This window comes from Streptomyces sp. NPDC006544 (assembly GCF_040611715.1).
Taxonomy (GTDB): Bacteria; Actinomycetota; Actinomycetes; order Streptomycetales; family Streptomycetaceae; genus Streptomyces.
The window spans coordinates 1-55316 of sequence record NZ_JBEXOV010000039.1 but is presented as its reverse complement, the minus strand read 5'-3'; the positions used below and the strand labels follow the sequence as shown (position 1 = coordinate 55316).

General features: G+C 73.0%; 55 protein-coding genes, 6 tRNA genes and 3 pseudogenes (1 of these 64 running past the window's edge). 42 read left to right on the top strand and 22 right to left on the bottom strand.

Going from position 1 to position 55316, the window contains the following annotated elements:
• Both ABZY44_RS19650 and ABZY44_RS19645 read left to right on the top strand, forming a co-directional pair.
• On the top strand, positions 1-560 hold the 3' portion of the coding sequence (locus tag ABZY44_RS19650) for a transcriptional regulator (RefSeq protein ID WP_356655431.1). The gene continues 781 nt to the left of window position 1, outside the view; only the last 560 of its 1341 coding nucleotides appear in the window; the start codon falls outside the window, past its left edge; it ends in the stop codon at positions 558-560.
• Positions 561-613: 53 nt separating this feature from the next.
• The gene (locus tag ABZY44_RS19645) at positions 614-1144 is read left to right on the top strand and encodes an NUDIX domain-containing protein (protein ID WP_356655429.1); all 531 of its coding nucleotides are present in this window, start codon (positions 614-616) and stop codon (positions 1142-1144) included.
• Between the two features lie 31 nt (positions 1145-1175).
• On the opposite strand, the gene ABZY44_RS19640 is transcribed toward ABZY44_RS19645, so the two are convergent.
• Positions 1176-2072, bottom strand: a complete 897-nt coding sequence (locus ABZY44_RS19640) for a 3-hydroxybutyryl-CoA dehydrogenase (protein WP_356655427.1) — start codon at positions 2070-2072, stop codon at positions 1176-1178.
• A 151-nt stretch (positions 2073-2223) separates the two neighbouring features.
• Here ABZY44_RS19640 and ABZY44_RS19635 point away from each other — a divergent pair, with 151 nt between their 5' ends.
• Positions 2224-3465, top strand: a complete 1242-nt coding sequence (locus tag ABZY44_RS19635) for a family 10 glycosylhydrolase (protein ID WP_356655425.1) — start codon at positions 2224-2226, stop codon at positions 3463-3465.
• Between the two features lie 52 nt (positions 3466-3517).
• On the opposite strand, the gene ABZY44_RS19630 is transcribed toward ABZY44_RS19635, so the two are convergent.
• Both ABZY44_RS19630 and ABZY44_RS19625 read right to left on the bottom strand, forming a co-directional pair.
• Entirely contained in the window at positions 3518-3715 is a 198-nt protein-coding gene (locus ABZY44_RS19630; RefSeq protein ID WP_356655423.1) for a DUF1918 domain-containing protein, read from the bottom strand.
• Positions 3716-3771: 56 nt separating this feature from the next.
• Positions 3772-4731: a DMT family transporter gene (locus ABZY44_RS19625; RefSeq protein ID WP_356655421.1), complete on the bottom strand. Its 960-nt coding sequence runs from the start codon at positions 4729-4731 to the stop codon at positions 3772-3774.
• Between ABZY44_RS19625 and ABZY44_RS19620 the strand changes: the two genes are divergently transcribed.
• The 3 genes from ABZY44_RS19620 to ABZY44_RS19610 are packed head-to-tail and all read left to right on the top strand — an operon-like array spanning position 4730 to position 7594.
• Positions 4730-6178: a PLP-dependent aminotransferase family protein gene (locus ABZY44_RS19620; protein WP_356655419.1), complete on the top strand. Its 1449-nt coding sequence runs from the start codon at positions 4730-4732 to the stop codon at positions 6176-6178. The two genes, ABZY44_RS19625 and ABZY44_RS19620, sit on opposite strands and share 2 nt — an antisense overlap.
• Positions 6179-6209: 31 nt before the next feature.
• Entirely contained in the window at positions 6210-6785 is a 576-nt protein-coding gene (locus ABZY44_RS19615; protein WP_356655417.1) for a histidine phosphatase family protein, read from the top strand.
• A gap of 41 nt (positions 6786-6826) precedes the next feature.
• Positions 6827-7594: an N-acetyltransferase gene (locus ABZY44_RS19610; protein ID WP_356655415.1), complete on the top strand. Its 768-nt coding sequence runs from the start codon at positions 6827-6829 to the stop codon at positions 7592-7594.
• A gap of 205 nt (positions 7595-7799) precedes the next feature.
• Here ABZY44_RS19610 and ABZY44_RS19605 read toward each other — a convergent pair whose 3' ends face one another.
• Positions 7800-8519: a TetR/AcrR family transcriptional regulator gene (locus tag ABZY44_RS19605; RefSeq protein WP_356655413.1), complete on the bottom strand. Its 720-nt coding sequence runs from the start codon at positions 8517-8519 to the stop codon at positions 7800-7802.
• 69 nt (positions 8520-8588) lie between these two features.
• Between ABZY44_RS19605 and ABZY44_RS19600 the strand changes: the two genes are divergently transcribed.
• Positions 8589-10175: an FAD-dependent oxidoreductase gene (locus ABZY44_RS19600; RefSeq protein WP_356655454.1), complete on the top strand. Its 1587-nt coding sequence runs from the start codon at positions 8589-8591 to the stop codon at positions 10173-10175.
• Positions 10176-10181: 6 nt separating this feature from the next.
• Here the strand turns inward: ABZY44_RS19600 and ABZY44_RS19595 are convergent, their stop codons facing one another.
• Positions 10182-10961, bottom strand: a complete 780-nt coding sequence (locus tag ABZY44_RS19595; RefSeq protein WP_356655411.1) for a LysR family substrate-binding domain-containing protein — start codon at positions 10959-10961, stop codon at positions 10182-10184.
• A 57-nt stretch (positions 10962-11018) separates the two neighbouring features.
• On the opposite strand from ABZY44_RS19595, the gene ABZY44_RS19590 reads away from it, so the two are divergent.
• The 7 genes from ABZY44_RS19590 (at position 11019) to ABZY44_RS19560 (ending at position 17198) form a co-directional block, all read left to right on the top strand.
• Complete coding sequence (locus ABZY44_RS19590; RefSeq protein WP_356655409.1) at positions 11019-11423, top strand: DUF5997 family protein; 405 nt, start codon at positions 11019-11021, stop codon at positions 11421-11423.
• A gap of 195 nt (positions 11424-11618) precedes the next feature.
• Positions 11619-12125 (top strand): hypothetical protein, encoded by a 507-nt coding sequence (locus ABZY44_RS19585; RefSeq protein WP_356655407.1) that lies wholly within the window; start codon positions 11619-11621, stop codon positions 12123-12125.
• 182 nt (positions 12126-12307) lie between these two features.
• On the top strand, positions 12308-13336 hold the full coding sequence (gene argC, locus ABZY44_RS19580; RefSeq protein WP_356655405.1) for an N-acetyl-gamma-glutamyl-phosphate reductase: 1029 nt from the start codon (positions 12308-12310) through the stop codon (positions 13334-13336).
• Positions 13333-14490, top strand: a complete 1158-nt coding sequence (gene argJ / locus ABZY44_RS19575) for a bifunctional glutamate N-acetyltransferase/amino-acid acetyltransferase ArgJ (protein WP_356655403.1) — start codon at positions 13333-13335, stop codon at positions 14488-14490. Before argC ends, argJ begins: the two co-directional genes overlap by 4 nt.
• Entirely contained in the window at positions 14487-15404 is a 918-nt protein-coding gene (gene argB / locus ABZY44_RS19570) for an acetylglutamate kinase (protein WP_356655401.1), read from the top strand. Before argJ ends, argB begins: the two co-directional genes overlap by 4 nt.
• A complete protein-coding gene (locus tag ABZY44_RS19565; RefSeq protein ID WP_356655399.1) occupies positions 15404-16612 on the top strand; it encodes an acetylornithine transaminase in 1209 nt (402 codons plus the stop codon). The genes argB and ABZY44_RS19565 overlap by 1 nt, the downstream gene beginning before the upstream one ends.
• Positions 16613-16634: 22 nt before the next feature.
• Positions 16635-17198 carry an arginine repressor gene (locus ABZY44_RS19560; RefSeq protein WP_356655397.1) on the top strand — a complete coding sequence of 188 codons (564 nt, stop codon included), beginning with the start codon at positions 16635-16637 and terminating at the stop codon, positions 17196-17198.
• 34 nt (positions 17199-17232) lie between these two features.
• Here the strand turns inward: ABZY44_RS19560 and ABZY44_RS19555 are convergent, their stop codons facing one another.
• From ABZY44_RS19555 to ABZY44_RS19545, 3 genes are read right to left on the bottom strand one after another with little or no spacing between them, the layout of a single operon-like run.
• On the bottom strand, positions 17233-17931 hold the full coding sequence (locus ABZY44_RS19555) for a L,D-transpeptidase family protein (protein WP_356655395.1): 699 nt from the start codon (positions 17929-17931) through the stop codon (positions 17233-17235).
• A 3-nt stretch (positions 17932-17934) separates the two neighbouring features.
• Positions 17935-18516, bottom strand: coding sequence for a pyridoxamine 5'-phosphate oxidase family protein (locus tag ABZY44_RS19550; protein ID WP_356655393.1), 582 nt, complete (start codon positions 18514-18516; stop codon positions 17935-17937).
• Between the two features lie 43 nt (positions 18517-18559).
• The gene (locus tag ABZY44_RS19545; RefSeq protein WP_356655391.1) at positions 18560-19981 is read right to left on the bottom strand and encodes a hypothetical protein; all 1422 of its coding nucleotides are present in this window, start codon (positions 19979-19981) and stop codon (positions 18560-18562) included.
• A gap of 178 nt (positions 19982-20159) precedes the next feature.
• On the opposite strand from ABZY44_RS19545, the gene ABZY44_RS19540 reads away from it, so the two are divergent.
• Both ABZY44_RS19540 and argH read left to right on the top strand, forming a co-directional pair.
• Positions 20160-21353, top strand: a complete 1194-nt coding sequence (locus tag ABZY44_RS19540) for an argininosuccinate synthase (protein WP_356655389.1) — start codon at positions 20160-20162, stop codon at positions 21351-21353.
• A 97-nt stretch (positions 21354-21450) separates the two neighbouring features.
• Positions 21451-22881 carry an argininosuccinate lyase gene (gene argH, locus ABZY44_RS19535; RefSeq protein ID WP_356655387.1) on the top strand — a complete coding sequence of 477 codons (1431 nt, stop codon included), beginning with the start codon at positions 21451-21453 and terminating at the stop codon, positions 22879-22881.
• Between the two features lie 86 nt (positions 22882-22967).
• Here argH and ABZY44_RS19530 read toward each other — a convergent pair whose 3' ends face one another.
• Complete coding sequence (locus tag ABZY44_RS19530) at positions 22968-23507, bottom strand: HAD domain-containing protein (RefSeq protein WP_356655385.1); 540 nt, start codon at positions 23505-23507, stop codon at positions 22968-22970.
• A gap of 86 nt (positions 23508-23593) precedes the next feature.
• On the opposite strand from ABZY44_RS19530, the gene ABZY44_RS19525 reads away from it, so the two are divergent.
• The 3 genes from ABZY44_RS19525 to ABZY44_RS19515 all read left to right on the top strand — a co-directional run bounded on the left by ABZY44_RS19525 (position 23594) and on the right by ABZY44_RS19515 (position 27325).
• Entirely contained in the window at positions 23594-24145 is a 552-nt protein-coding gene (locus tag ABZY44_RS19525) for a helix-turn-helix domain-containing protein (protein WP_356655383.1), read from the top strand.
• Complete coding sequence (locus ABZY44_RS19520; RefSeq protein WP_356655381.1) at positions 24142-25695, top strand: MFS transporter; 1554 nt, start codon at positions 24142-24144, stop codon at positions 25693-25695. The genes ABZY44_RS19525 and ABZY44_RS19520 overlap by 4 nt, the downstream gene beginning before the upstream one ends.
• Positions 25696-25849: 154 nt before the next feature.
• Complete coding sequence (locus tag ABZY44_RS19515) at positions 25850-27325, top strand: membrane-associated oxidoreductase (RefSeq protein WP_356655379.1); 1476 nt, start codon at positions 25850-25852, stop codon at positions 27323-27325.
• A 3-nt stretch (positions 27326-27328) separates the two neighbouring features.
• On the opposite strand, the gene ABZY44_RS19510 is transcribed toward ABZY44_RS19515, so the two are convergent.
• A complete protein-coding gene (locus ABZY44_RS19510) occupies positions 27329-28021 on the bottom strand; it encodes a lysophospholipid acyltransferase family protein (RefSeq protein ID WP_356655377.1) in 693 nt (230 codons plus the stop codon).
• A gap of 245 nt (positions 28022-28266) precedes the next feature.
• On the opposite strand from ABZY44_RS19510, the gene ABZY44_RS19505 reads away from it, so the two are divergent.
• From ABZY44_RS19505 to ABZY44_RS19495, 3 genes are all read left to right on the top strand, one after another.
• Positions 28267-29430, top strand: coding sequence for a glycerophosphodiester phosphodiesterase (locus tag ABZY44_RS19505; protein ID WP_356655375.1), 1164 nt, complete (start codon positions 28267-28269; stop codon positions 29428-29430).
• A gap of 73 nt (positions 29431-29503) precedes the next feature.
• Positions 29504-30058 carry a sigma-70 family RNA polymerase sigma factor gene (locus ABZY44_RS19500; RefSeq protein WP_356655373.1) on the top strand — a complete coding sequence of 185 codons (555 nt, stop codon included), beginning with the start codon at positions 29504-29506 and terminating at the stop codon, positions 30056-30058.
• Positions 30059-30095: 37 nt separating this feature from the next.
• A complete protein-coding gene (locus ABZY44_RS19495; RefSeq protein ID WP_356655371.1) occupies positions 30096-30602 on the top strand; it encodes a GNAT family N-acetyltransferase in 507 nt (168 codons plus the stop codon).
• Between the two features lie 84 nt (positions 30603-30686).
• On the opposite strand, the gene ABZY44_RS19490 is transcribed toward ABZY44_RS19495, so the two are convergent.
• Together ABZY44_RS19490 and ABZY44_RS19485 are read right to left on the bottom strand one after the other, a co-directional pair.
• Positions 30687-31115, bottom strand: coding sequence for a hypothetical protein (locus ABZY44_RS19490; RefSeq protein WP_356655369.1), 429 nt, complete (start codon positions 31113-31115; stop codon positions 30687-30689).
• On the bottom strand, positions 31108-31476 hold the full coding sequence (locus ABZY44_RS19485; protein WP_356655367.1) for a hypothetical protein: 369 nt from the start codon (positions 31474-31476) through the stop codon (positions 31108-31110). Before ABZY44_RS19485 ends, ABZY44_RS19490 begins: the two co-directional genes overlap by 8 nt.
• Before the next feature lie 87 nt (positions 31477-31563).
• Here ABZY44_RS19485 and ABZY44_RS19480 point away from each other — a divergent pair.
• The 9 genes and pseudogenes from ABZY44_RS19480 to ABZY44_RS19440 form a co-directional block, all read left to right on the top strand.
• Positions 31564-31713 (top strand): annotated as a pseudogene (locus ABZY44_RS19480) (HAD family hydrolase); the annotation flags it as partial.
• Between the two features lie 380 nt (positions 31714-32093).
• Complete coding sequence (locus ABZY44_RS19475) at positions 32094-33164, top strand: ATP-binding cassette domain-containing protein (RefSeq protein ID WP_356655365.1); 1071 nt, start codon at positions 32094-32096, stop codon at positions 33162-33164.
• Entirely contained in the window at positions 33161-33829 is a 669-nt protein-coding gene (locus ABZY44_RS19470; RefSeq protein WP_356655363.1) for a methionine ABC transporter permease, read from the top strand. Before ABZY44_RS19475 ends, ABZY44_RS19470 begins: the two co-directional genes overlap by 4 nt.
• A 110-nt stretch (positions 33830-33939) precedes the next feature.
• Positions 33940-34800 carry a MetQ/NlpA family ABC transporter substrate-binding protein gene (locus tag ABZY44_RS19465; RefSeq protein WP_356655361.1) on the top strand — a complete coding sequence of 287 codons (861 nt, stop codon included), beginning with the start codon at positions 33940-33942 and terminating at the stop codon, positions 34798-34800.
• Between the two features lie 249 nt (positions 34801-35049).
• A complete protein-coding gene (locus ABZY44_RS19460; protein ID WP_356655359.1) occupies positions 35050-35745 on the top strand; it encodes a GNAT family N-acetyltransferase in 696 nt (231 codons plus the stop codon).
• Positions 35746-35849: 104 nt separating this feature from the next.
• Complete coding sequence (gene cbiE, locus ABZY44_RS19455; protein WP_356655452.1) at positions 35850-37058, top strand: precorrin-6y C5,15-methyltransferase (decarboxylating) subunit CbiE; 1209 nt, start codon at positions 35850-35852, stop codon at positions 37056-37058.
• A 271-nt stretch (positions 37059-37329) separates the two neighbouring features.
• Positions 37330-40470, top strand: coding sequence for a nicotinate-nucleotide--dimethylbenzimidazole phosphoribosyltransferase (cobT, locus tag ABZY44_RS19450; RefSeq protein WP_356655357.1), 3141 nt, complete (start codon positions 37330-37332; stop codon positions 40468-40470).
• Between the two features lie 409 nt (positions 40471-40879).
• Complete coding sequence (gene cobA / locus ABZY44_RS19445; protein ID WP_356655355.1) at positions 40880-42100, top strand: uroporphyrinogen-III C-methyltransferase; 1221 nt, start codon at positions 40880-40882, stop codon at positions 42098-42100.
• A 61-nt stretch (positions 42101-42161) separates the two neighbouring features.
• Positions 42162-42974, top strand: coding sequence for an RNA methyltransferase (locus tag ABZY44_RS19440; RefSeq protein WP_356655353.1), 813 nt, complete (start codon positions 42162-42164; stop codon positions 42972-42974).
• A gap of 142 nt (positions 42975-43116) precedes the next feature.
• Here the strand turns inward: ABZY44_RS19440 and ABZY44_RS19435 are convergent, their stop codons facing one another.
• Positions 43117-44358, bottom strand: a complete 1242-nt coding sequence (locus tag ABZY44_RS19435) for a serine/threonine-protein kinase (RefSeq protein WP_356655351.1) — start codon at positions 44356-44358, stop codon at positions 43117-43119.
• A gap of 546 nt (positions 44359-44904) precedes the next feature.
• Between ABZY44_RS19435 and ABZY44_RS19430 the strand changes: the two genes are divergently transcribed.
• The 4 genes and pseudogenes from ABZY44_RS19430 to ABZY44_RS19415 all read left to right on the top strand — a co-directional run bounded on the left by ABZY44_RS19430 (position 44905) and on the right by ABZY44_RS19415 (position 47484).
• Complete coding sequence (locus tag ABZY44_RS19430; protein ID WP_266876567.1) at positions 44905-45090, top strand: hypothetical protein; 186 nt, start codon at positions 44905-44907, stop codon at positions 45088-45090.
• Between the two features lie 242 nt (positions 45091-45332).
• On the top strand, positions 45333-45659 hold the full coding sequence (locus ABZY44_RS19425; RefSeq protein ID WP_356655349.1) for a hypothetical protein: 327 nt from the start codon (positions 45333-45335) through the stop codon (positions 45657-45659).
• Positions 45660-46657: 998 nt separating this feature from the next.
• Positions 46658-47104: pseudogene (locus ABZY44_RS19420) on the top strand (phosphotransferase); the annotation flags it as partial.
• A gap of 65 nt (positions 47105-47169) precedes the next feature.
• Complete coding sequence (locus ABZY44_RS19415) at positions 47170-47484, top strand: zf-TFIIB domain-containing protein (RefSeq protein WP_356655347.1); 315 nt, start codon at positions 47170-47172, stop codon at positions 47482-47484.
• Between the two features lie 164 nt (positions 47485-47648).
• Here ABZY44_RS19415 and ABZY44_RS19410 read toward each other — a convergent pair.
• The 5 genes from ABZY44_RS19410 to ABZY44_RS19390 form a co-directional block, all read right to left on the bottom strand.
• Positions 47649-47723, bottom strand: a tRNA-Val gene (locus tag ABZY44_RS19410).
• Between the two features lie 56 nt (positions 47724-47779).
• Positions 47780-47851: transfer RNA gene (locus ABZY44_RS19405), tRNA-Val, on the bottom strand.
• A gap of 19 nt (positions 47852-47870) precedes the next feature.
• A tRNA-Val gene (locus ABZY44_RS19400) sits at positions 47871-47942 on the bottom strand.
• Between the two features lies 1 nt (position 47943).
• A tRNA-Cys gene (locus ABZY44_RS19395) sits at positions 47944-48017 on the bottom strand.
• 44 nt (positions 48018-48061) lie between these two features.
• Positions 48062-48134: transfer RNA gene (locus ABZY44_RS19390), tRNA-Gly, on the bottom strand.
• 180 nt (positions 48135-48314) lie between these two features.
• Here ABZY44_RS19390 and ABZY44_RS19385 point away from each other — a divergent pair.
• The 3 genes from ABZY44_RS19385 to ABZY44_RS19375 all read left to right on the top strand — a co-directional run bounded on the left by ABZY44_RS19385 (position 48315) and on the right by ABZY44_RS19375 (position 51133).
• Complete coding sequence (locus ABZY44_RS19385) at positions 48315-49397, top strand: chorismate-binding protein (RefSeq protein WP_356655345.1); 1083 nt, start codon at positions 48315-48317, stop codon at positions 49395-49397.
• On the top strand, positions 49394-50221 hold the full coding sequence (locus ABZY44_RS19380; protein WP_356655343.1) for an aminodeoxychorismate lyase: 828 nt from the start codon (positions 49394-49396) through the stop codon (positions 50219-50221). The genes ABZY44_RS19385 and ABZY44_RS19380 overlap by 4 nt, the downstream gene beginning before the upstream one ends.
• 87 nt (positions 50222-50308) lie before the next feature.
• Positions 50309-51133: a GNAT family N-acetyltransferase gene (locus ABZY44_RS19375; RefSeq protein WP_356655341.1), complete on the top strand. Its 825-nt coding sequence runs from the start codon at positions 50309-50311 to the stop codon at positions 51131-51133.
• Here ABZY44_RS19375 and ABZY44_RS19370 read toward each other — a convergent pair.
• The gene (locus ABZY44_RS19370) at positions 51130-51627 is read right to left on the bottom strand and encodes a DsbA family protein (protein WP_356655339.1); all 498 of its coding nucleotides are present in this window, start codon (positions 51625-51627) and stop codon (positions 51130-51132) included. The two genes, ABZY44_RS19375 and ABZY44_RS19370, sit on opposite strands and share 4 nt — an antisense overlap.
• A gap of 200 nt (positions 51628-51827) precedes the next feature.
• On the opposite strand from ABZY44_RS19370, the gene ABZY44_RS19365 reads away from it, so the two are divergent.
• Both ABZY44_RS19365 and ABZY44_RS19360 read left to right on the top strand, forming a co-directional pair.
• The gene (locus ABZY44_RS19365) at positions 51828-52271 is read left to right on the top strand and encodes a hypothetical protein (protein ID WP_356655337.1); all 444 of its coding nucleotides are present in this window, start codon (positions 51828-51830) and stop codon (positions 52269-52271) included.
• A 100-nt stretch (positions 52272-52371) separates the two neighbouring features.
• Positions 52372-52545: a hypothetical protein gene (locus ABZY44_RS19360; RefSeq protein WP_356655335.1), complete on the top strand. Its 174-nt coding sequence runs from the start codon at positions 52372-52374 to the stop codon at positions 52543-52545.
• On the opposite strand, the gene ABZY44_RS19355 is transcribed toward ABZY44_RS19360, so the two are convergent.
• Together ABZY44_RS19355 and ABZY44_RS19350 are read right to left on the bottom strand one after the other, a co-directional pair.
• Entirely contained in the window at positions 52486-53124 is a 639-nt protein-coding gene (locus tag ABZY44_RS19355) for a CGNR zinc finger domain-containing protein (RefSeq protein ID WP_356655333.1), read from the bottom strand. The two genes, ABZY44_RS19360 and ABZY44_RS19355, sit on opposite strands and share 60 nt — an antisense overlap.
• Before the next feature lie 229 nt (positions 53125-53353).
• Entirely contained in the window at positions 53354-53767 is a 414-nt protein-coding gene (locus ABZY44_RS19350) for an SsgA family sporulation/cell division regulator (protein ID WP_030011909.1), read from the bottom strand.
• A 177-nt stretch (positions 53768-53944) separates the two neighbouring features.
• Between ABZY44_RS19350 and ABZY44_RS19345 the strand changes: the two genes are divergently transcribed.
• A complete protein-coding gene (locus ABZY44_RS19345; RefSeq protein ID WP_356655331.1) occupies positions 53945-54418 on the top strand; it encodes a TIGR02611 family protein in 474 nt (157 codons plus the stop codon).
• 58 nt (positions 54419-54476) lie between these two features.
• A tRNA-Val gene (locus ABZY44_RS19340) sits at positions 54477-54548 on the top strand.
• Between the two features lie 126 nt (positions 54549-54674).
• On the opposite strand, the pseudogene ABZY44_RS19335 reads toward ABZY44_RS19340, so the two are convergent.
• Positions 54675-55316, bottom strand: a pseudogene (locus ABZY44_RS19335) (hypothetical protein); the annotation flags it as partial.

Below are 55316 nucleotides of genomic sequence, written 5' to 3'. Positions count from 1 at the left end.
ACCTGCGGGAGTTCCGCCAGGCCGTGGCCTTCGCCGAGGCCGCACTGCGCTCGGCGGGCCGGTACACCACCCCGGCCCTGGCCGCCGACCTGTACGCCATGCAGGCCAAGGCGTACGCCCAACTCGGTGATACCGCAGCCGCGTTGGCCTGCATCCACAAGGCCGAGGCGGCCGCCGAACGGATCCGGCCCGGCACGGAGCCCGATGAGACGGGGTACGTCCAGCCCGGGCTGGTCAACGTACAGGTCGCCGAGGCACTGCTCGGTCTGGGCGATCTGGGGGCGGCCCACGAGCAGGCGGCGGCGGCCGTCGGCACCCCCGCGCACGACAGGGGCCGGGTGCACCGCCTCGCGATGCTCTGCGAGATCCAGCTGCGCCAGGGCGAGGCCGACCAGGCGGTGGCGGCGGCGGCCGAGATGGCCGAACGGGCCCGGGGAATGGAGTCGCTGCGCCTGCGCGACCGGCTGCGGGCGGTCCGCGAACAGTTGCTGACCAGCGGTTGTTCAGGGGCGGGGGAGACCGCGGAGCTCATCGACGGGGCACTGCGCGTTCCCCTGTGACCGGCTGAACTGCTGCCATGTTGCCACCTACTCGATCGGAAGGTGGCAGAACCGTGCAGTGGATGAACCTGAGTGAGCAGACTGTGTACACGAACCGCTGGTTCGACGTGAATCTCGCGGACGTGCAACTCCCCGACGGCCGGCACCTGGACCACTTCGTGATCCGGCTGCGCCCGGTGGCCGTCGCCACGGCCGTCAACGAGGCCAACGAGGTGCTGCTGCTGTGGCGCCACCGCTTCATCACCGACAGCTGGGGCTGGGAGCTGCCCGCCGGTGTCGTCGAGGACGGCGAGTCCGTGGAGAGCGCCGCCGCCCGGGAGATGGAGGAGGAGGCGGGCTGGCGGCCGGGCCCCTTGCGCCACCTGATGACCGTGGAACCGTCCAACGGGCTGACCGACGCCCGCCACCACCTCTACTGGTCGGACGGAGCCACGTACACCGGCCACCCGGAGGACGACTTCGAGTCCTCGCGCCGCGCATGGGTGCCGCTCAAACTGGTGCCGGACATGATCGCGCGCGGCGAGATCCCGGCCGCCAACATGGCGGCCGGGCTGCTGTTGCTGCATCACTTGCGGCTCGGGTAGCCGCGCCGGCCGTACGGATCAGCCGTACGGATCAGCCGTACGGGTAGAAGCCCGAGCCCGTCTTGCGGCCGAGGCGGCCGGCGTCGACCATCCGCTGGAGCAGCGGGGGAGCCGCGTACAGGGGCTCCTTGAACTCCGCGTACATCGAGTCGGCCACCGAGGACACCGTGTCCAGTCCGATGAGGTCCGCGAGCTTCAGCGGGCCCATCGGGTGGGCGCAGCCCAGTTCCATGCCGTTGTCGATGTCCTCGCGGCTCGCGATCCCGGACTCGAACATCCGGATCGCGGACAGCAGGTACGGGATCAGGAGCGCGTTGACGACGAAACCGGAACGGTCCTGGGCGCGGATGGCGTGCTTGCCCAGCGCGCCCCCGACCAGGGCCTCGGCGCGCTTGATCGTCTCGTCGCTCGTGGTCAGCGCCGGAATCAGCTCGACGAGCTGCTGCACCGGGGCCGGGTTGAAGAAGTGGATGCCGATGACCTGGTCCGGGCGCGAGGTCGCGACGGCCAGCTTGACCAGCGGGATCGAGGAGGTGTTGGAGGCGAGGATCGCGTCCGGGCGGGTGATCACCTGGTCGAGGACCTGGAAGATCTCCGTCTTGACCTGCTCGTTCTCGACGACCGCCTCGATGACGAGGTCGCGGTCGGCGAACTCGCCGAGGTCGGTGGTGAACGACAGGCGGGACAGGGTCGCGTCCCGCTCCTCCTCGCTGATCTTGCCGCGTTCGGCGGCCCGCGTCAGCGAGGTGTGCAGCCGGGTCCGTCCGAGCTCCAGGGCCTCGCCGGTGGTCTCGGCGACCATCACCTCGAGACCGCTGCGGGCGAACACCTCCGCGATGCCCGCGCCCATCTGCCCACAGCCCACTACGCCGACGCGTGCGATGTCGTCTGGGAGGTCCGTCACATCGTGCCTTTCGCTGCTCTCCATCGCGGGTCCCCCGTACTCGTGCAGTGGTAACTGCGTTCCGGCGCCCGCCACGCCCCCCGACGTTACCCCCGTGCTTGCCCGGCGTGTCGGGCCGGGGCGGGCATGCTGGGCGGACACGAGGCAATGTCACGGAACGGAACGGAGGCGTCACATGGCGTACATCAGGAGGCGGGAGGTGCTGACCGCCGCGGCGGGGGTGCTGGCCGCGGCGGCGACGGCCGCCCCCGCGAGAGCGGTCGGGGCGCGGGAGCGCGGGGCGGCCACGGCCGAGTTCCGGGGGATGTGGGTCGCCTCCGTGCAGAACGTGGACTGGCCCTCGAGGACCGGACTGTCCGCGGACGCGCAGCGCGAGGAGCTGCTCACCCTCCTCGACACCGCCGTCTCCCGCCGGCTCAACGCGGTGATCCTCCAGGTCCGGCCCACCGCCGACGCCCTGTGGCCCTCGGCGTACGAGCCGTGGTCCCAGTGGCTGACCGGCGAACAGGGCGTCGACCCCGGATGGGACCCCCTCGGCACCGCCGTGACCGAGGCGCACGCCCGGGGGCTGCAGCTGCACGCCTGGTTCAACCCGTACCGCGTGGCCAACCACACCGACCCGGGCCTGCTGGCCGCCGGGCACCCGGCCCGCTGCAACCCCGGCTGGACCGTGCCCTACGGAGGCAAGCTCTACTACAACCCCGGGCTGCCCGAGGTGCGCCGCTTCGTGCAGGACGCCATGCTCGACGCCGTCGCCCGCTACCCCGTCGACGGGGTCCACTGGGACGACTACTTCTACCCGTACCCCGTGGAGGGCCGCGACTTCGACGACGACGCGGCGTACGAGCGCTACGGCCGTTCCTTCGCCACCCGCGCCGACTGGCGCCGCCACAACACCGACACCCTGGTCCGTGAGATGTCCGAGCGGCTGCGCGCACTGCGTCCGGCGGTGCGCTTCGGCGTCAGTCCCTTCGCGATCTGGCGCAACTCCGACCGCGATCCGCTGGGTTCGCCGACGCGGGCCGGCGTCGCCACGTACGACGACCTGTACGCGGACACCCGCACGTGGGTGCGCGAGGGCTGGATCGACTACATCGTGCCGCAGGCGTACTGGCAGATCGGCCACCCGGCCGCCGACTACGCGGCCATCGTCCCCTGGTGGGCGGGCACCGTCGCCGGCACCCGCGTCCAGCTCTACGTGGGGGAGGCGCTGTACCGCTGCGATCCGCAGAGCTCCACAGCGGCCTGGCGCGATCCGCGGGAGCTGTCGCGGCACGTGCGCTTCGCCCGCGGGTACCCCGAGGTCCGCGGCCACGCCTACTTCTCGGCGAAGCAGGTGGCCGCGGACCCCAACGGGGCCATGGCCAGGGTGGTCGCCGACCACTACCTGAGCGCGGCGGCGGTGCCGCCGCGCTGACGGTCCTTCTCCGTGCTCGCCGCTCCGTGCCCGGTGTACCTCGGCGGTCGGCTCACTGCTCGTGATCGACCGGGTGCTTCACCACGCAGTCGGGACCGGGGGACATGACGGCCTCGTGTCCGTCCGTGAAGCGGACTCGGTAGGGAGGCGTGCCGTTGTCTCCCAGGACCTGTGTGATCTCTCCGACCTTGTCGTGCTGGCCCACGATCCGTCCGTGCTGAACCAGCTGGTCGCCCTCGGTCGCGCGCATGCTGACCTCCTCGGTGGCGGTCCGATCCGGTGCTAGCAGTTTAGGTCGTTCCCGCACTATTTGACCCGTTGGGTCACGGCGATGCAGACGAGCACCGCGCACGCGGCGACGGGTGCGGCGGGGGACATCCGCTCGCCGAGCAGGACCACCGCCCACCCCAGGGTCAGCAGCGGCTGCGCGAGCTGGAGCTGGCTCGCGCGGGCCGCGCCGATCTCGGCCATGCCCCGGTACCAGACGTAGAGGCCGAGGAACGAGGAGCCGACCGCTACCCAGACCAGCCCGGCCAGTCCGCGCGCGGTCACGTGGGCCGGCTCGTACGCGAGCCCGAGCAGGGAGCCGGCCGCGCCGACCGGCAGGCACAGGACCAGCGCCCAGCCGATCACCTGCCAGCCGGGCATCACCCGGGCCAGGCGGCCGCCCTCGGTGTACCCGGCCGCGCACACCAGGAGTGCGGCGAAGAGGAAGGCGTCGCCGGCCGAGAGGGAGCCGCCGCTCTGGGCGAGCGTGAAGCCGAGGACGACGACCGCGCCCGCCACGGCCGCGGCCCAGAACCGCCGGGACGGCCGGGCCCCGGTGCGCAGCGAGGACACGACCGCGGTCGTCAGCGGCAGCAGGCCGACCACGACGGCGGCGTGGGACGTCGTGGACGTCTGCAGCGCGAGGGTGGTCAGCAGCGGGAAGCCGACGACCACGCCGCCGGCGACGACCACGAGGCCGAACCGGTGGGCACGGTCGGGGAGCGGGACGCGCAGGGCCAGCAGGAAGCCGCCGGCGACCAGGCCCGCCAGCACGCAGCGCAGGCCGAACAGGGACCAGGGGCCGAAGCTCTCCAGGCCCCAGGACGTGCCGGGGAAGGTCAGCGAGAAGGCGACGACGCCGGCCGACGCGAGGACGGTTCCTCCGCCGAAGCGGCGGGTGCCGGCGCGGGCGCGGACCGCGGCCCGGCCCACCGGGCTCTGGGCCGAGGCTCGGACCGCTATCGCGGAGGGAGGAGTAGCGCTACTCTTTACTGTCATGTATGAGCGTAGCAGTGTGGCTGAACTGGCGGAATCCCTGCGACTCGAGCTGAACCGCTACCCGTTGGGTGGAAAGCTCCCGTCCAGCCGGGCCCTCGTCGAGCGTTTCCGCGTCAGTCCCGTCACCGTCTCCCGCGCCCTCGCGCAGCTCGCCGCCGAAGGGCTGGTGATCACCCGCCCGGGAGCCGGCGCCTTCCGCGCCCAGCCCCGTACCCCGGCGCCCGACCCCGGAGACACCTCGTGGCAGGCCGTCGCGCTGAGCGCGGAAGGCGCCGGCGAGGTGGTGCCGCGCTCGGTCGACGCATCAGGCGTGCTCGTCACCCTCACCCCGCCCCCGACCGGGGTCATCGAGCTCAACGGCGGTTACATGCACCCCACGCTCCAGCCCGAGCGGGCCATGGCCGCGGCCCTCGCCCGCGCCGGACGCCGGCCCGGCGCGTGGGGTCGGCCGCCCGTGGAGGGGCTGCCGGAGCTGCGGGACTGGTTCGCGCGGGAGATCGGCGGGCCGGGCGGGACCGTCGGCGCCGCTGACGTCCTGGTCACCGCCGGCGGACAGAGCGCCCTCACCACCGCACTGCGGGCCCTCGCACCGCCCGGCGCGCCGATCCTCGTCGAATCCCCGACCTATCCGGGGCTGCTGGCCATCGCCCGCGCCTCCGGCTGCCGTCCCGTGCCGGTCCCGGTGGACGCGGACGGGGTCCGGCCGGAGCTGCTGGCCGCCGCCTTCGAAGCGACCGGGGCACGGGTCTTCGTCTGCCAGCCGCTGTTCCAGAACCCGACCGGGGCCGTGCTGTCCGACGCGCGGCGCGGCGAGGTGCTGCGGATCGCGCGCGCCGCCGGGGCGTTCGTGGTGGAGGACGACTACGCGCGGGCCCTGGCCCACGAGGACGCCGGACCGCTGCCCGCGACCCTCGCCGCCGAGGACGCCGACGGGGTCGTCGTGCACGTGCGGTCGCTCACCAAGGTCACCTCGCCCAGCCTGCGGGTGGGCGCGCTGGCCGCCCGGGGGCCCGTACTGGACCGGCTGCGCGCCATCCAGGTCGTCGACAGCTTCTTCGTGCCCCGGCCGCTCCAGGAGACCGCCCTGGAACTGGTCGGAGCACCCTCCTGGCCCCGCCACCTCAAGGCCGTCGCCACCGAGCTGCGCCACCGGCGGGACGTCCTGGTGGGCGCGCTGCGGCGCGAGCTGCCCGAGCTGGAGCCGCCCCGCCCTCCCCGCGGCGGACACCTGGTGTGGGCCAGGACCGGTGGAGGCCTCGACGACATGGCCTTCGCGGCGGCCGCGCTGCGCGCCGGCGTACAGGTCGCGCCCGGCCGGCCCTTCTTCTGCGCGGAGCCGCCGGCCGCGTACGTCCGGCTGAGTTTCGCCGGGGTGGCCGGCGCGGGCGAGCTCACCGAGGCCGTGCGGCGGCTGCGGTCGGGCATCGGGGTTCGCCCGGACGCTTGACCCCGTGCGGCACGCGGCCCACCATCGCCGCATGCATGTTCGGGTTTCGCTAGTCGCAGCAGCCCGTAGTACCCCGCTGCTCGCCGAGCGCTTCGACGACGACCGCCCCATCGACGTGGACGGCTGGCGTGCGGTGGAGTCCGCCGCGCGCGGGCTCGTCCCGCTGGGCTCGGCCGACCTGCGCTACTGCTCGCCCACCGCCCGCAGCCGGGCCACCGGCGCGGCCCTCGGGTACGCGCCGCTCGCCCAGCCCGCGCTGCGCGAGTGCGACATGGGCCGCTGGCGCGGGCTGACCCTGGGGGAGGTGGCCGCCCGGGAGCCCGCTGCCCTGGACCTGTGGCTCGCCGATCCGCGCGCCGCGCCGCACGGAGGGGAGTCCCTGCTCGCCTTCATCGCCCGGATCGGCGGCTGGCTCGACACCCGGCCGGCGGACGACGGCGGGGCCATCGTGGCGGTGGCGGAGCCCTCGGTGGTCCGGGCGGCACTCGTGTACGCGCTGAACGCACCCCCGACGACCTACTGGAACGTGGACGTCCGTCCCCTGTCCACGGTCACGCTGGGGGGCTGGCCGAGGCACTGGCACCTCTCGCTCCAGGCCCCGCCGTAAACCCGGTTGAGGGGCGTCCGTACCGCACATAGCCTGCGCGTATGGACACCACGGACGCCGGCATACGGATCACCACGCTCGCGGAGCGGCCCGAACTCACCGACGCCCTCTGGGGCATGGCGGACTCGTGGCCCGAGTTCGCCTCGCAGGACGCGCTCGCCTGGCTGCTGTACCCGCGCATGGTGGCGGAGCTCCCGGAGTACGTCTTCGTCGCGACCGACGAGGCGACCGGCGAGGTCGTCGCCAAGGCCTTCAGCGTGCCGTTCGCCCTCCACGCGCCCGGCCGCGACGGGCAGTTGCCCCCGCAGGGCTGGGACCGGATCCTGATGTGGGCCTTCTCGGACCTGCGGCGCGGGGCCGCCCCCGACACGGTCAGCGCCATCGAGATCAGCATCCGGCCGGACCGGCAGGGCGAAGGCCTGTCGGGCCTGATGCTGGGCGCGCTGCGGGAGAACGCCCGCGCGCGCGGTTTCACCGAGGTCGTGGCCCCGGTCCGGCCCAACGGAAAGCCGGCCGAGCCGGACGCCTCGATCCACGAGTACGCGTACCGCACCCGTGAGGACGGTCTCCCGTACGACCCGTGGCTACGGGTCCACGTGCGGGCGGGCGCCACCATCGACTCGGTGGCCCCGCTGTCGATGACGATCACCGGTTCCCTGGCGCAGTGGCGCGAGTGGACCGGCCTCCCCTTCGACACCGCGGGCCCGGTCCACGTGCCGGGGGCCCTGTCCCCGGTCCGCTGCGAACCGGAGCAGGGCTACGCGGTCTACGTGGAGCCGAACGTCTGGGTCCGGCACCCCGTGGGGTAGCCGGCCTCCGGCCGGGGCCCCGTACGCGGCCCTCTCGGCCACGTGCTCCGTCACCCGGTGCGCGTACGCCGCCGTGAGGGCGGACGCGGCGCGCCGGCGCAGCCGCCCGTCGAGGCGGCCGGGCTGACCGCGGCGGCCCGGGTGACCGTCGACGCGACGGGAAGCCGACGGCCCTGCCGGCCGCCCGCGCCCGCGGGGCGATCCGTCAGCGCGCCGTGAGAAGCGCGCGCTCCAACGCGTCGAACGCGCCGTGCACGCGTGACCGGTGGTCGTCGGCCACATCGGCCGCGCGCTCGCCCGCGAGCAGCCGTCGGGCCGTGGTGACGTAGACGGACCGGTACGCGGCGACGGTCAGTGCCGCCGCGAGGCGCGGGTCGGGGCCGTCGCCCCCGGGGGCGGTCTCGGCCATCGCGTCCCCCAACGCCGTCTCCACCTCCTCGACGCCTTCGCGCGCCCGTGCCCGCAGGGCGGGCGAGTCCAGCACGATGCGCCAGAAGTGCGGAAAGTCGTCGCTCACCGCCGCCAGGGGGTGGCGCTGGTCGAGGAGCCGGAGCAGCAGGCCCCGCAGGGCGGCCAGTGGGGGCTCGCCGGCCGGGCGGTTCCGTACCGCGGCCGTGAAGAGCTCGACGGCTTCGGGGATCCGGTCCAGGAAGAGGTCTTCCTTGCGGGGGAAGTGGTTGAAGACCGTCATCGCCGAGACGTGAGCGGCCTTGGCGATCTCCGCCACGGTCACCTCGTCGAACCCGCGGGCCACGAACAGCATCGTCGCCTCGTCGGAGATCCGTTGCCGCGTCTCGCGCTTCTTGCGCTCGCGCAAGGTCAACGCCTCGTCGGGCACGCCCCCACCCACGCTCACGCCCCCACCCACGCTCACGCCCTCAGGTGCTTCCTCGCGGGCGTCGCGCTTCTCGGGATCCTTGGTCATGGACCACACTATAGCGACTCTAAAGTTTTAGTGACTATAGTGAAATCCATGAACTCGGACTTTGACGTAATGGTGTCCGGAGGCGGCCCGGTCGGACTGATGCTCGCCTGCGAGCTGCGGCTCGGCGGCGCGAGCGTGGTGGTCGTCGAGCGGCGCACCGAAGCGGATCGGACCATCAAGGCGGGGTCGATCAACACGCCGACCGCCGAGGCCTTCTACCGGCGCGGCATGCTGCCCGCGCTGGCCGAGGTGCAGCGGCGCTCCGCCGAGGGGTTCCAGGCGTTCGTACGCGAACAGCGGGGGAAGCGGGTGGACGGGCAGCCTCCGGGCGCACCTTCCCGGTTCGTCGGACACTTCGGCGGGATCATGCTGCGCGGGGAACTCCTGGACGCGACCGACCCCGACCTGCACGGCGCCGGCCCCGCCGGGGACGTCAGCCTCGTACCGCAGCAGGAGGTCGAGCGCGTGCTCGCCGAGCGGGCCCGGGAGCTCGGTGTCGAGGTGCGCGGCGGCACGGAGCTGACCGGGTTCGAGGCGGACGGAGACGGGATCGTGGTCCGTGTGGTCCGGGTGGCCGACGGGGCGGCCGAGGCCGTACGGGCGGCCTGGCTCGTGGGGTGCGACGGGGGCCGCAGTACGGTCCGCAAGCTCGCCGGGTTCGCCTTCCCCGGCACGGATCCGCAGATCACCGGTCACCAGGCGCTCGTCGAGATGACCGGGGCCGAGGCCCTCCGGCCCGGCTGGCACCACACGGACACCGGGACGTACGTGCACGGGCCGATGCCCGGTCGCATCCTCACGGTCGAGTTCGACGGACCGCCGGCCGACCGGGAAGCAGCCGTCACCGCCGAGGAGCTGCAGGCGAGCCTGCGGCGCGTTTCCGGGGCGGACGTCACGATCACCGGGGTGCACACCGCCACCCGCTTCACCGACAACGCGCGCCAGGCGGCCGACTACCGCGCGGGCCGCGTCCTCCTGGCGGGCGACGCCGCGCACGTCCACTCTCCGTTCGGCGGCCAGGGGCTGAACCTCGGCATCGGGGACGCGATGAACCTCGGCTGGAAACTCGCGGCGGTCGTACGCGGCCGGGCACCGGAAGGGCTCCTGGACACCTATACGGCCGAACGGCATCCGATCGGGGCCTGGGTGCTCGCCTGGACGCGGGCGCAGATCGCGCTGATGCGGCCGGAACCGCAAGCCCGCGCCCTGCGCGAGGTCGTCGCCGAGCTGACGGAGTCCGTCGCCGGAACCACCTTCCTCGCCAAGAAGATCTCCGGCGTCTGGCAGCGGTACGACCTCCCCGGCAGCCATCCGCTGGTCGGCCGCAGCGCCCCGGACCTGGAACTCGCCGACGGGACGCGCCTCGCGGACCTGCTCCACGAGGGGCGGGCCCTGCTGCTCGACCTCGCCGACGACGCGGGGCTCAGGGTGCGCGCCGAGGGATACGGGGAGCGGGTGCGCGTCGTCACCGCCGCCTGCCCCGGCAGGCCGGAACTGGCCGGCCTGCTCGTACGCCCGGACGGCGTCGTTGCCTGGGCGTCCGGCGCGGGGGACGCGTCGGAGCCGGACGCAGGGGGCGGGCTCGCCGACGTCCTGCCGCGGTGGTGCGGAGCGCCGGGTCGTGCGGGGCGGGCGGCCGAAGATCCGATGCCTTGAAACGGCCTAGCGGCCGCGGGGCTTCCCGCGCTTGCCCGTGGACTTGGCCGTGGCCTTGCCCCCCTTGGGGGCGCCGCCGCGCGGGTTCTTGGCCGCCGGCTTGCCGCCCGAGCGGGGGGCCGGCTTGCGCTGCGGCTTCGCCTTCTTGGGCTCGGGTTCGGGCTGCGTACGACCACGGCCGCGCGAGCTGTTGACGGTCCGCCCGCGCACGATCCCGATGAACTCCTCCACCAGGTCCGGGGTGGTCTCCGCCTCGGGCCACGACAGCGCGATGCGGGAGGCCGGGGCGTCCACGAGGGTCCGGTACGTGAGGTCCTTGCGGTGGTGCAGCCGTGCGAGGGACTGCGGCACGGCCAGGACGCCGATGCCCGCGGCCACCAGCTCGATCGCGTCGGCCGTGGTCTCGGGGCGCTGCAGCGCGGGCCTGCCCGGCAGCTGCTCCCAGTCGAGGGTGTCGTCGAGCGGGTGGAGCACGATCTCGTCGGCCAGATCCGCGACCGAGACCTCCTCGGCCGCCGCCACGAGGTGGTCCTTCGGGATCACGACGACCGTGGTCTCGGTGTAGAGCGGGATCGCGCTGAGGTCCGTACGGTCGATCGGGAGCCGGACGAATCCGGCATCCGCGCCCCCGCCGCGCAGCAGGGCGGGCGCCTCGCCGGGGGTGACCGGCACGAGCGTGAGCGGGACGTCGGGGAGCCGCTCCTTCCAGACCCGCACCCACTTGGTGGGCGTCACCCCGGGAACGTAAGCGAGCATGAACGACGGGGGGGTCCGGGAGTCTGTCACCCGGCCAGATTACCGGCCGTGGTCGGCGGGGGCGCACGCGCTCTATACCCTTGACACATGACGTCGCAGCAGAACGCCCAGACCATGAAGCCCGCGACCGCGGCGAAGAAGCTGGGTGTGTACCTAGAGGCCACCCCCGCAGAGTTCCAGGAGGGTGTCGTCTCGCGCACCGAGCTGACCGCACTCCAGGCCGAGCCGCCCCAGTGGCTGCAGGACCTCCGGAACAACGGCCCGCACCCCCGCCCGGTGGTGGCGGCGAAGCTCGGGATCTCCATCTCCGGCCTGGCGCGCGGCGGAATCACCGACGCGCTCACCACCGAGCAGATCGATGCCCTGAAGGCGGAGATGCCGGAGTGGCTCGAGAAGGAGCGCGCCACCCAGGCCGATGTCCGCAAGGAGACCGTCCGCATCAAGCAGATGCAGGCCGAGAAGGCGGAGAAGGCCGAGAAGGGCCAGAAGTAGGCCCCACCCTGATGCCGCACCGCCACCCGGAACCTGCCGGCGGCGGTGCCTGAGCCGGGCTCCCCGTAGGGGGGCCCGGCTTCGTGGCACCGGCGCCTTCCGCGCCGCCTTCGGCGGGACCCGTGCAGCTCTGTCCTGCGGGGACCGGCCCACCTCCCGATGAACCTCGGCACACCTCTCACGGGGCGGCAAGGAATGAGATCACTCGAACTGGTCCGGATCGAAGCCGGACTGCACGACTGGGCCGCCATGCGGTGCGGCTGCTCCTGGCCGGGGAAGCGCAACTCCGCCGAACACCTTCCGGCCGAATTCGTCGAGATGCTGGAGAGCGGCGCCCCCCTGGAGGTCGACGACTGGGCGGAGGGCCACGCCTACGTCCAGTCGAACTGGAGGGAGCCGGCCGTGGCGGTGACGTCCCTCGTCGTCGCCGCTCTGGCAGGACGACCGCCCGTCGAGTCCCGGCACGAGCTGCTGTGGGCCCTGAGCGTCCTGACGGGCGGGGAGCAGGCGGACAAGGGCGAGGAGTGTCTGGACGTTGTCCGCGGGGCCAGCTGGATCCTCTACGAGGAGCTGGCGGCGGGTGAGCAGGCGGGTACCTCCGGGCTGGCCTACGAGCTGCTCATGGGCATGGACGAGCAGGCCGACCGGCTGGCGGCCTACCACCGTCGGTACGGGGCCGCGCTGCCCCCGCACCTGAGGTAGCGCCGACTCTCGCCTCTCGCGGGGAGAGGTCGGTACGGCCGGGCGCGGCGGTACGGACGCCTGCGGAGCGCGGGACCGACGGACGGGGTCGCACCGTCGCACGCAGCCGGAGGGTCGACCGCGTGCGTCATTGCATAAAACTGCGTAGCTACGTATAGTCATGCCATCGAGGAGGAGGTTCCATGGTGGTACGTGTAGCGGTGGCCGGTGCGAGCGGATACGCGGGCGGGGAAGTGCTGCGCCTGCTGCTGGGCCACCCCGAGGTCGAGATCGGCGCGCTGACCGGGAACTCCAACGCGGGCCAGCTCCTCGGCTCCCTCCAGCCGCACCTCGTGCCCCTGGCCGGGCGCACCCTGGAGGCGACGACGCCCGAGGTGCTCGCCGGTCACGACGTCGTCTTCCTGGCCCTGCCCCACGGGCAGTCCGCCGCCGTCGCGGCCCAGCTCGGTGAGGACGTCCTCGTCGTCGACATGGGCGCCGACCACCGGCTCGAGGACTCCGCCGACTGGGACAAGTTCTACGGCGCCCCGCACGCCGGGACCTGGCCCTACGGTCTGCCCGAGCTGCCGGGAGCCCGTGTCGCGCTGGCGGGGTCCAAGCGCATCGCCGTGCCCGGCTGCTACCCGACCGCCGTCTCGCTCGCGCTCTACCCGGCCTACGCCGCGCAGCTCGCCGAGCCCGAGGCCGTGATCGTCGCCGCCACCGGCACCTCCGGAGCCGGCAAGGCGCTCAAGCCGCACCTGCTCGGCTCCGAGGTCATGGGCTCCATGAGCCCGTACGGGGTCGGCGGCGGCCACCGCCACACCCCCGAGATGGTGCAGAACCTCAGCCCCGTCGCCGGACAGCCGGTCTCCGTGTCGTTCACGCCGACGCTGGCCCCCATGGCCCGCGGCATCCTCGCCACCTGCTCCGCCAAGGCGCTGCCCGGCACCACGGCCGACGCGGTGCGCGCCGCCTACGAGAAGGCGTACGCGGACGAGCCGTTCGTCCACCTGCTGCCCGAGGGGCAGTGGCCGGCGACGGCGTCCGTCTACGGTTCCAACGCCGTTCAGATCCAGGTCGCGTACGACGAGGCAGCGCAGCGGATCATCGCGATCAGCGCCATCGACAACCTCACCAAGGGCACCGCCGGCGGCGCGGTCCAGAGCATGAACATCGCCCTCGGCCTCCACGAGGGCCTGGGTCTTTCCACGATCGGAGTCGCACCGTGACGGTCACGGCAGCACAGGGGTTCAGCGCGGCGGGCATCGCCGCCGGAATCAAGGCGAACGGCAACCCGGACCTCGCCCTCGTCGTCAACGACGGGCCGCGCCGGGCCGCCGCGGGGGTCTTCACCTCCAACCGTGTCAAGGCCGCGCCCGTCCACTGGTCCGAGCAGGTCCTGCGCGGCGCCGCCGTCAGCGCCGTGGTCCTGAACTCCGGCGGCGCCAACGCCTGTACCGGCCCCAAGGGCTTCCAGGACACCCACGCCACCGCCGAGAAGGTCGCGGAGGCCCTCGGCGCGGACGTGAACGCGGGCGAGGTCGCCGTCGCCTCCACCGGCCTGATCGGCGTCCCGCTCCCCATGGACAAGCTGCTCCCCGGCATCGACGCGGCGGTCGCCGCGCTCAGCGCCGACGGCGGCGAGGACGCCGCCATCGCCATCAAGACCACCGACACCGTGCACAAGACGGCCACCGTCAGTCAGGACGGCTGGACCGTCGGGGGCATGGCCAAGGGCGCGGGGATGCTCGCCCCGGGGCTGGCCACGATGCTCGTGGTCCTCACCACCGATGCCGACCTGGACAGCGCCACCCTCGACAAGGCACTGCGCTCCGCGACCCGCACCACCTTCGACCGGGTCGACTCCGACGGCTGCATGTCCACCAACGACACGGTGCTGCTGCTCGCCTCCGGCGCGTCCGGCCGGGTGCCCGCGTACGAGGCGTTCGCCGAAGCCGTGCGCACGGTCTGCGACGACCTGGCCCGCCAGCTGATCGGCGACGCCGAGGGCGCCAGCAAGGACATCCGCATCGAGGTCGTCGGCGCGGCCAGTGAGGACGACGCGGTCGAGGTCGGCCGGTCCATCGCCCGCAACAACCTGCTCAAGTGCGCCATCCACGGAGAGGACCCCAACTGGGGCCGGGTGCTCTCCGCGATCGGCACGACCAAGGCCGCCTTCGACCCCGACCGGCTGAACGTCGCCATCAACGGCGTCTGGGTCTGCAAGAACGGCTCCGTCGGCGAGGACCGCGACCTGGTGTCGATGAAGGACCGGGAGGTCCGCATCACCGCGGACCTGTCCACCGGCTCCGAGTCCGCGGTCATCTGGGCCAACGACCTGACGGCCGAGTACGTCCACGAGAACAGCGCGTACTCGTCATGAGCGGGGCCGTCGGCAACGCGCGCAAGCACACCGCGCTCCCCAAGGCCGAGATCCTCATCGAGGCACTGCCCTGGCTGACCCGCCACAACGGCAAGGTCGTCGTCATCAAGTTCGGCGGCAACGCCATGATCGACGAGGACCTGAAGGCCGCCTTCGCCCAGGACGTGGTCTTCCTGCGGCAGGCGGGCCTCAAGCCGGTCGTCGTGCACGGCGGCGGCCCGCAGATCAATGCCCAGCTGGACCGGCAGGGCCTGGTCAGCGAGTTCAAGGCGGGCCTGCGCGTCACCACGCCCGAGGCGATGGACATCGTACGGATGGTCCTGGCGGGGCAGGTCCAGCGCGAGCTGGTCGGCCTGCTCAACCAGCACGGGCCGCTCGCCGTCGGCATGACGGGCGAGGACGCCCACACCATCACCGCCACCAAGCACACCCCGGAGATCGACGGCGAGCTCGTCGACATCGGCCGGGTCGGCGAGATCACCGCCATCGACACCGGCGCGATCGAGGCCCTGCTGGCCGACGGCCGGATCCCGGTCATCTCCTCCATCGCGCGCAGCGCGGACGACCACCACGTGTACAACGTGAACGCCGACACGGCCGCCGCGGCGCTCGCCGCCGCGCTCGGCGCCGAGACGCTGATGGTCCTCACCGACGTGGAGGGCCTCTACGCGGACTGGCCGAGCAGCGACGAGGTCATCAGCCGGCTCACCGTCAGCGAGCTGGAGAAGCTGCTGCCCGAGCTGTCCAGCGGCATGGTCCCCAAGATGGAGGGCTGCCTGCACGCCGTGCGCCACGGCGTGACCACCGCCCGGGTCATCGACGGGCGGGTCCAGCACTCGATCCTGCTGGAGATCTTCACCGACGAGGGGATCGGCACGATGGTCGTGCCCGACGAGCAGCAAGGGGGAGCGTAGTGAGCGCCAGCACCGGCAACCAGGAGTACGGCGACCGCTGGAAGGGGGCACTGACCAACAACTACGGCACCCCCGCGCTGGCCCTCGTACGCGGCTCCGGCGCCCAGGTGTGGGACGCCGACGGCAAGCAGTACACCGACTTCGTCGGGGGGATCGCGGTCAACGCCCTCGGCCACGCCCACCCGGCGATCGTCGAAGCCGTCACCGCGCAGGTCTCCACCCTCGGCCACGTCTCCAACCTCTACGCCTCCGAGCCGGTCATCGCGCTCGGCGAGCGGCTCCTCCAGCTCTTCGGCCGGCCCGGGAAGGTCTTCTTCTGCAACTCCGGTGCCGAGGCCGTCGAGGCCGCCTTCAAGATCGGCCGGCTGACCGGACGCACCCGTATGGTCGCCACCGACGGCGGCTTCCACGGCCGCACCATGGGCGCCCTCGCGCTCACCGGCCAGCCCCAGAAGCAGGACCCCTTCCTGCCGCTGCCCGGAGACGTCACGCACGTCCCGTACGGCGATGCGGAGGCCCTGCGGTCCGCCGTCACCGAAGAGACCGCGCTCGTGATCATCGAGCCGATCCAGGGCGAGAACGGTGTGGTCGTGCCGCCCGCCGGATACCTGACGGCCGCCCGGGAGATCACCCGCGCCACCGGCACCCTCCTCGTCCTCGACGAGGTGCAGACCGGTATCGGACGCTGCGGCCAGTGGTTCGAACACCAGGCCCACGAGGGCGTCGAGCCCGACCTCGTCACCCTCGCGAAGGGCCTCGGCGGCGGTCTGCCGATCGGCGCCCTGGCCGCCTTCGGCCCCGCGGCCGACCTGCTCCGGCCCGGCCAGCACGGCACCACCTTCGGCGGCAACCCCGTCGCGTGCGCCGCCGGCCTCGCCGTCATCGAGACCATCGCCGCCGAGGGGCTCCTCGCCCGGGTCAAGGAGCGCGGCGAGCGGCTCCGCGACGGAATCGAAGGATTCGCACACCCGCTCGTCTCGCATGTCCGTGGTGCGGGCCTTCTGCTGGGTATCGTGCTGACCGGGCCGCTCGCACCGCAGGTGCAGCGCGCGGCCCAGGACGCCGGCTTCCTGGTCAACGCGCCCGCCCCCGACGTCGTACGGCTCATGCCCCCGTACGTGCTCTCCGAGGCCGAGGCGGACGCGTTCCTGCGGGCCCTGCCCGGCGTACTGGACGCGGCGAAGGCCGCCGCGGACGTGGACGGATGATCAATCGGGGAATGAGACGACGATGAGTCAGGCGCAGGAACACGAGCCGTGGGGGTCCCCCCAGACGGAGTCCGGAGGTGGCCAGTCCGTCCCGCAGACCCGCACCGCCCGCCACCGCCGGATCGTGGACATCCTCAACCGGCAGCCGGTCCGTTCCCAGAGCCAGCTGGCCAAGCTGCTCGCCGACGACGGGCTGAGCGTCACTCAGGCGACGCTCAGCCGCGACCTCGACGAGCTCGGCGCGGTGAAGATCCGCAACACGGGCGGCGAGCTGATCTACGCGGTCCCCAGCGAGGGCGGCTTCCGCACCCCGCAGGCACCGCTCGGCGAGTCGGCGAAGGAGGAGCGCATGCGGCGTCTCTCCGGGGAACTGCTGATCTCGGCGGAGGCCTCCGCGAACCTCGTGGTCCTGCGCACCCCGCCCGGTGCGGCCCAGTTCCTCGCCTCGGCGATCGACCAGGCCGAACTCCAGGCCATCCTCGGCACGATCGCCGGCGACGACACGCTGATGCTGATCAGCCGCGACCCGGCGGGCGGCCAGGCCCTGGCCGACCACCTGCTGCGGCTGGCGCAGAAGGAGAGCTGAGCGCGGGGCGGCGGGGAGCCGCCCGCACCGCGGGTCAGTAACGGGTCACGGCCAGCGCGCCCGACTCCGTACCGATCGCGATGTGCGGGTGCCTGCGCGGGTTCGCCCAGCGCAGGACCGCCCGGACGGCGCGCTCCGGGACCGAGACGCAGCCGGCCGTGGCGCCCTTGCCGTCGACGTGCAGGAAGATGCCCGCGCCCCGGCCCCGTACCGGCCGGTCGTAGTTGTAGGCGATGAGCAGGCCGTGCGCGTACTGCTTCGTGTACGAGGTCATGTGCTCGGCCTCGCCGGGAGCGCAGTCGGCGGGCAGCGGCTCCACCCAGCGGTTGTACTCGGCGGAGGCGTTGTCCTGGCACCACCAGGAATCGGGAGTCACCCGCCGGTAGCGGTACTCCGTCCCGGCCGGCGCGGGGGCGATGCCGAAGGCGTACGGGAGCGCGTACAGGCCGGCCGGCGTGGTGTTCGTGCCCTGGGTGCGGGTCGTCCCCTCGGTCAGGCCGTTCGCCCCGAAACGGGCCGGCGCGCTGCCCGCCGCGTACCAGTGCCCCGCCCGCCGGTCCCACCAGGTCAGGCGGCCCGTGGTGGAACCGGCCGCCGGGGCGACGGCGGTGATCAGCTGGCTGCCGCCGCCGGTGTCGGCGAGCCGGGCGGGCAGCGGGGGGCCGCCGTGGGGGCCGTGGGCCAGCAGGCCGGTGACGGTCAGTGAGGCGAGGGCGACAGCGGTACGCAGCACATGTCAGACGGTACGGGGCGGAAGGGGCAGCGGCAGCGCAGGCAGGCCGTCGAGGCTCACCCCGATGAACTCCTTCTTCTCGCAGTACGCGTTGAACTCCTCGTCCGTCTTGCGGCCGAAGTACTCCGCGTGGAGGGTGCGCTCGCCCTGGTATTCCATGAGGGGGACGGCGAAGCCGCACACGTCCGTGATCCGGCGGGCCCTGACGACGATGACCGCGCGCGCCGAGGGCCCGTCGGCGTCCCCGAACAGCTCGATCAGCCCCTCCCAGCGCGGGTCGTCGCGGAAGACGGCCTCGCCGTTGCCGTGGATGCGCACGATGTTCGGCGGCCCGCTGAACGCGCACCACATCAGCGTGATCCGGCCGTTCTCGCGGACGTGCGCGATGGTCTCGGCGCCGCTGCCGCCGAAGTCCAGGTAGGCAAGGGTCTGTTCGTCGATGACGACGAGGGTCCCGGCACGGCCCTTGGGGGAGAGGTTGACGTGCCCGTCACCGGTGAGCGGCGCGGTCGCGGTGAAGAAGACCGGCTGGTCCTCGATGAACGTGCGGAGCCGGCCGTCGATGCGGTCGTGAACTGTTCCCATGGCCCGATTATCGCCCTGCGCGCCCACGCTCCGGTCCGAGGTTTCAGTCCGTGAGACCGAGTCGGGAGCGGCGCACCGCCAGCGAGTGGTCGTCGAACAGGTGCGCCGACCGGGTCAGCAGCGATGCCAGCTCCGCCCGCTCCGCGTCACCCGAGCGCAGCGAGGACTGCCAGTTCCAGCCGCGTACGATCGCCCGCGCCGTATCGCGCACCCGGGGGTCGGGGTCACGCGTCAGGGCCGCCGAGGCGCGCAGCGGCCAGGGCCCGCTCCGCCCGCGCAGCAGCCGGTAGGCGGCGCGGCGTACGCGGACGGGCCGTTCGGGGGCGATGAGCCCGGTGAGGTGGTCCGGGTCGAGCCGCTCGGCCACCGGGAGCAGGCTCAGCGAGGCCTCGCGGGTCACTGACGCGGAGGGGTCCTCCAGCAGCGCGAGGAGCACCGCGTCCTCGATGCCCGCGTCCAAGCGGCGCAGCCCGGTGAGCGCGGCGGCCCGTACCGCGCCCTCGGGATGGTCCAGCAGTCCGCGCAGCAGCGGTGCGTCCCGGCGCCCGGCGCATTCGCAGAAGCCGGCCACCGCGTACGGGGAGACCGGCCCGGGGGCCTTGACCAGCGTGCTCAGCAGCAGGGCGTACGGGTCTGCGCCGTCCTGTGTGACCAGCCAGCGCGCGCAGGCCCGTACGAGCCCGGAGCGGTCGGCGAGGTACCGGGGGGCCTGCGCGGCACGCCCGGCCCGGCGCAGGGCGGTGACCCCGGCGGCGCGGACCAGCGGGATGCGGGCGCCGAGGAGGGTGTCGACGGCTTCGTCGTCCGGCCCGTGGGCGGCGAGCGCGGCCAGTGCCGCGTCGTTCCACAGCAGGGCCGTCACGGGGTCGTGTTCGACGGCGGCCCGGCGCGCGAGCTCCCGCACGCCGGGGCCGCCGTGGCCCGCGCCCGCCGCCAGTGCGGTCGCCACGCCCGTCGTCAGGCAGAGCCGGGTCGCGAACCGCCGGGCCGGCAGGTCGGCGCTGTGGAGCAGCTCGGCCAGGAGGGTGGAGTCCTCGGCGAGCGCGGCCTCGAAGCGCTCCCGCAGCCAGCCTCCCTGCTCGCGCCGCGCCAGCCGTACGGCGAGCGGGGTCAGTGCCTGCAGGGTCCGTGCCGGGTCGGCGGCCAGGGCCCGGTCCAGTTCCCGCCGGGCGCGCTCCCGTACGGGCCGCACCCAGTCGGAGGTCCGGATCGCGATCAGCTCGGGCGGGGCCTGTGGCTCGCGGAGCGCGGCCTCGCGGATCCGGCCGTCGGGGTGGCACAGGCGTACTTCGATGCCGTGGCCGGTGGACCAGGGGGTGTGCAGGGTCCGTACCGCCTGGTCGAAGGCGGTCCACAGGTCGGGGGCGGCCCCCGCGAGCAGGTCCGGGGACGGCTGCCGCCCGTGCAGGAGGCTCTCCGCCGCCTCGTGTGCCGCGGCCGCGTCCTGCTGCCGGTTGCTGCCCATGTGGCCCCCCTGATGTTCCGGCTCCTCACCCTAGGCGGGACCGGCATGCGTGTCCCTTGATATTCGGGCTGGTCAGAGCGGTGTGTAGAGGACTCCATTGACGAAACATACGGAGCAATGCATAGTTATGCCTATCGCTGTTGAGGTAACGGCGGATGCACCGTGTAAGGAGAAACCCGTGGCCGAGCGCGTCGTACTCGCCTATTCAGGCGGCCTGGACACCTCCGTCGCCATCGGCTGGATCGCCGAGGAGACGGGCGCCGAGGTCATCGCGGTGGCCGTGGACGTCGGTCAGGGCGGCGAGGACCTGGACGTCATCCGCAAGCGCGCGCTCGCCTGCGGAGCCGTCGAGGCCGAGGTCGCGGACGCCAGGGACGAGTTCGCCGACGAGTACTGCCTCCCGGCGATCAAGGCCAACGCCCTCTACATGGACCGCTATCCGCTGGTGTCCGCCCTGTCGCGGCCCGTCATCGTCAAGCACCTCGTGGCCGCCGCCCGCAAGCACGGCGCGTCGACCGTCGCCCACGGCTGCACCGGCAAGGGCAACGACCAGGTGCGCTTCGAGGCCGGCATCGCCGCCCTCGGCCCCGACCTCACGTGCATCGCCCCGGTCCGCGACTACGCGATGACCCGGGACAAGGCCATCGCCTTCGCCGAGAGGGCCGACCTGCCGATCGCCACCACCAAGAAGTCCCCGTACTCCATCGACCAGAACGTCTTCGGGCGCGCCGTCGAGACGGGCTTCCTGGAGGACATCTGGAACGCGCCGATCGAGGACATCTACGCGTACACGGCCGACCCGGCCCTGCCGCGCGCGGCCGACGAGGTCGTCATCTCCTTCGAGGCCGGCGTCCCGGTCGCCGTCGACGGCAGGCCGGTCACCGTGCTCCAGGCGATCCAGCAGCTCAACGAGCGGGCCGGCGCCCAGGGCGTCGGCCGGATCGACATCGTCGAGGACCGCCTCGTCGGCATCAAGTCCCGCGAGGTGTACGAGGCCCCGGGCGCCATCGCCCTGATCACCGCGCACCAGGAGCTGGAGAACGTCACCGTCGAGCGCGAACTGGCCCGCTACAAGCGGCAGGTCGAGCAGCGCTGGGGCGAGATGGTCTACGACGGCCTGTGGTTCTCCCCGCTGAAGCGGGCGCTGGACGGCTTCGTCAACGAGGCCAGCCAGCACGTCACCGGCGACATCCGGATGACCCTGCACGGCGGCCGCGCCGTCGTCACCGGCCGCAGGTCCGACGAGTCGCTGTACGACTTCAACCTCGCGACCTACGACTCGGGCGACACCTTCGACCAGTCGAAGGCCCAGGGCTTCATCGAGATCTTCGGCCTGTCCTCGAAGATCGCGGCGCGGCGCGACCTCGCCTGATCCCACGCGTTGTACAGACGGCCTCCACGTTCCTCCGCGGCGGGGAGGCCGGCGCACATCCGAAAAGCCAAGTCATGCATTGTGAGGAGCAGTAGCTGTGAGCAGCAACAACGGTGGGGACGTCCGGCTCTGGGGCGCCCGGTTCGCCGACGGTCCCGCCGAGGCCCTCGCGAAGCTGTCCGCGTCGGTCCACTTCGACTGGCGTCTCGCGCCGTACGACATCGCCGGCTCCCGCGCCCACGCCCGGGCGCTCGCCAAGGCGGGCCTGCTCACGGCCGACGAGCTCGGCCGCATGATCGCGGGCCTGGACCAGCTCGAGGCCGACGTGCTGGACGGCTCCTTCGTCGGCACCCTCGCCGACGAGGACTGCCACACCGCCCTGGAGCGGGGCCTGCTGGAGCGCCTCGGCGCCGACCTCGGCGGCAAGCTGCGCGCCGGCCGGTCGCGCAACGACCAGATCGCCACCCTCTTCCGGATGTACCTGCGCGACCACGCCCGGATCGTCGGAGGTCTGATCGCCGACCTCCAGGACGCGCTGGTCGGTCTCGCCGAGGCGCACGCCGACGTGGCCATGCCCGGCCGCACCCACCTGCAGCACGCGCAGCCGGTGCTCTTCGCCCACCACGTACTGGCCCACGTGCAGTCCCTGTCCCGGGACGCGGAGCGGCTGCGCCAGTGGGACACCCGGACCGCGGTCTCCCCGTACGGCTCGGGCGCCCTCGCGGGTTCCTCGCTGGGCCTGGACCCGGAGGCGGTCGCCGCCGACCTGGGCTTCGAGCGCGGCTCGGTCGGCAACTCGATCGACGGCACGGCCTCGCGCGACTTCGTCGCCGAGTTCGCCTTCGTCACCGCGATGATCGGGATCAACCTGTCGCGGATCGCGGAGGAGATCATCATCTGGAACACGAAGGAGTTCTCCTTCGTGACCCTGCACGACGCCTTCTCCACCGGCTCGTCGATCATGCCGCAGAAGAAGAACCCGGACATCGCGGAGCTGGCGCGCGGCAAGTCGGGGCGCCTCATCGGCAACCTGACCGGTCTGCTCGCCACGCTCAAGGCCCTTCCCCTGGCCTACAACCGCGACCTCCAGGAGGACAAGGAGCCGGTCTTCGACTCCTGCGACACCCTGGAAGTCCTGCTGCCCGCCTTCACCGGGATGATGGCGACGCTCACGGTCCACCGGGAGCGGATGGAGGAGCTGGCCCCGGCGGGCTTCTCGCTCGCCACCGACATCGCCGAGTGGCTGGTCAAGCAGGGCGTGCCGTTCCGGGTGGCGCACGAGGTGGCCGGCGGGTGCGTCAAGGAGTGCGAGGGGCTCGGCATCGAGCTCGACGAGCTCACGGACGAGCAGTTCGCGAAGATCTCGGAGCACCTGACGCCCGAGGTGCGCACGGTCCTCGACGTCAAGGGCGCGCTGGCCTCCCGCAACGGCCGGGGCGGCACCGCCCCGTCGGCCGTCGCGATCCAGCTCACCGAGCTGAAGGCCGACCTGGTCATCCAGCACGCCTGGGCGGCCCACAAGCACTGACGGGACCGCGGTCCCCCGCAGGGGCGGTGACGGCCGACAGGCCGCCACCGCCCCTGCGGCGCGTCCGACGCCGGACGCGGCCGCCGTCAGGCGATCTGTGCCGCCCAGTGCGCGAGGGTGTCGAAGTCGGCCCTGAGCAGGCCGATCCGTTCGTCGACGCGGAGCAGCAGGGCGTGCGCGGGGTGGCGCTGGTCCGTGTACGCGCGGTCCGCGTCCGTGATGTCGTCGTCGATCCAGGCGAAGGGCCGCCCGCCCGCGTAGTCGAGGACGTACTGGGTCTTCCAGAAGGTCCCGTACGGGGCCCGGCCGTGCATCTGGGGCCAGTCCACGTACGGGAGCCTCGGCAGGCCCAGGTGCGGGCCTATCCAGTCGTTGGCCTCGTCCTTCCAGGTGGTCGCCCACACCAGTTCGTACGCGTCCGCGAGCGCGAGCAGCGCCGCGCCGTGGTCCGGATTCAGCCAGACCCGCAGCGGCTTCGCGCTCTCCGCCTCCGTCCAGCCCGTCGGTCGCATGCGGTGGGTGGCGTATCCCTCCGGGCGGCGCTCACGCTGGGCGGCGTAGGGGTTCAGCGGGCCGTCCACGTCGATCAGGAGCAGCGGCTTCGTGGTCGTCTTCGTCCTCGTCATGCCGGAAGGATTCCTTTCGTGCCCCGCCGGGGCAGTTCATTAAAATTGCTGAGACATTCACGTCTCATTCGGGTTATGCTTGTCTCATGGCCATGGATCGTGATCAGGTGCTCCGCGCCGCCGCCGCCCTGCTCTCCCGCAAATCGACCGCCACGATGGACGAGGTCGCGAAGGCGGCGGGCATCGGCCGCGCGACCCTCCACCGGCACTTCGCCGGGCGCGACGCCCTCGTACGGGCGCTCGAAGAGCTCGGCATCCGGGAGTTCGAGGTGGCGTTCGACCACGCCCGGCTCGAGGAGGGCACGGCGGTCGACGCGCTCAAACGCCTCGTCGCCGAGGCGGAGCCCAACGCCGAGCTGCTGGCCTTCCTGGTCACCGAGAACCAGCTCTTCGAGGGTGACCAGGTCAACGAGGGCTGGGCCCGGCTCGACGCCCGCGTGAGCGCGCTCTTCCGGCGCGGCCAGCAGCAGGGCGACATCCGGATCGACCTGAGCCCCGCCTGGCTCACCGAGGCCCTCTACGGCCTCATCGGCACCTGCGCCTGGGCCGTCATGGACGGCCGGGTCGCGGCCAAGGACTTTCAGTACATGATCATCGAGCTGCTGCTCGGTGGCGCCCGACGGAGTGTGGAGCAATGAGCCGTACCGAACAGCTGACCATGGCGAAGGGGACGGAGGGGGCGGAGGGCAGGAACCCCGGGCGCTGGATCGCCCTCTCCGTGCTCGTCCTGGCCGTCCTGCTGGTCGCCGTCGACGCCACCGTACTCGGTCTCGCCACCCCTTCCCTCAGCGAAGACCTCAAGCCGTCCGGCACCCAGCTGCTGTGGATCGGCGACATCTACTCCTTCGTCATCGCCGGCCTGCTCGTCTCGATGGGCTCCCTCGGCGACCGCATGGGCCGCAAGAAGCTCCTCCTCGTCGGCGCGACCGCCTTCGGCGCCGTCTCCGTCCTGAACGCCTACGCGACCAGCCCCGAGATGATGATCCTCGCCCGGGCCCTGCTCGGCGTGGCCGGCGCGACCCTGATGCCGTCCACCCTCGCGCTGATCCGCAACATCTTCCACGACCCCAAGGAGCGCAGCCTCGCCATCGGCATCTGGGGCGCCACCGCCTCCGCGGGCGCGGCCGTCGGCCCGGTCGTCGGCGGAGCCCTGCTCCAGCACTTCTGGTGGGGTTCGGTCTTCCTCATCAACCTCCCCGTGATGGTCGTCCTGGTCCTCGTCGGCATCAAGCTGCTGCCCGAGTCGAAGAACCCGGTCGCCGGTCCCTGGGACCTGCTCAGCGTCGGCCTCTCCCTCGTCGGCATCATCGGCGTCGTCTACGCCGTCAAGGAGGTCGCCACCCACGGCATGGGCTGGGAGGTGTGGGCCGCCGCCGTCATCGGAGCGGGCGCGCTCTACACCTTCGTACGCCGCCAGTTCACCCTGGCCGCGCCCCTCCTCGACATGCGGCTCTTCAAGCACCGCGGCTTCTCGGGCGCGGTCCTCGCCGACCTGCTCACCGTCTTCGGCCTGTCCGGACTGGTCTTCTTCCTCTCGCAGTTCCTCCAGCTCGTCCAGGGCCGCGAGCCGCTGGAGGCGGGCCTGGCCGAACTGCCCGCCGCCGTCGGCGCGGTGGTCACCGGCCTGGTCGCGGGCAACTACGCCCGCAAGTACGGAGTGCGGGCCGTCGTCACCGGAGGCCTCGCGGCCATCGGCGTCGCCCTGGCCGCGCTCACCGTGATCCACAAGGAGACCGGCTACCCGCTGCTCGGCGCCGCCCTGCTCGTCGTCGGCCTCGGCGCGGGCTTCTCCTTCACCGTCACCGCCGACGTGATCCTCTCCAGCGTGCCCAAGGAGCAGGCCGGTTCGGCCTCGGCGGTCTCCGAGACCGCGTACGAACTGGGCGCCGCCCTCGGCATCGCCCTGCTCGGCTCGGTCGTCACCGGCGTCTACCAGAGCTTCACCGCGCCGGCCTCCGTCTCGGGCACCGCCGCCGACGCCGCCCACGCATCCCTCGGCGGCGCCGTCGAGGCGGCCAGGGCCCTGGATCCGCAGACCGCCCAGCAGATGGTCGGCGCCGCCCAGGAGGCCTTCGTGGACGGGCTGAGGCTGGCTTCCGGCGTGGGCGCCGCCGTCCTGCTGGCCACCGCCGCGGCCGCCTGGTTCCTGCTCAGGGGCCAGGAACTCCAGGACGGCATCGAGCACTGACGGACCCCGGGCGCCCCGCGGCGTCCCGTCACGCCCCCGGACGTCCATGTCCCCGCGTGGCGGCCGACGCCCCGGACGTCCGGGACGTCCGGCCAACGGACTACGTCCGGCGAGAAGTTGACAGCCGCTCCGCACGCGGGTCACCATCCCGGCGATGGAGATCAACACCTTGACCCCGGCAGAGCGCCGCGTATGGGACGCCTTCCCCCTCGGGGAGGGCGTCGACTTCCGCGCGGCCCCCGACGAGGAGGCCACCGACGGCGCCGCGTGGGGAGCCGACCGGACCGTGCGCGCCGAGGTGCTGGCCTTCCTGCTGCTGCGCGACCTCCCGGCCGACGGACTGGTCCCCGGACTGAACGTCAGGGGCGCCCGGATCACCGGCAAGCTCAACCTCAAGTACGCCGACATCCAGCACGCCATCCGGCTGCGGGCCTGCTGGTTCGAACGGAAACCCGTCCTCTACGGGGCCCGGTTGCGCGCCGTCTCACTGAGCGACTCGGCGCTGCCCGGCCTGACCGCCTCCACCGTCACGGTCGACACCGCGCTCAGGCTGTCCTGCTGCCGCGTCAGCGGGCCCGTGCGGCTCGCCGGCGCCCGGATAGCCGGCGGACTCTTCCTCCAGAAGGCGGTCATCGGCACGCCCGGCCCGGCCGAGGAGGGGCAGGAGGCGGCACTCCAGTTCAACCACGCCGACATCGGTACCGACGTCATCGCCATGGACCTCACCGTCCACGGCCAGACGCGCGTCAACGGAGCCACCGTCGGCGGCCAGATCAACCTGAACAACGCCCGGCTCCTCGCCCCCGGGCGCACGGCCCTGCACGCCGAGACCCTGACCGTCGGCACCGACCTGCGGGCCCGGGGGCTGGAGACGAGGGGAATGTTCAACCTCACCGGCTCCCGGATCCCCGGCCAGCTCTACCTCGCCGACGCGCGGACGGTCCATCCGGACGGCGTCGCCCTGCGCGCCTCCAGCTGCACGATCGGCGAGATGTGGCTCAGCGGCGGCGAGTGCGTCCAGGGCACGATCAACCTACGGCGCTCGCAGTTCGACCTGCTGCACATGGCGCCCGAGACCTGGCCGCGGCGGATCCGCATCGAAGGGCTCACCTACCGCACCCTCAGCCCGCACGTCCCCGCCGACGAGCGGCTGCCCGTTCTCGAACGCGAGGAGGCGGGCTACCTCCCCCACGCCTACGAGCAGCTCGCCGCGGCCTACCGCACGGCCGGGGACGAGGCGGGCGCCCGGACCGTCCTGCTCGCCAAGCTGCGCCGCCACCGCCGTACGCTGCCCCGGCCCGCCCAAGTCTGGGGTCAGCTGCAGGACGTCACCGTCGGATACGGCTTCCGGCCGATGCGCGCGGCGGGCTGGCTGGTGGCGCTGCTCCTGACCGGGACCATCGCCTTCTGGCTGGACCACCCGCGCGCGCTCAAGGCGGGGGAGGCCCCCGAATTCAACCCGCTGTTCTACACGATCGACCTGATGCTGCCGATCATCGACTTCGGCCAGGAATCGGCCTTCGCGCCGCGCGGCTGGCACCAGTGGCTGTCGTACCTGCTGATCGTGACCGGCTGGATCCTCGCCACGACGACCGCGGCGGGTGTCAGCCGCTCGCTCCGGCGGCAGTGAGCGCTACGCGGCTTCCTTGGCCTTCGTCGCGTACATGTCCACGTACTCCTGGCCCGAGAGCCGCATCACCTCGGCCATCACCGAGTCGGTGACGGCGCGCAGGACGTAGCGGTCGCGGTCCATGCCCTCGTAGCGGGAGAACTCCATCGGCTCGCCGAACCGGACGGTGACCCGGCCGGGGCGCGGCATGCCGGCGCCGCCGGGCTGGAGCTTGTCGGTGCCGATCATCGCGAAGGGGACGACGGGCGCGCCGGTCATCAGCGTCAGGCGGGCGATGCCGGTGCGGCCGCGGTAGAGGCGGCCGTCGGGGGAGCGGGTGCCCTCGGGGTAGATGCCGAAGATCTTGCCCTCGTCGAGGATCCGGCGGCCGGTCATCAGGGCGGCGACGCCGCCGTTGGCCCCGTCGCGGTCGACGGGGATCATGCCGGCGCCGGTGAAGAACCAGGCCATGGCCCGGCCCTTGACGCCCTTGCCCGTCACGTACTCGTCCTTGCCGATGAAGTGGACCGTGCGGTCGCACACCAGGGGCAGGATCATCGAGTCGATGAAGGTGAGGTGGTTGCCCGCCAGAATCACCGGTCCGGTGCCCGGGATGTTCTCGATGCCCTCCACGCGGGTGCGGAACATCAGGCGCATGACGGGTCCGACGGTGGCTTTGATGAGCGCAGTACGGAACAACGTGGGGCCCTCCGGCATCGAAAAGCGAATTCGTGCACCCACCACGTGGCGGTAGTGCAGGTGAGGACGATACTCGCGGGTCAGCTCTGATCGCACATCGGGTTCACGAGGTGGATACGCAGTGTTGACGCACGTTTCCGCCATGTTCCGTCCGCGCACCCCCTCCGGACATTAACCCCTGCCTACCATCGGCACGCGGATTTCGGGCCGCAGGATCCGGAGATTCCGGTGACCTGGCTCGTCTCGGACGGGGAGAAGCGCATATGACGCAGGGTGGGACAGCGCGACGCACGGTACTGGGGGCGGCCGCCCTGGCGGCGGGCGGCGCGGCGGTGGGACTGACGGCGGGGGCCGGATCCGCGGCGGCGGCCGAGAGCGGCCGCGGTGGCGGCTACCGGGACCTGCCCGTGCCGACGGTCATCGGACACCGGGGAGCCAGCGGCTACCGGCCCGAGCACACGCTCGGCTCCTACCAGCTCGCGCTCGACCTCGGCGCCGACGTGATCGAACAGGACCTCGTCCCCACCAAGGACGGCCACCTGGTGTGCCGCCACGAGAACGAGATCGGCGGGACGACCGACGTCGCCGACCACACCGAGTTCGCCGCCCGCAGGACCACCAAGGCGGTCGACGGGGTCGCCGTCACCGGCTGGTTCACCGAGGACTTCACCCTCGCCGAACTGAAGACGCTGCGCGCGAAGGAACGTATCCCCGCCGTCCGCCAGCGCAACACGCTCTACGACGGCCGCTGGGACGTCCCCACCTTCGAGGAGGTGCTGCGCTGGGCGGACCACGAGGGCGGGCGCCGCGGCAAGCGCGTCTGGCTCCACGTCGAGACCAAACACCCCAGCTACTTCCGGTCCCTCGGACTGGGCCTGGAGGAGCCTCTGGCCAAGCTGCTGCGCCGCTACGGGCGCGCCGAACGCGGCGCCCCGCTGTTCCTGCAGTCCTTCGAGCCCTCCAGCATCCAGCGGCTCTCCCGGCTGGTCTCCGCCCCGCGGGTGGTCCTCCTCTCCGCGGCGAACACCCGCCCCTGGGACCTCGAGCTGGCCAAGGACCCCCGTACGGTCGCCGATCTGGTCAAGCCGGAGGGGCTGAAGTGGATCGCCGGCTTCGCCCAGGGCATCGGGCCGACCATGGACCTGATCCTGCCGCGCGACGCCGCGGGCAAGCTCGGCGCCCCGACCACGCTGGTCAGGGACGCCCACGCGAAGGGGCTGATCCTGCACCCCTACACCGCGCGCAACGAGAACACCTTCCTGCCGGCCGAATACCGCAGGGGCACCGACCCGGCGGCGTACGGCGATGCCTTCGGCGCCTTCACGAAGTACTTCGAACAGGGCATCGACGGCATCTTCACGGACCAGGCCGACACCGGACTCCTCGCGGCCGAGGCCTTCCGGCCCGGACGGGGCGTCAACCCGTAGCCCGGGCTCCCCGTACGAGTGGGCCGCGCCCAGCGGGGAAACCGCCCGGGTCCGCCTTCGCGTCCCGCCCGGCATGGACCTGCTGAAGGCTGACCTCTTTGACAAGCTCCGCCCGCTGCTCTCCGCCGAGGCGTCGGCGGAGGCCGCGGGCACCGGGGTGGACGCCGCCGACCTCGAACAAGCCGTCTGGGTCAGGCTGCTGGAAGACCACCGCACCCCGGCGGACCCCGCCGGCTGGCTGCGCCGGGCGGTGCGCTCGGAGGCCCGCCGGGCGCGCCGCAGGGCCCGGCGCGAGGTGCCGTACGACGGCCCCGCGGCCGGATCCGGGTCCGGGTCCCCGGCCGGTACCGGGAGCGGCGGCGGTACGGGCGCGGAACCGGAAGACGCCCTCCTGCACGGCGAGGAGCACCGGGCCCTGCGATCGGCGGTCGCCCGGTTGCCCGGACGGTGTCCGGAGCTCATGAGGGCACTTCTTTCGCCCAGGGACCTCACTTACCGTGAAATCGCAGGAGAGTTGGGTATCTCACAAGGAAGTTTGGGGCCCGTCCGTTCCCGATGCCTGGGATGTCTGCGCAGAATGCTGGCCGTAGAGGTTGCGGCTCCCGCCCTGCGGGGAATGGAGCGGTAGACCACAGGGCCACCAGGTGAGCGGGAGGCATGCGCACATGGGCATGAGCGTGACCATTTCGGCGGCAGCTGCCGAGGATGCCGAGCAGATCATCAAACTGCAGTATCTGGCGTTCCAGAGCGAGGCCGAGCTGTACGGCAACTACCGCATCCAGCCGCTCACCCAGTCCCTGGACTCCCTCAAGGCGGAACTCGCGGCGGACACCGTCCTCGTGGCCCGGCTCGGCGACGAGATCGTCGGGGCCGTGCGCGGCAACGTCGACGACGAGGGCACCGGCAAGATCGCCAAGCTCTGCGTCCACCCGAGGCTCCAGGGCCACGGGCTCGGCGCCCGGCTGCTGCGCGCGGTCGAGGAAGTCCTCGCGGGCCACGACGGGACCGCCCGCTTCCGGCTGCTCACCGGCCACAAGAGCGAGTCGAACCTGCGGCTCTACCGCAAGGCCGGCTACACCCAGGTCGGCGGGCGCACCGCGTCCGACGGCGTCCGCCTGGTGATCCTGGAGAAGGAGGCCGAGGAGGCCACCGACTTCGTGGTCAGCGCTTAGACGGCGGGCGGCTCGGGCGCCCGGCGGCTCGGACGCGCCCGGTGACCCGGACGGCAGGCGCCGGCGCATACCGGCGCACACCGCTCAGCGCTTGGCGCGCAGCCAGAGCATCCCGGTGACCGGCAGGATCACCGGGATGAACAGGTAGCCCATCCCGAAGTCCGACCACACGGTCGCGTCGGGGAAGGCCTCGGGCCGCACCAGGGTCCAGGTGCCCACGACGAGTACGCCGGTCAGCTCGGCGGCGCAGCAGATCAGCGCCGCCTTGCGGGCCGTCTCCCCGCCGCGCACCAGCGAGTACGTGATGAACACGTAGACCGCGGCGGCCGCGGCGGACAGCGAATAGGGGAGCGGCGCCCGGTCGAACTCGGTGGAGATCTGGTAGACCGAGCGCGAGACCGCGCCGACGGTGATCACCCCGTAGAGCCAGACCAGCAGCACCCCCGGCCCGGTGACCAGGCGCTTGCGCTCGGCGGGCGTCGTGGAGCCCGTGTCCGTGTCCGTGTCAGGCACCGCTGTTTCCCCAGATGTCGTAGAGCCGTACCTCGAGCACGGCCAGGACGACCGCGCCCGCGGCCACCGTCACGGAGCCCCACTTCGTCCGCTCGCTCAGGGAGAGCATCGCGGCGGCCGGGATGGTGGCGAAGGCGCCCACCAGGTAGGCGACGAAGAGCACCGTCCCCTGTTCCGGCTTCTCGCCGCGCGCGAGCTGGACCAGGCCGACCACCAGCTGCGCGAGGACCAGTACGGTCACCACCGCCATGCCGATGAAGTGCCAGTCCTTGGTGGGCTGGTCCCGCCAGGCGGCGAAACCGCACCAGGCGGCGAGGGCGAGTGCGGCCACGCCGATGGCGAGCGTCAGGGCGTCGAGCATGCAGCGAGGGTATTACGGGCCGAAAGACCCGACGCGCTCGCCCCCGCACCGGGCCGTACCGCAAGACGTGAGCCCCGGGGGTGCACCGCCCGCGCCGCCGGGAGGACCACCGTGGCCTTGGCCACAACGCACCCGGCCGCCGAACCCGGCGCGGACGCGGTCGTGAAGGACCTGTCGGCCGTGTCCGCACTGGTCGGACCCGATGCGCCGGCCATCGACGTGCGTGATCGGACCTGAGGGATCCCGTCCGGTATGCGGTCGAAATCTGTCCGCTATTCGGACGACTTTGATCGGTGACCGGGATCGTCTGGTTTACTGAGGTCCATGACCACGACGAGCAGCCGCACCCTTGCGACCGAGGCGACGATGACGCCCGGTGCTCGTTGTATGTGTCGAATGTGCGCCTTCTGAGGGCCCCTTCCCGCAGTCTCGCGCCCCGAAGCGAGACCGGCCGAGCTTCCTCCGCCTGCCACACCTCGTGTGAACCCGGATCGCTCCTGCCCCGCGCATGCGCCGAAACCGCCGTTTTCCGACGGTTCACGCCGTATCGCGTCCCCAGATGTTTGCCCCGTGCCCGGCACCCGCTGCGCCGCGCACTCGACAGCGACGGAAATCCTGTGATCACCACATCGGGCCTCACGAAGGTCTACCAGTCCCGTGGCCGCGAGGTCACCGCCCTGGACGGCGTCGACCTGCACGTCCGCGAGGGCGAGGTCTACGGAGTCATCGGCCAGAGCGGCGCCGGCAAGTCCTCCCTGATCCGCTGCGTGAACCTGCTGGAGCGCCCCACCACCGGCAGCGTGAGCGTCGACGGGGTCGACCTCACCGCACTCGCCGGCAGCGGCCGCCGCGCCGGCAAGGAGCTCCGCGAGGCCCGCAGCCGCATCGGCATGGTCTTCCAGCACTTCAACCTGCTGTCCTCGCGCACCGTTCAGGGCAACATCGAGCTGCCCCTCGAGATCCTCGGCGTCTCCGGCCGCGAGCGGTCCCGCAAGGCGGCCGAACTCCTCGACCTCGTCGGCCTCGCCGACAAGGCCAAGTCCTACCCCGGCCAGCTCTCCGGCGGCCAGAAGCAGCGCGTCGGCATAGCCCGCGCCCTGGCCGGCGACCCGAAGGTGCTGCTCTCCGACGAGGCCACCAGCGCCCTCGACCCCGAGACCACCCGGCAGATCCTGCGGCTGCTGCGCGACCTCAACCGCCAGCTCGGCCTGACCGTCCTGCTCATCACGCACGAGATGGACGTGGTCAAGTCCGTCTGCGACTCGGCCGCCCTGATGAAGCAGGGCCGGATCGTCGAGTCCGGCACCGTGAGCGAGCTGCTGGCCACCCCCGGCTCCGAGCTCGCCCGGGAACTGTTCCCCCTGACCGGGTCCGCGACCACAGAGGAGCACACGGTCATCGACGTCACCTTCCACGGGGAGACCGCGACCAAGCCGGTCATCTCCCAGCTGGCCCGCACCTACAACATCGACATCTCGATCCTCGGCGCCGCGATGGACACCGTCGCGGGCCGTCAGGTCGGCCGCATGCGCATCGAACTGCCCGGCCGCTACGAGGACAACGTCGTGCCCGTCGGATTCCTGCGCGAGCAGGGCCTGCAGGTGGACGTCGTGGAAGCGGCCGAGGCCGACGGCGGGGCGGACGTGGACGGCGAGCTCGCCGCGCTGCTCGAGGACGGTGCCAAGTGACCTGGTCCGAAATGCAGCCGCTGCTCACCCAGGGCACGTTCGACACCCTCTACATGGTGCTGTGGTCCACCCTGGTCACCGTGCTGGGCGGACTGCCCGTCGGCATCCTGCTGGTCCTCACCGACCAGGGCGGCCTGCTCCAGAACCGCCCGGTCAACAAGGTCCTCGGCGTGATCGTGAACATCGGCCGCTCGCTGCCGTTCATCATCCTGCTGATCTTCCTGATCCCGGTCACCACGGCGATCGTCGGTACCTTCATCGGCCCCACCGCCATGATCGTCCCGCTCGCCATCGGCGCCATCCCCTTCTTCGCGCGCCTCGTCGAGACCGCCGTCCGCGAGGTGGACCACGGACTCGTCGAAGCGGTCGAGTCCATGGGCGGCGGCATCCCGACCCTGGTCGGCAAGGTGCTCCTGCCCCAGTCCCTGCCCTCCCTGGTCGCGGCCGTCACCACCACCGTGATCACCCTGATCGGCTACTCCGCCATGGCCGGCGCGGTCGGCGGCGAAGGCCTCGGCTCCAAGGCCATCACCTACGGCTTCCAGCGCTTCGAGACCGGCTTCATGGTCGCGACCGTCGTCGTCCTGATCGCGCTCGTCACGGTGATCCAGCTCATCGGTGACGGCGTGGTACGCCTCCTCGCGCGCCGGGGCCGGACAGCCTGACCCGGCCCGGCCCGCAGCATCCGAACTTCCTTTCCCGGAAAGCCCGCACTTGTCGTGCTTGGGCCACCACCCCGCAAGAGCAAGAAGCAAAAGCAAGAAAGGCACTCTTCGTGCGTAAGAACATCAAGCTCACCGCCCTCGCCGCCACCGCCGCCGCGCTCACCCTCTCCCTGAGCGCCTGCGGCAGCTCCTCGGACCCGTCGTCCAAGGCCGACGGAGGCAAGACCGACGAGAGCAAGCCGCTCGTCGTCGCCGCCTCCCCGACCCCGCACGCCGACATCCTGAAGTTCGTCAAGGACAACCTGGCGGCGAAGGAAGGCCTCAAGCTGGAGGTGAAGGAGTTCACGGACTACGTCCTGCCGAACACCGCCACCCAGCAGGGCCAGGTCGACGCCAACTACTTCCAGCACGTCCCGTACCTCGACGACTTCAACAAGAAGAACGGCACCGACATCGTGCCCGTCGTGAACGTGCACCTGGAGCCGCTCGGCCTCTACTCCAAGAAGGTCAAGTCCGTCGCGGACATCAAGGCCGGCCAGACCGTCGCCGTCCCCAACGACCCCACCAACGAGGGCCGCGCGCTCCAGCTGCTCGCCTCGAACCAGCTCATCACCCTCAAGGAGGGTGTCGGAACCGGCGCCAAGCTGTCCGACATCACCGACAAGAAGGGTCTGGAGTTCAAGGAGCTGGAGGCCGCCACGGTCCCGCGCGCCCTGAACGACGTGGACGCCGCCGTCATCAACGGCAACTACGCCATCGAGGCCAAGCTCGCCCCCGCCAAGGACGCGCTCGTGCTGGAGAAGGCCGAGGGCAACCCCTACGCCAACATCCTCGCGGTCAAGAAGGGCCACCAGGACGACCCGCGGGTCCAGAAGCTCGCGAAGCTCCTGAACTCCGACGAGGTCAAGAAGTTCATCGAGGACACGTACCAGGGCTCGGTCACCCCGGCCTTCGGCAAGCCCGTCTCCTGACCCAACGGCCCGCCCCGCCCGGGGCGACCGGCCGACCGGCCCGATCCGGTCGTGCCGACCGGCCCCGTACACCCCACCGGTGTACGGGGCCCCGCCGTGCCCGCTTCCGGGCAGCCCGGCCCTGCACATCCCCGGGCCGATGCTGCATGCTGTGGCCTACGACCCGCACGAACGGTCCCGCATGAACGGTCCGGCACCCCGGTCGCAACGCATCACGGTCGCACCACGGTCTCAGGCATGGAGCTGCGCATGACTACCACCTTCCCGGACGTCACCATCAGCACGGACCGGCTGGTGCTGCGCCCCTTCGAGGAAGAGGACGTCACCGCGCTCACCGCGATGATGAACGACGAGCACGTCACCGCCTGGACCTCGGTCCCGCACCCCTACACCCGCGCGGACGCCGTCACCTGGGCCGTCCGCACGGCCCACGCCGAGCGCACCGAGGGCCGCGGCATCGTCTTCGCCGTCACCGAGTTCCTCACCCAGCGCCTGGTCGGCATCGTCCACCTGCAGGGCACCAACTGGCGCACCCGCGCCGCCGAAGTCGGCTACGTCACCGCCCCCTGGGCCCGCGGCGAGGGCTACGCCAGCGAGTCCGTCGGAGCCGTGGCCCGCTGGCTCTTCCGCGAGCAGCGCTTCGAACGCCTCGAACTGCGCACCGCGGCCGACAACACCGCGTCCCAGCAAGTGGCCCAGAAGATCGGCTGCATCAGCGAAGGCGTGCTGCGCAGCGCCTGCATAGTGCGCACCCAGAACGCCGACGGTTCCTGGACCGACAGCCGCAGCGACCTCATCGTCTGGGGCCTGGTCCCCGAGGACCTCGACGACGAGGCCGACGGCTACGGCGACGGCTTCTCGGACGGCCGCTCGAGCGGGTACGACGGCTACGAGATCAGCCCGTCCGACGCGAGCGGCTACGCGGTCTCGTCCGACTGGAACTGACCCGATGACCAGGTAGTCTCACCGTGCCCACCCCCCCCGACGAAGCTCCGCCCTTCCCCAGCCGCCGCTGGGAGGCACCCCTCCACACCAGGAGACTGACGACGATGGCCGACCGGGTCACGGTGATCGGCTGGGACGGCTCCCCCCTGACCGCGGCCGCCCGGTCCGCGCTCTCCGCCGCCACCCTCGTGGCGGGCGCCGCCCACCACCTCGCCCTCCCCGAAGTACCGCCCGCCGCCGAACGCATCCGCCTCGGCAGCCTTGCCCTCGCGGCCGGCCGGATCGCCGGCCACCGCGGCACAGCCGTCGTCCTCGCCGACGGCGACCCCGGCTTCTTCGGCGTCGTACGCGCCCTGCGCGCCCCGGAACACGGCCTGGAAGTCGAAGTCGTACCGGCCGTCTCCGCCGTCGCCGCCGCCTTCGCCCGCGCCGGGATGCCCTGGGACGACGCCCAGGTCGTCGTCGCCCACAGCCGCACCCTGCGCCGCGCCGTCAACGTCTGCCGGGCCCACCCCAAGGTCGCCGTCATCACCTCGCCCGGAGCCGGCCCCGCCGAACTCGCCCTGCTCCTCGAGGGCGTCCACCGGACCTTCGTCATCTGCGAGGAACCGGGCACCGACAAGGAACAGGTCACCGTCCTCACCTCCGACAAGGCGGCCGACCACAGCTGGCGCGACCCCAACGTCGTCATCGTCATCGGCGGCCAGGCCGCCGCCTCCGACCCCGCCTGGCTCCTCGGCCAGAGCGCGGCCCAGACCGCCGGCCGCGGCTGGGCCCGCCCGCAGAGCGACGTGGGAGAAGGGGAGTCGGCGCAGCTGCGCGCCGCTCAGCTGGCCCGCCTCGGCCCGCGCACCGGAGACCTCGTCTGGGACATCGGCTCCGGCTCCGGAGCACTCGCCGTCGACGCCGCGGCCCTCGGAGCCGCCGTCATCGCCGTCGACGCCGACCGGCACGCCTGCGAACGCGCCGTCACCGCCGCCCGCGCCAGGGGCGTACAGCTCCAAGTCGTCACCGGCCGCGCCCCGCACGTACTGGAGACCCTGCCCGAGCCCGACGTGGTCCGCGTCGGCGGCGGGGGACCCGAGGTCGTCGCCGCCGTGGCCGACCGCCGCCCCGAACGGATCGTCAGCCACGCCTCCACGCGCGACGAGGCGGAGGCCATCGGCCGCGTCCTCGCCGAAGGCGGGTACGCCGTCGAGTGCGCGCTCCTCCAGTCCGTCGGCCTGGACACCCGGACCTGGACCGAACAGCAGCGTTCCGTGGTGTTCCTGCTGTCCGCCGAACGCCCCGTCAACCGCCCGGACAGGACCTGATCCCGACCCCGGGGTAGGCTGGCCGATCGTCGCACCGCCCCGACGATCCGGGCATGCGGTACCGGCAGGACACGGGACGTGGCGTAGTCCACAGAGGACCGTGGCGGTAATGGCCGCCGCGGTGGCGAACGGGCACGACAATACTTATTGGTTGTCGTGCGGGCGCGGTGAGGCGAAGAGGCCTGACGGCGGTCCGGCACGGCAACGGAGCTCGGCGGCCTCGTGGGGGCCGGGCGATCGAAGAGGCGACACCGATGGGCGAGGGGTAAGCATGACTGACACCGGCCAGGTTCCGGGCGAGGGTCTCCCGGACAGCACGGGCATGGTGGATCAGCAGGGCATCCCCGCCCCGGTTGCCCCGCCGTCCCCCGCCACCGGGGGCTACGCCTTCCAGGACCTCGTGGACGACCCCGCCGAGCTGGAGGACGAGGAACTGCTGCTGATGCCGAGCGGCCAGGGCGCGTGGAGCGACCCGCAGGTCGTCCCGCCGGTGCCCGCCTTCCCCGAGCCCGCCGCGTACGGGGACGGCTCCTACACCGAGTACCAGCCGGCCACGGCCGGGTACCAGCAGCAGGCCCCCGAGTACCCCCAGCCGGTCGTCGCCGGGGCCCCGCACGGCTTCGAGGCCGCCGGCTACCCGCAGCCCGCCTTCGCGGACCCCTCCTTCGCGGAGCCGTCCTTCCCCGACCACGCCTCGTACGGCGCGGGCGCGCACGAGGCGGGCGGCCGGGACTCCGGCGCGCTGGACCTCGGCAGCCACGTGGCCCCGCAGGCCCCTGCCCCGGTCCTCTCCGCCGCCCAGACCCCGGTGCGGCGGCCGCTGCACATGGGCCCGGCCGTGCCCGAGGCCCACGGGGGAGTCGTACGGTCCCTCGCGGACCGGGGTCCGGCCGCGGCGCCGTCCCCCGCGCAGGCTCCGGCCGTGTCCGCGCCGAGCACCCCCGCGCAGCCGATCCCGGTGCGCCAGGCCGGCCCGCCGACCACCGGACCCGAGTACCTGGACATCCCGAACGCGGAGGCCGCCCCGGCCGCGCCGCAGCCGGTCGGGATCCCCGCGCAGGCCGGGACCCCGTGGGCGGTGGAGCCCGCCGCGGAAACGGCGCCGGCGGCCGCGGCCCCCGTGGTGGCCGAGCCGGTCGCCGCGGCCGAGCCGGTGGCCGAGGCGGCGGTGGCCTCCGAGCCGCAGCCCGAGCCCGAGCCCGTGGTGCAGCCCGAGCCCGAGCTCGCGGTGCGGTCCGAGCCCGTACCGGCGGAGGCGGCGGCCGAGCCGCTCACGCCCGAGCCGCTCGCTTCCGTGCCCGTCGAGCTCGAGCCGGTCGCCCTCGCGCCGGAGCCCGTGGTGGCGGAGCCCGTGATGGTGGAGCCGGCCCCCGCCGTGCCCGCGCCCGAAGCGGCCCCGGCCGAGGCCGCGGTGGCCCCCGCGCCCGAGCCGGAACCCCTCGTGACCGAGGTCGCGCCCGAGCCGCAGCCCGCAGAAACGGTGGTGCAGGCCGCCGAGGCGCAGCCCGAGCCCGAGCCGGAGCCCGTGGTGGCCCCCGAGCCCGCTCCGGTCGCCGCCGCGCCGCAGCACGACGTAGCGGCGGAGCCCGAGGCGCAGCCCGACACCGCGCCCGAACCCGCGCCCGAACCCGCGCCCGTCGCCCCGGCCGCCCCCGAGGCCGAGCCGGAGACCGCGGCCACCGAGCCGGCCCCCGCGTACGCGGACGCCGAACGCGAGGCGGTCCTGCGCGTCATGCGCGAGCGCCGCGACATCCGCAAGGGCTTCCGCACCGACCCGATCCCGCACGAGGTGCTGCTCCGCGTCCTGGAGGCGGCCCACACCGCGCCCAGCGTCGGCCACTCCCAGCCGTGGGACTTCGTCGTCATCAAGTCCGCCGAGACCCGCCGGACGATGCACGAACTCGCCGAGCACCAGCGCGAGGCCTACGCGAAGTCGCTGCCCAAGGGCCGGGCCAAGCAGTTCAAGGAACTCAAGATCGAGGCCATCCTCGACACCCCGGTGAACATCGTGGTCACCGCCGACCCCACCCGGGGCGGCCGCCACACCCTGGGCCGGCACACCCAGCCGCAGATGGCCCCGTACTCCTCGGCCCTCGCCGTCGAGAACCTCTGGCTCGCCGCGCGCGCCGAAGGCCTCGGCGTCGGCTGGGTCAGCTTCTTCGACGAGCGCGAGATGGTCCGCGCGCTCGGCCTGCCGGAGCACCTGGAGGTCGTCGCGTACCTGTGCGTCGGCTACGTGGACGAGTTCCCCGAGGAGCCCGAGCTCGCGCAGGCCGGCTGGTCCCAGCGCCGCCCCCTCTCCTGGGTCGTGCACGAGGAGACGTACGGGCGCCGCGCGCTGCCCGGCGAGGAGCCGCACGACCTGCTCTCGGAGACGGTCGCCAGCATCCGCCCGCTCGACGCGAAGGCGCTCGGCGAGGCCTGGGAGCGGCAGAAGCGCATGACCAAGCCCGCCGGGGCACTGGGCATGCTCGAAATCATCTCGGCCCAGCTGTCCGGCCTCTCGCGGGTCTGCCCGCCGCCGATCCCGGAGCCGGCCGCCGTCGCGATCTTCGCGGGCGACCACGGGGTGCACGCCCAGGGCGTCACCCCGTGGCCCCAGGAGGTCACCACGCAGATGGTGGCCAACTTCCTGGGCGGCGGCGCGGTCTGCAACGCGTTCGCCAACCAGGTGGGGGCCGAGGTCTGCGTCATCGACGTCGGCGTCGCCGGGGACCTCCCGGCCACGCCGGGCCTCCTGCCCCGCAAGGTCCGGCCCGGCACGGCCGACCTCTCCGTCGGCCCCGCGATGACCCGCGAAGAGGCCGTCGCCGCCATCGAGGTGGGCATCGAGACCGCCCGCGACCTGGTCGCGGCCGGCAACAAGGCGTTGCTGACCGGCGAGATGGGCATCGCGAACACCACCGTGTCCGCGGCCCTGATCTCGGTCTTCACCGGCGTCGACCCGGTCGAGGTGACCGGCCGCGGCACGGGCATCAACGACGAGACCCACGCCCGCAAGGTCGAGGTCGTCCGCCGCGCCCTGGACCTCCACCAGCCCGACCCCGCGGACCCGATCGGTGTCCTGGCGGCCGTCGGCGGTCTGGAGCACGCGGCGATCGTGGGCCTCCTGCTCGGCGGGGCCTCCCTGCGCACGCCCGTCATCCTGGACGGCGTGAGCGCGGGCGCGGCCGCCCTGGTGGCCCGTGCTATCGCCCCCGAGTCCCTCTCCGCCTGCATCGCCGGTCACCGCAGCGCGGAGCCGGGTCACGTCGCGGCCCTGAACAAGCTGGGCCTGCGCCCGCTGGTCGACCTGGACCTGCGTCTGGGCGAGGGCACGGGGGCGCTGCTGGCCCTCCCCCTGGTCCAGAGCGCGGCCCGCGCGATGCACGAGGTCGCCACCTTCGACTCGGCCGGGGTCACGGAGAAGTAGCCCCGGTGGGCCGCTCTGCGGGGGGACGCCGCCGACGCCCTCCCTCCGGAGGGTCCGCCCCGGGCCGGGCGGGGCCGGCAGGGCGCCGCGCGCCGTCCCGGCCGCCGGCACCGGCCACGTCCGGTCACTCCGCGTCCGGGGCGCGGGCCCGGGGCAGAGCCCGCGCGGGCGCTGCCGCGCCTCGCCGCCACGGGAGGTGCGGGGTGGGGCCGGGGCGGGGAAATCCGCCCGCAGGGCCCGGCCCGTGCCCCCGCCCAGGGCGGGACGTATCGTGGACCCGCACGAGAAACCGCACGTCAGCACCGCAGGGCCGCACGGCACACCGCACCGCCGTTCGGCACACCCCCGCCGCTCCAACGCCGCAGCGGCAAGACAGCACGACGACCGCCGCATCAGGAGCCGCACCGCCATGGCTGAACACCCCGCGTACCCCGTCGGCCTGCGACTCGCGGGCCGCCGCGTCGTCGTCGTCGGCGGCGGCCAGGTCGCCCAGCGCCGCCTCCCCGCCCTCATCGCGGCCGGCGCCGACATCGTCCTGATCTCGCCCTCGGCCACCCCCTCCGTGGACGCCATGGCCGAGGCCGGCGAGATCCGCTGGGAGCGCCGCCGCTACCAGGACGGCGACCTCACCGACGCCTGGTACGCGCTCGTCGCCACCCGCGACGAGGCCGCCAACGACGCCGCCTCCGCCGAGGCGGAGCGCAGCCGCGTCTGGTGCGTCCGCGCGGACGACGCCGAGGCGGCCACCGCCTGGACCCCGGCCACCGGCCGCGTGGACGGAGTCACCGTCGCCGTCCTGACCGGCAACGACCCGCGCCGCTCCGCCGCCGTCCGCGACGCCGTGGTCGACGGCCTGCGCGACGGTTCGCTCGTCGCCTCCCGCCACCGCCACCACACTCCCGGCGTCTCCCTCGTCGGCGGCGGTCCCGGCGACCCCGACCTGATCACGGTTCGCGGCCGCCGGCTCCTCGCCGAGGCCGACGTGGTCATCGCCGACCGGCTCGGCCCCCGTGACCTCCTCGACGAACTCGCGCCGCACGTCGAGGTCATCGACGCCGCGAAGATCCCGTACGGCCGTTTCATGGCCCAGGAGGCCATCAACAACGCCCTCATCGAGCACGCCAAGGCGGGCAAGGCCGTGGTCCGGCTCAAGGGCGGCGACCCGTACGTCTTCGGGCGCGGCATGGAGGAGCTCCAGGCCCTCGCCGAGGCAGGGATCCCCTGCACCGTGGTGCCCGGCATCTCCAGCTCGATCTCCGTGCCCGGAGCGGCCGGCATCCCGGTCACCCACCGGGGCGTGGCCCACGAGTTCACCGTGGTCAGCGGCCACGTCGGACCCGACGACCCGCGCTCGCTCGTGGACTGGGCCTCGCTCGCGAAGCTCACCGGCACCCTGGTCGTCCTCATGGGTGTGGACAAGATCGGCCTGATCGCCGAGGCGCTGGTCCGCAACGGCCGCTCCGCCGACACCGCGGTCGCGGTCATCCAGGAGGGGACCACCGCCTCCCAGCGTCGCGTGGACGCCACCCTGGCCACCGTCGGCGAGACCGTCCGGGCCCAGGACGTGCGCCCTCCGGCCGTCATCGTCATCGGCGACGTGGTGAAGGTGCACCGGCCCGCGGCCGAGTAGGACGACCCCACAACCGAGCGGAGCCGTTGGCACCGCACCCAGGACAAGGCAGTATCACCCTGTGGCTGATCTCATCACCGTCGAGGACCCCGACGACCCGCGCCTGCGCGACTACACGGGCCTGACCGACGTCGAACTCCGGCGCAGGCGCGAGCCCGCGGAAGGTCTCTTCATCGCCGAGGGCGAGAAGGTGATCAGACGTGCCAAGGACGCCGGTTACGAGATGCGCTCGATGCTGCTCTCCGCCAAGTGGGTCGACGTCATGCGCGACGTCATCGACGAACTCCCGGCCCCGGTCTACGCCGTCAGCCCCGAGCTCGCCGAGCGCGTCACCGGCTACCACGTGCACCGCGGCGCCCTCGCCTCGATGCAGCGCAAGCCGTTGCCGACGGCCGAGGACCTCCTCGCCACCACCCGGCGCGTGGTCGTCATGGAGGCGGTGAACGACCACACCAACATCGGTGCCATCTTCCGCAGTGCCGCCGCCCTCGGCATGGACGCGGTGCTCCTGTCGCCCGACTGCGCGGACCCGCTGTACCGGCGCTCCGTCAAGGTCTCCATGGGCGCGGTGTTCTCCGTCCCCTACGCCCGGCTGGAAGCGTGGCCCAAGAGCCTGGACTCGGTGCGCGAGGCCGGCTTCAAGCTCCTCGCCCTGACCCCGCACCAGAAGGCCTCGCCGATCGACGAGGCCGCCCCGCAGGACCTGGAGCGGGTCGCGCTGATGCTCGGCGCTGAGGGGGACGGGCTCTCCACGCAGGCGCTGGTCGCCGCCGACGAGTGGGTGCGGATCCCGATGGCGCACGGAGTGGACTCGCTGAACGTGGGCGCGGCCGCTGCCGTCGCCTTCTACGCGGTGGCGAGCGGCCGCCCGTAAGCGGCTGGTCTCGTGACCGGCGGACCCTCCCGGTCACCGCACAGGGCTCCCGGCCGCCCCTCGGCCCACGAGGCCGCGGGCGGGCGGGGTGTGCCCGCGGGAGCGGGCCCGGTCGGGGGCCGCGCGCCCGCCCGGGCACCCCTCAGAGCTTCTGGGCGAGCGCGATGCCCAGCGCGACGATCAGCGTCACCACGACGAAGACGACCAGCCGTTGGCGCATCAGCTTCGGGTCCGGCCGCGACGGCCGTCGGCCCGTGCCCGTCGTACGGGGCGCGGGGCGCCCGCCCGTCCGCCCGGCGGTGGAGCCGGGTCCGCGCGAACCGGTGTTGCGGGGGGACGAGGGCCGCGAGTGCGGTCCCCCCTGTCCGCTCTGCGGTCCCGTGCCGCCCTGACCGCCGTGGGACCGGCCCTGGGCAGGTCCCGGTCCCTGGGGCTGGGGCGTGGGGAGGCCGCCGGTACGCCGCTCCGTGCGCTCGTCCGCGTACCCCTCGGCGAGCCGGCCCGTGGGCCGTTCGGTGCGGGCCCGCTGCGCCGGCGGACGCGTCTCGCCCACCCCGTGCGCCTCGCGGGAGGCGATCTCCTTGAGCCGCATCGACAGCTGGAGCGTGGTCGGCCGGTCCTCGGGGTCCTTGGCCAGACAGGCCTGTACGAGGGGCGCGAGGGCGTCCGGCACGCCGTGGAGGTGCGGCTCCTCGTGCACCACGCGGTAGAGCATGACCTCGGAACTCCCGTGTCCGAAGGGCGAGTCGGCGGTGGCCGCGTAGGCGAGGGTGGCACCGAGCGAGAACACGTCCGTGGCGGGGGTGACGGCGGCTCCGCGCACCTGCTCGGGGGCGAGGAACCCGGGGGAGCCGACGGCCGTCCCCACGTGGGTGAGGGTGCTCGCACCGGTGGCCCAGGCGATGCCGAAGTCGATGATGCGCGGGCCCTTGGGTGACAGAAGGATGTTCGAGGGCTTGAGGTCGCGGTGGACGACCCCGGCCTCGTGCACGGCGACCAGGCCTTCGGAGAGCGCGGCGCCGATGGCGGCGATCTGCGCGGCCGTCAGCGGGCCCTCCTCGGCGACCTTGTCGTGCAGGGAGGGGCCGGGCACGTACTGCGTGGCGAACCAGGGGCGCTCCGCCTCCAGGTCCGCGGCGACCAGGCGCGCGGTGCATCCGCCGCGGATTCGCCGGGCGGCGGACACCTCGCGGGCGAAGCGGGAGCGGAACTCCTGGTCCTCGGCCAGGTCCGGCCGGATCACCTTGAGCGCGACGCGCTGGCCGCGCCGGTCGGATCCCAGGTAGACGACGCCCATGCCGCCGGCGCCGAGGCGTCGGTGCAGCCTGAACGAGCCGACGACACGCGGGTCCTCGCGCCGGAGCCGCATCATCGCCATGTCCACCCCGCTGACCGGTCGTCCTGTTGACGTGGCACAGCTTACGGACGATCCGGCATGCGCGCTCAGAGGCCGCGCCCTCGCCGGGAGATTCGATCGCCAGTACGGCGCGGTCCACTTGAGGGATCCTCAGACCACCGGTCGGACGCATGTGCGGTTGCGGGCTTGGCCGTCAAACGGCGCCGCCCTCAAGGGAATTGGGTCCGCGGGCGAGGTGAGGGCGGGCGGCTGCCGGGGGAGGGGGCCGGGTCCGAGCGGTTGATCTTGGGACTGCCAGGTCGGAGGAGGCGTGTGTGCGGGGAGTGACGGAAGTGAGAGAAGTCACCACGCTCCGGTGATCCCCTCCGGGAAGACCCTCAGAACGAGGGACCCGTCTCCACCCAGGGGAGTACGCGCCAGGTGGCCTCGTCATCCTCCCGAAGGCCCGGCAAGGGGTACGAGGGCATGAGGCCAGGGCCCTTTGCCGCGCCTAGTGTTGAGGACAAGCGGCGGGTGGAGCACTCGTCCCCCGAGGTCATAAGCCCGCCGCTGCCAGACGACAGGGAGAGGACCATGGCGGACATCGCACGGCAGGGACGCAAGGCATTCGCGTTCAACAGCCATGAGTCCGGGCGTCGCCACCCCCTGGTGGCGGCGGCGATGGTGCTCCCCCTGGCCGCCCTCCTGCTCTTCCTCTTCGGAGGCTTCGACCAGGTGGTGGCACAGGCGTCGTCCGTAAGCGTGATGCTGGGGCGCTGAGCGGCGCCCCGGGCCCAGGAGAGCGGCCTGGGCCGGGACTGTCACCGGCCGAACCCCGTGGGGACGGGGGCGCGGCCGACGGACGGCAGGTGAAGGGTGCTGCGCGTACGGCTGGGGAGCCGGACGCGCAGCACCCTTTCTCACGCCCGCGCGCCTTTCCGCCCGCCGCGTGTTCCCCGCATTCCGTACCCTCGTCCCGAGGGGCACCCGCCAGGGGTGCGCGCGGACGCGGGGGAGTGGTCGTGGAGCGGTCCGGTCCGGAAGGCGGCGTCCCAGGTCTCGTGCGGCAGGGCCGCCCGCGCCCGGGGGCGGGCGAGTCCGCCGGCTTCCCCCGGCCGCACGGCCGCTTCGCGCCGGGACCGGCCTTCGAGCAGGTCCGCCCCGGCCCGGAGGCCGTCCGGGCGACGACGGCCGGGGAGATCGGCGACGAACCCGTCGGTGAGCGCTTCGGCGTCGTGTGCGCCCCGACCGCCGAGCGGCTGACTCCCGTCACCTCCGACGGCCGGCCGGCGTCGGACGTCCCGGTCCCCGTCGACGGCGCCGGGGGGTGGTTCCGCTGGAGCGAGTGAGCGCGGCCGCGCTCGCCGCGTACGCGGGCTCGGCGCAGTTCGTCCTCCTCGCGGAGCGCGACGACGGGACCGTCGTCCGCTGCGGGGACACGGTGGCCAAGGCGCACGCGGGGGACAGCGACCCCGACGCGCTGGCGGTACGGATCCGGATCGCCGGGCACGCGGCGCTGTCCGGGATCCTGCTGCCGCCGCTGCGTCCGGGGCTCGGCCGGGTCGCGGACCGGGCCGTCTCCCTGTGGCCCTACGGCACTCCGGTCGCCCCGGACCGCCCCGAGGAGGCGCCCTGGGAGGCGACCGCGGAGCTCCTGGCGGGTCTCCACCGGACCCCGCTCCACCACCTCCCGGCCCCGGTACCCCCGATGCGCGGACCGGCCAAGCTCGCCCGCGCCCTCCGCCGACTCGCCGCCGCGCACCCGCCCGCGGCCGCCGCCTCCGCCGGCGAGGGCCATGAGGGCCGCGGGGCCTGCGACGGCCGTGACGTCCGTGAGGGGCGCGACCCCCGTGTGGCTTACGAGGCCTCGGAGGCCCGTGATGGCCGCGGCACCCGTAATGCCCGTGAGGCTTACGACGCGGGGGAGGCCCGCGCGGCCCGTGACGTCCGTGAGGCCTACGACGCCCGCGAAGCCCGTGACACCTGCGGCACCCGCAATGCCCGCGACGTCCGCGAGGCCCGCGACGTCCGCGAAGCCCGGGGCGTCCGCGAGGCCTACGAAGCCTGGGAGGCCCGCGCGGCTCGCGACGCCCGCGAGGCTCACGACGTCCGTGACGTCCGTGGCCTCCGTGAGGCCCACGACGCCCCCAACACCCGCCAGGCCCACGAGGCTTACGACGCCCGTGCGGCCGGCGACGTCCATGGTGGCCGCCCTGCGCGCGCCGGCTCCGGGGGCCAAGGCGTACCTCGTGCCTACGACAGCCGCGACGCCCGTGACGCCCATGACACCCATGACGCCTACGACGCCTCGCGGAGGGCACGGCTCGTGCGGGCCGCCGCCGCGACGCTCCCCGCGTGGGCCCGGGGAGAGGCGGCGCAGCCGGCGGGCGGGGTGCTGTGCCACGGGGACCTGCACCTCGGTCAGCTGGTCCGGGGCCCGGGTGGCGGGTGGCGGCTCATCGACGTCGACGACCTCGGCCTCGGCGCGCCCGCGTGGGACCTCGCCCGGCCCGCGGCCTGGTACGCGGCCGGGGTGCTGGACGAGGAGACCTGGCGGCGCTTCCTCGACGCCTACCGCGCCGCCGGCGGCCCCGCGGCCGGTCCGCCCGGGAGCGACCCCTGGCCTGAACTCGACGTCGCCGCCCGCGCGCTCACGGTGCAGACGGCCGCGCTGGCCCTGGTCAAGGCGGCCCGGGAGCACCGCCGACTCGACCACGTGGAGCGGCTGATGGTGGACTGCTGTGCCCGAATTGCCTCCCTCCCGCCCGACTTGGAGCGGGGTGCTCCGTCGTAGGGTGAGCCTCACGCCACCGGGTACGCATCCGGTGTCCACCCAGACGGCGAGGAGATGATCCGGTCATGCAGTGTCCGAAGTGTCACGCGATGATGCACACCTACAACCGCAACGGTGTCCAGATAGAGCAGTGCAGCGGCTGCCGCGGCATCTTCCTCGACTACGGCGAGCTCGAGGCGCTGACCCGCCTGGAGTCCCAGTACACCGCCCAGTACGGCCAGGTCCCGCCGCCCGCCGCGCCGCCGGCCCCGGCTCCCTACCCGGCCCAGCACGCGGCCCCCGCACCCGCCTGGGGCGCCCCGCAGCACGGCGGCTACGGCCACGGGCACGGGCGCGGCCACCACAAGGGCGGCTTCGGCCGGATGCTCTTCTCGTCCTGACGCCGCCGGGGCCCCGCGACCGACCGGGGCCCCGCCCCACCCCTCCCCGAGGCTCCGCGAGGGCGCGGGCACCCGTCCTACGCGAGACGGGACGGGACGGCAGGCGCTCACGGACGCACACGCCGGAAGCCCCGGCCGTGGTATCGGCCGGGGCTCCCGGATGGTGGTGCGCGATACTGGGATTGAACCAGTGACCTCTTCCGTGTCAGGGAAGCGCTCTCCCGCTGAGCTAATCGCGCGGGACGGCCGTGAAGCCGCAGGTCAAGCAGATCATGCAAATGGTGCCGGTGCTGCGTGCGCGATACTGGGATTGAACCAGTGACCTCTTCCGTGTCAGGGAAGCGCTCTCCCGCTGAGCTAATCGCGCGGGGATCCTTGCGGACCAGTGGACGATACTGGGATTGAACCAGTGACCTCTTCCGTGTCAGGGAAGCGCTCTCCCGCTGAGCTAATCGTCCTTGGAGGTGGAGACGGGATTTGAACCCGTGTAGACGGCTTTGCAGGCCGTTGCCTCGCCTCTCGGCCACTCCACCAGGAGCAAGCAGGGGGTCCTCGGGAAGATGATCCCCCACCTCAGAGCGGACGACGAGACTCGAACTCGCGACATCCACCTTGGCAAGGTGGTGCTCTACCAACTGAGCTACGTCCGCAGGTCGCCGTGTTCGCTCCGGGGTTTTCCCCCTTCGCTCCCTGGCGACGAGTTGAACTCTAGCGGATTCCCGGGCCAGCTCAAAAACGCGTTTCCGCAGCGTGCTGCCGCTCGGTCACCAACGGTCACCCGGCAGATGCCTCCCCGGCGCCACCGGCTCACCGGTCATAGACTCGCAGCCGTGCACGACCTGCCTCCCCTCGCCCGCTTCGGCGGCCTCCTCGCGACCGATCTCCGCGACGTCACCAGTGATCCCGGTGCCCTCGACTCCGCCGGCTTCTGGGCGGTGACCGCCGATTTCGAAGGCCGTCTCGTCTGCGCGCGCTTCGGGGACGTGCGCCCCGACCCGGTTCCCGCGCCCGTCCCCGGGGCCTGGCGCGGCCCCGACAGCGACCGGTGGACCTCCTCGCTCGGCCGTGACGCGTACGTCGCCGGCGTGCGGCGCATCCGCGAACACATCGAGGCGGGCGAGGTCTACCAGGCCAACCTCTGCCGCGTGATGTCCGCGCCGCTGCCCGAGGGGCCCGGTCCGGGTGGCGGCGCCGACGTGGACGCCCTGACCGCGCTGCTCGCGCGCGGCAACCCGGCGCCCTACGCAGGAACGATTCGCCTCCCGGCCCACGGAGTGGAGATCGCCACCGCCTCCCCCGAGCTCTACCTGCGCCGCTCCGGCCGCCGCGTCGAGTCCGGCCCGATCAAGGGCACCGGCCGCACCGCCGCCGACCTGCTGCCCAAGGACCACGCCGAGAACGTGATGATCGTGGACCTCGTGCGCAACGACCTCGGCCGGGTCTGCGCCACCGGATCCGTCACCGTCCCCGAGCTGTGCGCCCTGGAAGAGCACCCGGGACTGGTCCACCTCGTCTCCACCGTCGCCGGCGAACTCGCCGACGGCGCGGGCTGGCCCGAGCTGCTCGCCGCCACCTTCCCGCCCGGCTCGGTCACCGGCGCCCCCAAGTCCTCCGCGCTGCGGATCATCGAAGCCCTGGAGACCGCCCCGCGCGGCCCCTACTGCGGCGGCATCGGCTGGGTGGACGCCGACCGCGGCACCGCCGAGCTCGCCGTCGGCATCCGGACCTTCTGGATCGACCGCAGGACCCCCGACGGCCCCCGGCTGTGCTTCGGCACCGGCGCCGGGATCACCTGGGGCTCCGACCCCGACCGGGAGTGGGCGGAGACCGAACTCAAGGCGGCCCGCCTGCTGCGGGTAGCGTCGGGGGCGAACGACGCGTACGCGAACGACAGCGGAAGGACCGTACGGTGACGATCTGGCTCGACGGAGCACTGCGGGACGCCGACGACGCGAGGGTGTCCGTGTTCGACCACGGCCTCACCGTCGGCGACGGGGTCTTCGAGACCCTCAAGGCGGAGCACGGCAAGGCCTTCGCGCTCACCCGGCACCTGGAGCGGCTGACCCGCTCCGCCCGGGGCCTCGGCCTGCCGGATCCCGACCAGGACGAGGTGCGCCGCGCCTGCGCGGCCGTCCTGGAGGCCAACCCGCTCCCCCTCGGCCGGCTGCGCGTCACCTACACCGGAGGCGTCTCCCCGCTCGGCTCCGACCGCGGAGAGGCCGGCCCGACGCTGATCGTCGCCTTCGCCGGATCCACCCGCCGTCCGGACACCACGGCCGTCGTCACCGTGCCCTGGGTGCGCAACGAGCGCTCCGCCGTGGCCGGGCTGAAGACCACCTCGTACGCCGAGAACGTGGTCGCGCTGGCCGCCGCCCACCGGGCCGGAGCCTCCGAGGCCCTCTTCGCCAACACCGTCGGGCGCCTGTGCGAAGGCACCGGATCCAACGTGTTCGTCGTCCTCGACGGGGAACTGCACACCCCGCCCCTCGCCTCCGGATGCCTCGACGGCATCACCCGCGCCCTCGTCGCGGAGTGGTCCGGGGCCAAGGAGACCGACCTGCCCTTCGACGTGCTGGAACGGGCCGAGGAAGTCTTCCTGACCTCCTCGCTGCGCGATGTCCAGGCCGTCGTACGGATCGACGGGCGCGAGCTGGGCACGGCCCCCGGCCCCGTCACGGCGGAGGCCATGCGCCTCTTCGACGTCCGCTCCGCACAGGACGGCGACCCCCGGTCCTGACCGCCCGCGCCGCCGGTCCGGCCGGAGCCCGGCCCACGACGGCAAATCCGCTGTCATTCGGACGGTGGGGCGGGTAGAACTCGACTGATGACCACCACCCTGCGGCCGAGCGGGCCGCTTCAGCAGAGCACCGGCGGCGCGCGCTCGCGCCCGTACGAGATCCGGGTCAACAGCAGGCGCGTCGGCGCCCTGCTGCTCACCTCGGACACTCCCTTCGGACCGACGGTCGCCGAGATCCGCGACCTCGAGGTCGACGAGCCCGACCGCCGGCGCGGGCGCGCCACCGTGGCCGCGCTCGCCGCCGAGGAGGTGCTGCGCGGCTGGGGCTGCCGACGGGTCCGGATCAGCGTCCCGGCCGATTCGCCGGGCGGGCTGCGCCTGGCCGCCTCCCTGGGGTACGCCGAGTACAGCCGCAACATGGCCAAGGATCTCCCGGCCGAGCCGCCCGCCCTGTCCGAGGGGGTCACCGGTCGCGCGATGACCGAGGGCGAGTACGCGTCCTGGATCGCCGAGAAGCGGGCCGATTACGCGCGGGGGTGGGTCGACCGGGGCATGTCCCGGGAAGCCGCGCTCGCGAAGTCGGCGGCCGACCACGCGTCCCTGCTCCCTGAGGGACCGGCCACCCCGGGCGTCTGCCTGCGCGTCCTCGAGGCGGCCGGCGTACCGGTCGGCACCCTGTGGACCTCGCCGCGCGGCGAGGAGTGCTACGTCTTCGACGTCGCGGTCGCCGAGGAGCACCGCGGCCGAGGCCGCGGCCGGGACCTGATGCTCCTCGCGGAACGCACGGCCCTGGAGGCCGGCCACCGGGTGCTGGCGCTCCACGTCTTCAGCGACAACACTCCGGCCCTGCGGCTCTACGAGTCCCTCGGCTACGAAGTGACCCACCGCAACTACGCCAAGGACCTGGTCTAGTCCGTGGCGAGGAGGCGGTCGGCGATCTCCTCGATGCGCCCGCGCAGGCCCTCCTGGCTCTTGCCGCCGTCGAGGCGCTGCCCGTCGATCACGTAGGTCGGGGTGCCGGTGACGCCGATCGCCTTGCCCTCGGCCTGGTCGGCGTCCACGATCAGGATGTGCCGGCCGTCGATCAGGGCGGTGTCGAACTCCTCGGCGTCCAGGCCGAGTTCACGCGCGACATCGACCAGTACGGCCTCGCCGCGCTTGTCGAGCTCCGCCGTGCGGGCGAGTACGGCCTCCACGTACGGCCAGCCCTGGCCCTGCTCGAGGGCCTCCTCGGCGGCCTGGGCGGCGGCGAAGGCGTGCTTGTGCTTCTCCAGCGGGAAGTGGCGCAGCCGGATGTCCAGCCGGTCGCCGTAGCGGGCGCGCAGGGCGCGTACGTCGTCCAGGGCGCTGTGGCAGTCCGGGCACTGGAGCTCGCACCAGACGTCGAGGATCACGGAATCGGTCATGTGGACAGTCTCCCAGTCCGTGCCGGTGCCCATCGACCGGGACCTGGGGAGGAGGCGCGACCCGGAGATGTCCCGGAGATCCGGCCGGGGCGGACTCCGGGCATGGCCGCCGCGGTGGCCGCCGGTGCAGGATGGATAGGGACAGAACGCCCGGCCCGCCGGCCGGGTCCGATCGACCGCACCGCCCCTGGAGGCCCCGCATGCTTGCCGAGACCATTTGCTCCGCGGTGTCCGCGGCCGGGCTGGGCATCGCCGCGCTGACCGCCTACCGCAAGCGTTTCCTCGCGGCCACGCGGATCGCGGCGTACTCGCTGGTGCCCGTCGGTCTGGTGATGACGGGCGTCGTGCAGTGGCTGTCCGGGCTGGCCTTCAAGCCGACCGTCTGGATCGGGTTCGGGGTGCTCGGGCTGGCCTGGCTGCTCTTCATGACCACCCGCGCCATCGAACGGCGCGGATCCGGTGCGGGGGAGAAGCCGGCGAAGGAGCCGAAGGCCGCCCGGGGCCGTCCGGTCCGGGACGCCGTGGCCCCGGCCGCCTCCGCGCCCTCGCTCGGCGGCGCGACCCCTCCGCGGCCGACCCCGGCCGCCGCTCCCGGGGAGGACTTCTCCGACATCGAGGCGATCCTGAAGAAGCACGGCATCTGAGGCCGGAACCACCTGAACTGACGGGATCCGGCGAACTCGCGAGTGGAATCTGGCGTGTTGAACGCCGGCAGAGAGCGCCCTGCGCCATCATCGGCCCGACATGCTCGAGACATCGCAGGGTGAGTCGGCCGTTCCCGCGCCGGCCACCGCCCCCGTTGCCGAGGAGCCGCGCGGCTGCCTCTTCGCGCTCTCCCAGCCGCCCCTGATGATCTTCCTAGCCGTGATCGGCGGCCTGCTGCTGCTGGCCTCCGTGCACGACCTCTTCCTGCTGTGAACCGGACTCCGCGGCCGGCTCCGTCCCCAGCTCCGACTTGCGCCGGGCCCGGTAGGCCGCGACGTGCAGCCGGTTCCCGCAGGTGCGGCTGTCGCAGTAGCGCCGGGAGCGGTTGCGGGACAGGTCCACGAAGGCCCGTCGGCAGTCCGGGGCCTCGCAGCGGCGCAGCCGCTCCTGCTCGCCCGAGACCACGATGAAGGCGAGCGCCATGCCGCCGTCGGCCGCCAGGTGGTCGCCCACCGAGGCGCCCGGCGCGAAGTAGTGGACGTGCCAGTCGTAGCCGTCGTGGTCGGTCAGCTGCGGGGTGGTCCCGGCCGTCGCGACCAGTTCGTTGATCAGCGCCGAGGCGGCCCGCGAGCTCGGCGCCGCGAACACCTGGGCGAACTTTCCGCGCACCGTCCGCACGCCCGCGAGGTCGCGGGCACCGAGCTCGCCGACGTCGCTGATCGCGTACTCGCGGACGAAGGCGCGCAGCGCGTTCACGTCCGCCAGCGCGTCGGGATGGTCCGTCTCGGCCGAGGTGTTCACCAGCGCGACGACGACGTCGAGCGCGCGACGGGTGTCGTGGGGGATCTGCACGGGGTCTCCCTCGGGGGCCGGGCCTGCGGTGACGGTCTGCGCCGCCGCTGGTGGCCGACTCTAGCGGGTCGCCCCCGAGCGCACCGGCGCCGTCCCTGCGGGTGGCTCCCGCGGGGACAGCGCCGGCACGTCCGTATGTGGTTGTCCGCCGCGCACCGTCGCCCCGAGTCGGACGGTGTCGTACGGCTCCCGGCCGGGGCCGGGAGAGGGTTGGCTCCGTAGGCCTGGCTCAGGATTCGGCCAGGATGTGGGAGAGCTCCTTGTCGAGGTCGAAGTGCCGGTGCTCGGTTCCTGGTGGAACCGCGGCGTCCGTCCGCTTGAGGAACGACTCGAGTGCTCGTGCGGGTGCTTCGAGCAGTGCTTCTCCCTCCGGTGAGCTCAGGGCGATGCAGACCACCCCCTGACCGTGGCTACGGGACGGCCAGACGCGGACGTCGCCGGTACCGGTGGGCCGGTGAAGGCCCTCGGCGAGGAGGTCGCGGGCGAATACCCATTCGACCGTCTCCTCGGCGCCGGTGTGGAAGGTGGCGTGCACGGCGTAGGGATCGGCCGTGTCATACCGCAGGCCCGCGGGAACAGGCAGTGAGGACTCGCTCGACACAACGAGGCGCAGGTGCAGCTCGCAGCTGACCGTGGTGTTCATAAGCGCCAGGGCCTTTCGCTCAGTGTGCGCTCGGGGATTCGCACGTCGGCGAAATCGACATGCCACCTACGGTGCCGTTGTAAACCCCTCTGACCGTTTTGCGGACCTCTGGGTCCCTCGGACGGCGGATCCAAACGACCATTCACGTGTGCTGCGAGCTCGGGGTAGATTCGACCCATGAACACGGGGAGTGACCGCGAGACCAACGAGTCCGCCAACGAGTCCGCCAAGGGTCCGGCCGACAGCCGGACCGGGGATTCCGGCGCCGAGCACGAGGCGCCGCACGTCTCCAAGGCGCCGGCCTTCGTCAAGGCCCGCCGGGGGCTGCACCTGAGCTGGCAGGTCGGGGTCTTCGTCGTGGGCCTGGCCGTCATCGGCGCGGGAATCGCGATGCTGGTCCTGCCCGGCCCGGGCTGGGTCGCGATCTTCGCGGGTCTCGCGATCTGGGCCACGGAGTTCGCCTGGGCGCACCTCGCCCTGCGCTGGACCAAGCGCAAGGTCAGCGAGGCCGCGCAGAAGGCCCTGGACCCCAAGGTCCGCCGCCGCAACATCATCCTGACCAGCGTCGGCCTCGCGATCGCGGGCGTCCTGATCGGCTTCTACCTGTGGAAGTACGGGATGGTCCTGCCCTGGAACATCAAGGACCAGTGAGCGCGCCCGCCCGTGGCGGAGAGCACCGCTGACATGCGGTAATGTTTGCGGTGCGTCCGGGCGATTAGCTCAGTGGGAGAGCACTTCGTTCACACCGAAGGGGTCACTGGTTCGAACCCAGTATCGCCCACCCGGACCAGAGGCCCGGAGACTTTCACAGTCTCCGGGCCTCTGGCGTTCCCCCGTCGGCGCTCCGCTCACCGTCTGCCGCGGAGCCCGCCCCGGCCCGCCCCGGCCGGGCCCGACGCCCCGTCGGCTACGTCAGCCGGCCGATCGCCTCCCGGAGCCGCCGCGCGTCCCGCAGCCGCTTCTCGTAGGTCGCCCCCACCGCCAGCAGCAGCACGCCGGCCAGCGCCGGCGGCAGCCAGCGGGGCAGCGCGTCCACGACCTGCACCACGTACGGGGTGAGCTCGTGCCCCGCCACCGCCACCAGCGTCGCCCCGCCCAGCAGCAGCGGTGCCCGCAGCCGGCGCCGGGCCCCGGCCAGGGTCACCACGAGGGCGGCCCCGCCCAGCAGGAGCGGCCGCACCCAGTGCGGGTCGCCCCACACCGCGGCCGTGCTCGGCAGCAGGGCCGCCGCCAGGCCCGGTCCGTACGCCGTCCAGGACGTGGTCAGCGGGTCCCGGCGCCGCCGTACGAAGCCCACGGCCAGCGCCAGGGCCGTCACCGGAAGCGTGTACGCCTCGGGCACCGTGACGTGCGAGGCCGCCAGCCGCACCCAGGTCGCCGCCAGGAACAACGCCCCCGCGGCCCAGCCCGCCGCGCGTCGCTCCGGCCGCACCGCCGCACCCGCGCAGACCACCCCGGCGAGCGCCAGGGCCAGCGCGAGCACCGGCGCGGACCCGACGGCCAGCGCCACGGCGAGGAGGCCGCAGGCGGCCGCCGCGGCCTCGGCGGG

Coding starts and splice junctions, on each gene's coding strand:
- ABZY44_RS19525 (WP_356655383.1), top strand. CDS start 23,594: ATGGCCATGGATCGTGATCAGGTGCTCCGCGCCGCCGCCGCCCTGCTC.
- ABZY44_RS19630 (WP_356655423.1), bottom strand. CDS start 3,715: ATGCGCGCGACCGAGGGCGACCAGCTGGTTCAGCACGGACGGATCGTG.
- ABZY44_RS19415 (WP_356655347.1), top strand. CDS start 47,170: ATGCAGTGTCCGAAGTGTCACGCGATGATGCACACCTACAACCGCAAC.
- argC (WP_356655405.1), top strand. CDS start 12,308: ATGGTGGTACGTGTAGCGGTGGCCGGTGCGAGCGGATACGCGGGCGGG.
- ABZY44_RS19590 (WP_356655409.1), top strand. CDS start 11,019: ATGACGTCGCAGCAGAACGCCCAGACCATGAAGCCCGCGACCGCGGCG.
- ABZY44_RS19505 (WP_356655375.1), top strand. CDS start 28,267: ATGACGCAGGGTGGGACAGCGCGACGCACGGTACTGGGGGCGGCCGCC.
- ABZY44_RS19605 (WP_356655413.1), bottom strand. CDS start 8,519: ATGACCAAGGATCCCGAGAAGCGCGACGCCCGCGAGGAAGCACCTGAG.
- ABZY44_RS19365 (WP_356655337.1), top strand. CDS start 51,828: ATGCTTGCCGAGACCATTTGCTCCGCGGTGTCCGCGGCCGGGCTGGGC.
- cobT (WP_356655357.1), top strand. CDS start 37,330: ATGACTGACACCGGCCAGGTTCCGGGCGAGGGTCTCCCGGACAGCACG.
- ABZY44_RS19615 (WP_356655417.1), top strand. CDS start 6,210: ATGCATGTTCGGGTTTCGCTAGTCGCAGCAGCCCGTAGTACCCCGCTG.
- ABZY44_RS19530 (WP_356655385.1), bottom strand. CDS start 23,507: ATGACGAGGACGAAGACGACCACGAAGCCGCTGCTCCTGATCGACGTG.
- ABZY44_RS19485 (WP_356655367.1), bottom strand. CDS start 31,476: ATGCTCGACGCCCTGACGCTCGCCATCGGCGTGGCCGCACTCGCCCTC.
- ABZY44_RS19360 (WP_356655335.1), top strand. CDS start 52,372: ATGCTCGAGACATCGCAGGGTGAGTCGGCCGTTCCCGCGCCGGCCACC.
- ABZY44_RS19600 (WP_356655454.1), top strand. CDS start 8,589: ATGGTGTCCGGAGGCGGCCCGGTCGGACTGATGCTCGCCTGCGAGCTG.
- ABZY44_RS19500 (WP_356655373.1), top strand. CDS start 29,504: ATGGACCTGCTGAAGGCTGACCTCTTTGACAAGCTCCGCCCGCTGCTC.
- ABZY44_RS19560 (WP_356655397.1), top strand. CDS start 16,635: ATGAGTCAGGCGCAGGAACACGAGCCGTGGGGGTCCCCCCAGACGGAG.
- ABZY44_RS19375 (WP_356655341.1), top strand. CDS start 50,309: ATGACCACCACCCTGCGGCCGAGCGGGCCGCTTCAGCAGAGCACCGGC.
- ABZY44_RS19495 (WP_356655371.1), top strand. CDS start 30,096: ATGGGCATGAGCGTGACCATTTCGGCGGCAGCTGCCGAGGATGCCGAG.
- ABZY44_RS19350 (WP_030011909.1), bottom strand. CDS start 53,767: ATGAACACCACGGTCAGCTGCGAGCTGCACCTGCGCCTCGTTGTGTCG.
- ABZY44_RS19550 (WP_356655393.1), bottom strand. CDS start 18,516: ATGGGAACAGTTCACGACCGCATCGACGGCCGGCTCCGCACGTTCATC.
- ABZY44_RS19370 (WP_356655339.1), bottom strand. CDS start 51,627: ATGACCGATTCCGTGATCCTCGACGTCTGGTGCGAGCTCCAGTGCCCG.
- ABZY44_RS19545 (WP_356655391.1), bottom strand. CDS start 19,981: ATGGGCAGCAACCGGCAGCAGGACGCGGCCGCGGCACACGAGGCGGCG.
- ABZY44_RS19345 (WP_356655331.1), top strand. CDS start 53,945: ATGAACACGGGGAGTGACCGCGAGACCAACGAGTCCGCCAACGAGTCC.
- ABZY44_RS19620 (WP_356655419.1), top strand. CDS start 4,730: ATGTATGAGCGTAGCAGTGTGGCTGAACTGGCGGAATCCCTGCGACTC.
- ABZY44_RS19635 (WP_356655425.1), top strand. CDS start 2,224: ATGGCGTACATCAGGAGGCGGGAGGTGCTGACCGCCGCGGCGGGGGTG.
- ABZY44_RS19515 (WP_356655379.1), top strand. CDS start 25,850: ATGGAGATCAACACCTTGACCCCGGCAGAGCGCCGCGTATGGGACGCC.
- argB (WP_356655401.1), top strand. CDS start 14,487: ATGAGCGGGGCCGTCGGCAACGCGCGCAAGCACACCGCGCTCCCCAAG.
- ABZY44_RS19520 (WP_356655381.1), top strand. CDS start 24,142: ATGAGCCGTACCGAACAGCTGACCATGGCGAAGGGGACGGAGGGGGCG.
- ABZY44_RS19510 (WP_356655377.1), bottom strand. CDS start 28,021: ATGCCGGAGGGCCCCACGTTGTTCCGTACTGCGCTCATCAAAGCCACC.
- ABZY44_RS19585 (WP_356655407.1), top strand. CDS start 11,619: ATGAGATCACTCGAACTGGTCCGGATCGAAGCCGGACTGCACGACTGG.
- ABZY44_RS19610 (WP_356655415.1), top strand. CDS start 6,827: ATGGACACCACGGACGCCGGCATACGGATCACCACGCTCGCGGAGCGG.
- cobA (WP_356655355.1), top strand. CDS start 40,880: ATGGCTGAACACCCCGCGTACCCCGTCGGCCTGCGACTCGCGGGCCGC.
- ABZY44_RS19640 (WP_356655427.1), bottom strand. CDS start 2,072: ATGGAGAGCAGCGAAAGGCACGATGTGACGGACCTCCCAGACGACATC.
- ABZY44_RS19430 (WP_266876567.1), top strand. CDS start 44,905: ATGGCGGACATCGCACGGCAGGGACGCAAGGCATTCGCGTTCAACAGC.
- ABZY44_RS19460 (WP_356655359.1), top strand. CDS start 35,050: ATGACTACCACCTTCCCGGACGTCACCATCAGCACGGACCGGCTGGTG.
- ABZY44_RS19625 (WP_356655421.1), bottom strand. CDS start 4,731: ATGACAGTAAAGAGTAGCGCTACTCCTCCCTCCGCGATAGCGGTCCGA.
- cbiE (WP_356655452.1), top strand. CDS start 35,850: ATGGCCGACCGGGTCACGGTGATCGGCTGGGACGGCTCCCCCCTGACC.